The sequence below is a fragment of the Nostoc sp. 106C genome (genome assembly GCF_002154725.1).
Classification (GTDB): domain Bacteria; phylum Cyanobacteriota; class Cyanobacteriia; order Cyanobacteriales; family Nostocaceae; genus Aulosira.
On sequence record NZ_MTAW01000095.1, the window covers coordinates 1 to 57,671 of the forward strand.

Sequence of the window (57,671 nt, forward strand, 5' to 3'; positions counted from 1 at the left end):
CAACCGTCCCCCAATCGGGGGTTTGGGGGATTCTCCCCCAAATCTTGGTTTTTGTCCGACAAATGAGAACTCTTATCACCTTAACTGAACCGTATTGGCCTAAAAACCTCTTCCCTTCTGCCTTCTGCCCTCTGCCTTGTCATAACGACAATTTTTAACGCTGACCTACTTAGAATTAACTCCACCCCCCAATTTCCACCTCCGTTAACGGCTTTTCTAACTTGCCATATTCTGTCTGCGCCGCCCGCAGTATATGCTTCATCTGTACGGCTTCTCCAGCGTCGGCAGCTAAGAATGCTGCATTTAAGGCAATGTTCCGAATATTACCCCCAGCTACGTTGAGGCGTGCCAGTTTCACTACATCCAAGTCGGCTGTAGGTGTGTTGGGTGGAAAAATCCGCCGCCAAATCTCGGCTCTTTGCGCTGCATCGGGGAAGGGAAACTGCACGACAAAGCGAATGCGTCGCAGGAAAGCGGTATCAATCGCACTTTTGAGGTTGGTTGTTAACAGTGCCAAACCGGGATAAGATTCCATTCTTTGTAGTAAGTAGCTTACCTCGATGTTGGCATAGCGATCGCGGGCATCTTTAACTTCGCTGCGTTTGCCAAATAAGGCATCAGCTTCATCAAATAATAAAATTACTCCGCCTTGTTCAGCGGCATCAAATACGCGACGCAGATTCTTCTCTGTTTCGCCAATATATTTACTAACTACCGATGATAGATCAATGCGATAAAGGTCGAGGCGTAATTTATTAGCTAGTACTTCCGCCGCTAAGGTTTTTCCTGTACCACTAGCACCTGCAAATAAAGCGCTAATTCCCAACCCTCGCGCACTCTTAGCAGCAAATCCCCAGGTGTTATATACAGTACTTCGCTGCCGCACATGAGCCGCAATATCACGGAGAATTTGTTGCTGGTTGTCTGGTAATACCAAGTCGTCCCAATCAGCCGCAGGTTCAATCCACTGTGCTAGTTCATCCAAGCGTGGTCGTGCTTGTAAACGGCAAGCATCCCATAAAATATCGGTGAGGTTGCCTTCTTGTGGCTGTACTAATTGTCCTGCGGCTTCTGCACAGGCAGCTTGAATGGTTGCTGGACTCAGGTTAAACTGATCGACTAAGATTTTCACCTGCCCGTTGAGTTGGGGTGCAATTTCCGATAAGGCTTCTTGCCAAACTGCTCCTTGTTCTTTAGCTGTGGGTTGCTGCACGTCAAAACTTACTACCAAGCGTTGTGGCAAACGCATTCTTTCTCGACTGCTAATGAATAAAAAGCCATTTGTGTGTTCGATGAAATGTGCGATCGCATTTATTCGCGTAGCATCATTAGTATCGAGTTCATCGCAGTCTATGAGTAAAGCACTTTTACTTAAAATTGTCTCCCGCGTCCACAAGCGGATGAGGTTATCTAATTCTCCTGGTAATAGGGGAATGACTTGTGCAGGCATTACCCATAAATGTAAATTTTGGAGTTGACAAATTGTAGCTGCAATGGCGCGTTTGCTGCTAGTTTCGTTGCCGCATAACTGGACGATAGGTAAATTATTTCCTTTATAAGTTTGTTGCCAAACTGCTGTAACTCGCTCTGCTAAAGCTTGGTGTGATGGTACTAAATCTCCACCACCTGCTAATGGCTCGATAATACCAGCCAGCCGTTCGTCAAGATATTGAATACCAACTAAATAATGTAAAATCCGTTCGTCAATTCTTAGGGGACTGAGGGTTAAAGCGTGAGCTTCCCCAACTTGAATTAATCGCCAACGACGTAAAGGTGCATTGGGAGCGATCGCATCCCAGTGGACATTTGGTAACGCGGCTAAAGCTAAACTTAAAGTAGGATAAGCTCGTTGTGCATCTCCTTGAGCGATCGCACACAACCGTGCAAAATCTCCACTCAATTCCATACCTGCACACAATAGTAACAAGTCCCGTTCAAAGGCTGACAGCCGAAACATCCAGCAGAGATTATCTAATGCCGATGGTGTAGGCATAGCCGCGGCGGCTTCTTGTAAAGCTTGCTGTTGGGCGTTCTCTTGGTTTTGTAGCTCGGTAGGCTGCTGCGAACTCGTTGTATAACGTTCTAAGGCACCACGCACCACTGCTAAGGCTGCTGATAGGTAGCGCTGATTGGCATCGTGCCAATTATTAATTATTGTTTGAGTATTCATGTAATTATGACCTGTGGTGCTTCGTATTCTCCAGCCTGATTCATTTGCAATGGACTTTCCGCCCCATCTACTCGCACCCTGACAAGGTAAGTTCCTGGCTTGATATCTTTGATCGGAATTGTTATCGCATCGGTGTCTTCATTGTCTACTGATACAGGAAATGAGTAGACAACAGGACTTTTATTAGAGATTTCATTTAGTAGTAAAACTACTCGTTGCATCTTACCAACTTTCGGCTGAAATTTCACAGTAATTGTACCTGAGCGCAAATTCTCAGCATTTTTCTCTACTTCCGCGATCGCTGCTACGATTTTGGGATGCAGCACAAAAGGCGCAACATTCGATTCAATTTGCTGCTTTTGCGCAGCATCGCCCATTTTCAGGTGTACAACTTGCACGCCCTGGACGCCTGCATATAAATCTGGCGGTACTAGCAGACTGATTTGTGTTTCTTTCACATCTTCTGGTACTAGTAATTTCTCTGTATTGCCTAATCTAATTCTGGTAATCTCCCCCCGTAACCGCTTACCGCGAATTACTAATGTACTGTCTACAACAATTAATTGCTCTGTCTCGATAGGGGCGATAACTTGCTCAATACTTGGTTGAGACAAAGACATCATACATAAACCCTCAGCTTTAACAGAGTCTTCGCTCTCAATCAAAACCATTGATGCTTGATAACTAGCTGAGGGACGATAGTGAGTTTGTAACGCCGACCATAGTTTAGAAGTGTCTTCCATGTTAAAAAACTCAGGAGAAAGTTTAATCTGCCCAATTTGCTCAGCTAAATCAGAGACAGACACATTAGCTAAAGCCTGAGAAAAAACATTAGACGTACTTCGTGTAGATGCATTTTTCAAAGCATTGGCGATCGCACTAGTTGCGATCGCAGGTGTGCGATGCAATAGTTGCATTGCGTACCCTAGTAATAGCTCTGCCTGAAAATCTTTTGCCCCGTAAGCTGTGAGCAAGTAATGCAGGTCTAAAGCTAGTGGAGGATTTGTAGAGCGTGTGCTTTTATTTATCCGGGAGTTCTTGCTGCGAAATTCCTGAGATACCCAATCAACATTGCGGTTTTGCGTCACCTGATAGAGAAATAAATTGAGTTGAGCACGCTCATCAGTTCCGACTGTAATCAGATCCGGCGGTAGACCAGTCACAATCACGTCACCAACACTAGCAGTAATCGAGTCACTGACTAAACCATTTTCCAGCAAGTCTTTTAATACTGCTGTCACAGCGGCTATCGAGAGTGCGTTACTCATCCTCATTCCTCACGGTATTAGCACTTATTGAGCGTTTGAGTCAGACAAAATTTACAAAAGATTGTTTATAAAATATTCAACATTCTGCTCAGTGGTGATTCTCGGTAAAACTTATAAAAATACACAATTTAATTTTGTCAACTATCTATTGATATATTCAATAAAACATTGAGTAAAATGCACCTTTGTTATAAAATTTACATCTGATTTTTTGAAATCCACATAGTAGGGTAGGCAATGCCCACCCTACATATTTTTAATAGTTTGTGTATCAAAGTATGAAACTTTGATGCGTAAAGTCTGTCAATAAATAAGCTATATGACCAATAGATGATAATTGAGCTGGCAAAGCTCTGATTGAATTCACGTTAAATTTAACATTCGGAACAAATTGACACTACTATAAGTCCTGCTTTTAAGCTTTTATTAAGCATTTGGATCAAATGCCCAGCATTGGTTAAACTTATTAATATGCTAAGCTGGACGTAGATAAATTAATAAACACGAGTAATAAAAATTACTATTACCTAAATATTATTTGGCAGAAAAAAGTAGCTATAAAAGTAATATGTATTTTTGTTTCAAGGTAAAACTTTAAAGTAACTAGGATGGGTTCTATCAGATGACATCCCCACCATCTTCAAATTCTTGGAATGGGCGCTTTATAGGTGATAACCAGCGATACCGTTTAGAAAAACGGTTAGCTGGTGGTGGCATGGGTGAAGTCTTCCTAGCAATGGATACCCGTGTAGGTCAGTTGGTAGCATTGAAGTTATTAAAAGATACGCTAGTACCCTCAAAAGAGATGCGAAAGCGCTTTGAGCGGGAGATAGCAGTCTGTGCAGCTCTGCAAAGTGACCACATTGTTAAGATTAGTGACTGTGGCGTAACAATTGAAGGTCATCCATTCTATGTAATGGAGTATCTGCGTGGGCAAACATTGCGACAATTACTACTGCGTGAAAAGCGGTTATCTGTAGAGCGGACTGTAGGTATCATTACTCAAGTATGCAAAGGTTTGCAGCTAGCGCATGAAGGCGTGACTCTACAGCGGGATGGCGGCAAAAGCACAGAGCATATTCAGGTAATTCATCGCGACCTGAAACCAGACAATATCTTTTTAGTACCGACAGATTTAGGAGAGTGGGTGAAGATTTTGGATTTTGGTGTTGCTAAAATCCGCAATCAATCTTCAGAACAAACTAATATAACTAATACATTTATCGGGACGTTTCGCTACGCAGCGCCTGAGCAGATCCAAAGCGATAAAAACCTAGATGCAAAGGCGGATATTTATAGTTTAGGATTAATCCTCTACGAAATGCTAGGTGGAGCAGATCCTTTTGGTTTAAGTGTCAAAGCTCATAATATCAGCGAAGCTTCTTGGGTATTAGCCCATGCCTATGAGCCGCCGAAGCCACTGCGATCGCAACCAGGGTGTGAATATTTGTCTGAGCAGCTAGAGGCTGTAGTTCTCAAATGCTTGCAAAAGAATCCGAAGAACCGCTTTGCCAGTGTAGAAGAACTAGATCGAGCTTTGCGTGCGGTTGCTAAACCGATCGCTCTTAATTTTAGCGTCGAGGATGAAGAAGCGATCGCTCTCCATCCAACTGTACCCAGACCTGCTACCAATTCCGAAACCATACCCCGACCGCTGACACCGATTGAGCAAAGCCAACTAGAAGACACCACGCCCCCCTCTCAACCTTTGTATCATCAAGGTTTAGATGGGGAAACCATACCGCGGCCACTAACACCAGGTGAACAAAGCCAAGAGGAAGACGATACAGTTATTTACTTGCAACCTTTGTCTCATCAAGGTTCACATGAAGAAACAACACCCCGACCGCTGACACCAATTGAGCAAAGCCAAGGGCAAAATGAAACCATACCTCGCCCCCAACCTTTGTATCATCAAAGTTCAGATCAAGAAACCATACCGCGATCGCTGACACCAATTGAGCAAAGCCAACCAGAAGGCACGATTTTTCAGCCACGTCCTGAGCAAAATCAAGATTCAGATCCGGAGACCGTTCCCCGACCTTTGCAACCATTTGCCCAAAGCCAAGACGATACAATTCCTCGCCCCCAACCTATACCAAATCAAGGTTCAGATGGGGAAACCGTTCTGCGACCTCTGCAACCGTTCGCCCAAAACCAACCAGACGGGACAATCTTTCAACCACGACCAGCCCTACATCCAGAAATTAATCAAAATTCAGTTACGAATAATCCTGAATTCAGCAAAGAAGGGACTATTTTTCAACCACGCCCTGCATCTCGCCAAGCTGAACAACCAGCATCAGAAGGGACATTGTTTCAACCACGTCCCGTACCCCAACCAACACCGGAAGCTGGCACAATTTTTCAACCACGCCCTACACCCCAACAAGCTGGTCAACCAACACCGGATGGCGGCACAATTTTTCAACCACGCCCTGGATCTCACCAACCTGGTCAACCAACACCGGAGGGCGGCACAATCTTTCAACCACGCCCTGGACAAGTAGCACAGGATGGGAGCACAATTTTTCAGCCCAGGACAAACAAACAAGCACCTCAGAAACTTCCTAGCAATTTCTGGCGAATTCTAGGGGTAGTTTTTGCGATTGGATTTGCGTTAGCAGGAGTTATTTACTTCTACCCTCACTTACAATCTGGTAAAGAGAATGATCAAAAAACTTGGCAGAAATTCAACCATGTATGGTGAGCCATAAAAGTTATTCCGTGGAGTACTGCGCCAGATGTAAAATTCGGCGGAAATTAATAGCGGTTTGGCAAGTGAACAAAGCCGATAAAGTAAGCGCATAGGATATTACTGCGTCTCCCAATCACCGCCTCCTTTTGGTGAATTCTAACCTACTATAGGTTGAGAGAATCGCAAATAGGCAGTCTTGGAGTTGAGACAGTTATGAGCCAGTATCTTTCCGGTTTCACTGGTACTAAAGAAGAACTCAATTCTGCTGAAGAAGCAGAGGTTTTTGTCTTTGCCGCTTCTTTTGCCCAGCAAAGGTTATGGTTTCTCGACCAGTTAACACCAGGCAATCCATTTTACAATGTGTCAACAGCACTTCGCTTGACAGGTTTCCTCAACTTCATCGCCTTACAGCAGACATTTAACGAAATTGTCCGCCGTCATGAAACCTTACGCACCACGTTTGTAATGACAGAAGGGCAACTTCTACAGGTAATAGCTCCCACCTTAACCATACCCCTACCCTTAATAGACCTACGCAATTTCGAGAGCCAAGAACGCGAACAACAAGCGCGGCGACTCGCAACCGCAGAAGCTCAACGTTCTTTCAATCTGAGCACTGGGCCATTGCTGCGATTGACATTGCTACAACTGGATGAAGCAGAATATGTGCTACTGCTGAATTTACATCATATTGTTGCCGATGGTTGGTCTATTGGCGTGCTAATTAGAGAACTTGAGGCATTATATAAAGCCTTTGTCGAAGATCAGCCAGCGTCCTTGCCAGAACTACCCCTTCAGTATGCAGATTTCGCCGAATGGCAACGCGAGTGGTTACAAACACAAGGAACGAACGGCTGTACATCCCTAGAAACCCAATTAGCTTATTGGCAAAAGCAGTTAGATGGGGTTGCGGTGCTGAATCTCCCCACAGACAGGTTAAGACCAGCAGTTTCCACCTACCAGGGTGCAGAACAACTTATAGAACTACCGCCTTATTTAACTCAAAAGCTAGAGCAACTTAGTCAGCAAGCAGGCGTTACCTTGTTCATGACTCTGCTAGCAGCGTTTCAGACTTTACTCTATCGCTACACCCAGCAAGAGGATATTGCAGTCGGTACACCTATTGCCAACCGCAACCGCAGCGAAATAGAAGGATTAATTGGCTTTTTCGTCAATAGTTTGGTGCTACGTACTGATTTTTCAGGTAACCCAACGTTTCGAGAATTGTTGCATCGTGTCCGAGAAGTAACTTTGGGAGCCTATGCTCATCAAGAATTGCCCTTTGAAAAGCTGGTAGAGGAACTGCAACAAGAACGAGATTTGAGTCGCCATCCTTTGTTCCAGGTAGTATTTAGCCTGCAAAATACTCCCATTCAAGCGCTAGAGTTACCAGAGTTAAAGCTTTCGCTGTTTGAGTTCGACAGCAAAACCGCAAAGCTCGATCTAGAGTTTCACCTGTGGCAAGATTTAGAAAGTTTGAAAGGGCAAGTGGTTTATAGCACTGTTTTATTTGATGACATCACTATTACTCGGATGCTGGGACATTTCCAAACACTGCTAGAAAGGATTGTTGCTAATCCAGAACAGCGCCTTTGTAATTTGTCAATTTTAACAGAACCAGAACGACACCAACTATTAATAGAGTTTAATCAGAATAAATCCAAAATCTGTCTTGGAAAGTTTGCTACGGAGAGAAACCCTCCTGGCAACTTTCCGCAAAATCCAAAATCTAAAATTGAGCAGTGTTTCCATCAGTTATTTGCAGCACAGGTAGAGAAAAACCCCGATGCGATCGCCTTAGTATTTGAGCACAAACAGTTAACCTACCGCAAACTAAATACCCAAGCTAACCAACTTGCACACCACCTGCAACTATTGGGCGTAAGCGCAGATGCTGTAGTTGGCATTTGCATAGAGCGTTCATTAGAGATGATAGTTGCACTTTTAGGCATCCTCAAAGCTGGTGGAGCATACCTACCTTTAGATCCCACCTATCCTCAAGCGCGTCTTAAATTTATGCTTGAAGACGCGAAAGTATCAGTTTTGCTAACTCAACAGCAATTTGTTGAGCTTTTTGGGAATGCAGCGGTATCTGTAGTTTGCTTGGATAAAGATAGAGAAGCGATCGCTTTCCAAAGCCAAGAAAACCCAACTAGTTGTGTAACATCTAGCAACCTAGCTTATGTCATCTACACCTCTGGCTCAACAGGACAGCCTAAAGGCGTTTTAATCGAACACCGAGGACTTTCTAACTTAGTAGAAGCTCAGATTGAGGTGTTCAACTTGCAACCAAGTAACCGCATTCTGCAATTCGCATCATTAAGTTTTGATGCTGCAATTTTTGAGATTGTCATGGCACTGGGAACAGGAGCAAGTCTATATTTAGCAAAGAAAGAATCTCTTCTACCCGGTCAAGGTTTACTTCAATTATTGCGCGAAAACGCTATTACTCATGTTACCCTTCCGCCTACTGTTTTGGCAGTTCTACCTACAGAATCACTCCCCGCATTGCAAACTATAATTTGTGCAGGCGAATCTTGTTCTGGGGAGATTATAAAACGTTGGTTGAGTTCTCATCGGAGATTTTTTAACGCCTATGGGCCTACTGAAGCAACTGTTTGGTCAAGCATTGCCGAGATTACCGTTGTTTGTGACAAACCGCCCATTGGTCGCCCTATTGCTAACACTCAAATTTATATATTAGATAAACATTTACAACCTGTACCAATTGGAATTCCTGGTGAAATATATATCGGTGGAGTAGGACTAGCGCGAGGCTACCTTAACCGTCCTGAATTAACTGCTGAAAAGTTTATTTCCAATCTTTTTGAGAAGGCTGAAGGAAGTCGTCTGTATAGAACAGGGGATTTAGCTCGTTATCGACCAGATGGCAATATTGAATTTTTAGATCGTATCGATAATCAAGTAAAAATTCGCGGCTTCCGCATTGAGTTATCAGAGATTGAAGCAGTGCTAAATCAGCATCAAAGCGTGAAAGAAGCAGTAGTAATTGCTAAAGAAAATGTATCTAATGGAAAGGATTTAATAGCTTATATTGTTCTCCAGTTAAAGCAGACAGCAACAACAATTGAGCTTCGGAAATTTATTAAAGATAAATTACCACAATACATGGTTCCACAAACTTTTTTACTGTTAGATTCTCTGCCGCTTACTCCTAACGGCAAAGTGAACCGCCAAGTACTAACAGCACTCGATAGTGTAATTAATCGTTCAATAGATAAAAGTTTTATCGCTCCTCGTAATTTTATCGAAGCAAAGTTGGCAGAAATTTGGGCTGAAGTGCTTAAAATTGAGCGTGTAAGTATTCAGGATAACTTCTTCGACTTGGGCGGTAATTCGTTACTGGCTGTAAGACTTATAGAACAGATACGCAAGCAATTTGAGCGTGAATTACCACTATCTACATTATTTTTAAACCCCACAATTGAAAGTTTAGCAAATTCCCTATTAACAGAAACAGAGCCTCTACCTTGGTCTCCTTTAGTTACGATTCAGCCTGCTGGCTCTAATCCACATTTCTTCTGTATCCACCCTATCTTTGGGGTTATCTTTCCTTATTACGAATTAGCTCATCATTTAGGAAATAATCAACCATTTTATGGGCTGCAATCTATAGGAATTGATGGTAAAAATGCTCCGCTAACTAGCATTGAAGATATGGCTGCCCATTACATTGAAGCATTACGTCAAGTGCAGCCAAAAGGCCCTTATTTTTTAGGCGGTTGGTCTTTTGGCGGTGTGGTTGCTTTTGAGATGGCACAACAACTGCAAAAGTCTGGGGATGAGGTGGCTTTACTTGCTATGCTTGACACATTAGCACCAATTCCCAGTAATATTCCTTCTTTTGGTAATGGTTTAAAGTTTCTTCTCACTACCGTGGCGCGAGATATATGGCCCTTTCTATTTGAATATTGTTGTCTAATAGCTGCTCACAGCAAGAATCAAGCTAATAATTTAATTTCTCAATTTTTTAATTTTAATAAATTTAATGGATGGTTTGAGAGAAGTCTATTATCGCACGTGCTTTTAAAAGAGATTCCCACAAATAACTTAATATCTGAGGATACTAACTTACATCTTTTAAACGAGTTAACAGTTATCCCTATACTGCGTATTTTCTACGCTAATAGTCAAGCAGTAATTAAATACATTCCGCAAGCCTACCCTAAGCAAATTACTCTGTTTAAAACAAGTAAGACATCAAGTATGGCTGAGGAAGATTTGAGTATGGGGTGGGATAATTTGGCTGTTAAGAAAACAGAAATTCATATGATTGCCGGTAATCACTTAACTATGTTGAGAAAGCCTCATATCCAAATTCTAGCTGCACAGCTTAGAGCCTGTATTGAAGAGAGGGGCTAGAGGCTAGGGGCTAGAGGCTAGGGGCTAGGGGATGAGGGCGCTTGCAATTTTTAATCTAAAATCCAAAATTGATATAAGGAGCAATATGTCTTCCGAAGAAGTTTTTGTCTTTCCTGCATCTTTTGCCCAACAACGATTGTGGTTCCTCGACCAGTTAAATCCCGGTAATACTATTTACAATGTACCTACAGCCATTCGTTTGACAGGTTCCCTGAACTTAGCAGCGTTAGAACAGACTTTTAACGAAATTGTCGGTCGCCACGAAACCTTACGCACTACATTTCAGGTATTAGATGGACAGCCCTTGCAAGCGATCGCGCCCAGCTTAAGAATACCTCTTAATGTATTAGACCTACAGCAATTGCCAGCTGATAAACAGGAGGCTGAAGCAAAACGCATTATTAGCGTAGAAATAGAGCGTCCTTTCGATTTGTCCTTTGGGCCGTTGCTGCGAGTAATGTTACTCGTGCTTTCCCAGACAGAACATATTCTATTGCTAAATATGCACCACATTATCTGCGACGATTGGTCTATGGGAGTGCTAATTCGGGAACTGAGCGCTATCTACACAGCTTTTGCCCAAAACCAGCCTGCGCCTCTGTTGGAATTACCTCTTCAGTACGCCGACTTTGCCCATTGGCAGCGTGAATGGTTGCAAGGAGAGGTACTCCAAACTCAGTTGACTTACTGGCGGCAGCAATTAAACGATATTTCGATGCTAGATTTGCCTGTTGATAAACAGCGATCGCCTATACAAAGCTATCAAGGAGAAACAGAATTTTTAGAGTTACCGCAAAAGCTAACTGATGCACTTGAAGCGCTTTCCCAGCAAGAAGGAGTCACTTTATTTATGACTCTGTTGGCAGCATTTCAAACATTACTTTACCGCTACACATATCAAGAAGTTATTACGGTAGGTTCGCCAATTGCTAACCGTAACCACAGCGAAATTGAAGGCTTAATTGGTTTTTTCGTCAATAGTTTAGTACTACGTACCCACTTAAGTGGAAACCCATCTTTTCGGGAACTGCTAGGTAGATTACGGGATGTCACACTCGGAGCATATAGCCACCAAGATTTACCTTTTGAGAAGTTAGTTGAAGAATTGCATCCAGAGCGAAACTTGAGCCACCACCCACTCTTTCAAGTAGTATTTGGGTTCCAAAATGCCCCAATGTCGGCGCTAGAATTGCCTGGGTTAGAGCCTAGTTTTATCAATATTGATATTAAAAAAACCCGCTTTGATTTAGAGATGCATCTGTGGAAATGTTTTGAAAATTTTAGAAGCCTATGGGGAGCAAAATGGCAACTCTCTGAGGGTATTAGAGGTGTAATTGTTTACAACAGCGATTTATTTGAACAAGCCACCATTACTCGGATGCTAGGACATTTTAAAATGCTGTTGTCAAGCATTGTTACCAATCCAGAGCAAGCGATCGCACATCTTCCACTATTGAGCAAACAGGAGCAACATCAGTTATTTATTGAATGGAATAACACCCAAGCAGATTATCCTCAAGATAAGTTGATTCATCAATTATTTCAACAGCAGGTAGAACAGCATCCTGATTTCATAGCCGTAAGCTTTGGAAATCAGCAACTCACTTATCGAGAATTAAATAATCGCAGTAATCAACTAGCTCACTATTTACAAAAACTGGGTGTAAAATCGGAAGTTTTAGTAGGTATTTCTGTAGAGCAATCAATAGAATTTATTGTAGGTTTGCTGGGAATTCTCAAAGCAGGCGGAGCATATCTGCCATTAGACCCTAGCTATCCTCAAGAGCGTTTAAATTTTATGTTGGAGGATGCAGAGGTTTCTGTGTTACTGACACAAGAAAAATTACGCAAGCATTTTGAGGAATTCTCAAATCTAATTATTTTTATAGATAATGATTGGAAACTTATTGCTCGAGAAAGCGAAGCAAATCCTATAAGCAAAGTAAGCAGCGATAATTTAGCTTATATAATTTACACTTCTGGTTCTACAGGCAAGCCTAAGGGAGTAGCTGTAACGCACAAAGCTGTAAATCGATTGGTGTGCAATACAAACTATATAACTTTAAAACCTGCTGATAAAGTTGCTCAAGCCTCAAATATTTCCTTTGATGCAGCGACATTCGAGATTTGGGGAGCACTACTTAATGGTGCTCAACTGATTGGCATTAGCAAAGATGTCATTCTTTCACCTGAGAAATTTACATTACAGCTAAAAGAAAAAGGCATCAGCGTTCTGTTTTTAACCACTGCTTTATTCCAACAAATTGCTAGAGATGTTCCGCAGGCTTTTGCGAGTTTGCGATATTTACTGTTTGGTGGCGAAACTATTGATCTTAGATGGATTAAGAAAATTATTAAACATGGTGCGCCAAAGCATTTAATTCATGTTTATGGGCCTACAGAAAATACAACATTTTCTTCTTATTATCAGGTGCATGACATACCAGAATCAGCTATATCTATTCCTATAGGCTGCCCGATTACAAATACACAAATTTATCTATTGGATACTAATTTACAACCTGTTCCTATTGGCGTTGTAGGCGAATTGTATATTGGAGGTGAGGGACTGGCGCGAGAATATCTTAACCGACCTGAATTAACTACTGAATGTTTTATTACAATTCCAGAAACAGGGTTTATTCCAGAAGCAAGACTTTACAAAACAGGTGATTTAGCTCGCTATTTAATAGATGGTAATATTGAATTTTTAGGTCGAATTGATAACCAAGTCAAGATTCGCGGCTTCCGCATTGAATTGGGAGAAATTGAAGCGGTGCTAAGTCAACATCCAGCCGTGCAGCAAACTGTAGTAATTGCGGCTGAAGATATACCTGGTGATAAGCAATTAGTTGCTTACATTGTTCCTCGTCAAGGACAGATTATAACAACTACTGATTTACGCCAATTCTTAAAAGCAAAGCTACCAGAATATATGGTGCCAACAGCATACGTGTTACTGGAATTTCTACCACTATCGCCCAATGGTAAAGTGGATCGCCGTGCTTTACCTGCACCTAATATACTCACTTTTATTCAACAAGATTATGTAGCACCTAGAACGCAGATTGAAGATTTGCTTGTGGAAATTTGGGCTAAGGTTTTAGGAAAAGAACAAGTAGGTATCCACGATAATTTCTTTGAATTAGGCGGTCATTCTCTACTAGCAACTCAGTTAGTTTCTCGCATTCGGGACACCTTGCAAATAGATATGCCTGTACGTAATTTATTTGAAGCACCGACTGTGGAACAACTTGCTAGATATATTGAAACAATGTCTTGGGCAAAAAAAGGTTTGGATAGGTCTGTAAATAGCGAAACTCACCGAGAAGAAGTGGAATTTTAAGATAATTGCTCATTAATTACTTTTGCTGGGATGCATCCCAGTTTTTATTTTGCAACTAGAGAATAACTGTCATTGCGTAAAGCCTACGGCATAGCTTCGCTTAGCGCGTAGCGTCTCGTAGAGAGGAGGAACGACGAAGCAATCACAAAATCTTCAACTAAGAACGAGTCCATGCGATTGCTTCGCTCCGCTCGCAATGACGTTCAAAAAAGTGGGATACTCCCCTTTTCCTGGGTTTAATCTTATTCAGTTAGATAGAATTCTCTAGGGATATTATCAAAAAGATTTGATTTTGATGTACGGTGATTTAATTAGCAGTTCATCTCTTCTAATGATTAACTTTACACTCAGCACAAAAAGCGCTGACTGCTTCAGCAAATCGCTGGTTCTGCTCCATTAATGCCATGTGTCCACCAGGTTTGATCGTAACTCTTTGGGAGTAAGGTAATTCTGCTTTCATGCGATCGCTCGCCACAGGTTTAGTTGCTATATCGGAAGCACCACACACTACCAACGCCGGAACGTGAATATTTGGCAGCGTGTTTGTTTCATCGAACTGAAACATTGCTAGTGTGCCACGAGCCAGGACACCAGGAGAACCCAATGCTGATAATAAAGCGGCAAAATTGAGTTGACCGCGCGTTTCTGTACCCGTAAATCCCGATAGTTCGACAGTGATGTAGAGCGAACCATTGAGATAAGAAAGCCAAGTCATCAACCAAAAAATCGGCGATAGCACAATAGTCAGGTACAACACAGGTTCAAGTAACGGCTTCTGTAATTTACGTACTACACCGCTAAAAATACAAGTTTTTAACGGATTAGTATAAGTAGTATCTACAAGAATTAAGCCAGCAATTCTGCGCCCCAAATGCTCTGGAAACAGGCGGCAAAATGTTAGGTTAATCATACCGCCCATGCTGTGTCCTAGTAAAATAACAGGCTGATCTCCTGCGATGGCAACAACAGCTTCTAAATCACGAGCATATTTTTCTAAAGAATAATCCTTGTTTTTCGGTCTAGAAGATTTTCCTAACCCTGGGAGATCCCAAACAATAACTCGAAAGCGATCGCTTAGTTGTCGTTTGGCATAATACCATACAGTACTGTTCGGCCCCCAACCATGTGACAAGATAATCGGTTGACCATCCTCAGGGCCAAAAAACTCTACTTGCAGTACACTACCATCTGGTCGTGACAAACGTTGTACGCTTTGGCTACGCATGAACTTAGGTTCCTCAGAACCAGGACGGCGCAGTAATGGCAAACTGATAAAACGACCGCCAAAAGACCACAGCACCATTACTAGTCCAGCCACTAAGTAGGAAGTTCCTACAAGTTTTCGTTCATACCATTCATAGAGAATGTAGATTCCCCCGCCAAGTATGCCAATCGACAGCAGTTGAACTAGCCATATCAGCAGAAAATTATGAGGCATGAATATCATGAGCCTAAACCTTGCGAACTGCACTGTCTTTTAGCTACATACCATAGTTACAATGATGAAACTTTCAACCCCAGGAATGATTTATACAGTGGGATAGGTGTGATAATAATTTGAGATTAAATAGTAGTAAGTAACAACTGTTGCGAAGGGGTGTGATTTTGAAGACGCTTGAGTTCTTATCTTATCTTCGCAGCTTAGATATTCAAGTTTTTATTGATGGCGAAATATTGCGCTGTAAAGCTCCTGAAGGAAGTTTAACAGCAGAACTTCGTAAAGAAATTCAAGAGCGTAAACCAGAAGTTATTGAATTCTTCAAAGCAGCTAATCGTACTACCAACTTCACTTCTACACCTCTTTTACCTATTTCCCGCATAGGAGATATTCCTCTCTCTTTTGCTCAACAAAGACTGTGGTTTCTTGACCAATTATTACCTAAAAATCCTTTTTATAACGTTCCAGCAGCACTGCATTTAAAAGGTTGGCTTAATTTAGCAGCATTAGAGCAAACTTTTAACGAAATTGTGCAACGTCACGAAGCTTTACGCACCAATTTTGTTATGCAGTCAGGACAACCAGTTCAGGTAATTAAATCCAGCTTAAAAATATCATTACCAATAATAGATTTACAGCAACAGCGATCAGCCGAACGCGAAATACAAGCACGACAACTTATTACCCAAGAAGCTCAAAGACCTTTTAATTTATCAACTGAACCATTGCTGCGGGTAACACTATTGCGATTGGATGAAGCAGAACATATCTTGCTGCTGAATATGCACCATATTGTTTCAGATGGTTGGTCTATTGGGGTGCTAGTTCAGGAAATCGCAGCACTTTACACAGCTTTTACTAATAACCAGCCTTCTCCTCTACCGCAACTAAAAATTCAGTATGCAGACTTTGCCCAATGGCAACGCCAATCGCTACAAGGGGAAGTATTAGAAACTCAGTTAGCTTACTGGCGAAAGAAATTAGATAATATTTCCATATTAAATCTCCCTACAGATAAACCACGTCCAGCCGTGCAATCTCACCGAGGTGCAAGGCAATTTATAAAACTACCAAAAAGCTTGAGTGCAAAGCTATTAACTCTTTCTCAGCAGGAAGGAGTAACTTTGTTTATGACTCTGCTGGCAGCATTCCAAATATTACTCTACCGCTACACTCAGCAAGAAGATATTGCTGTCGGTTCGCCTATCGCCAACCGCAACCGTAGCGAAATTGAAGGATTAATTGGTTTTTTTGTTAATAGTTTGGTGTTGCGTACCAACCTAAGCGGCAACCCAACTTTTAGAGAATTATTGAGTCAAGTTAAAGAAGTAGCTTTTGGTGCTTACGCTCATCAAGATGTGCCTTTTGAAAAGCTGGTAGAGGAACTACATCCAGAGCGAAGTTTAAATCAAAATCCACTATTTCAAGTTGCATTTGCCCTACAAAATGCGCCGATGTCAGCGTTAGAACTACCTGGACTAACACTCAGTCCTTGGCAATTTGATAGTGAAACAACGCGTTTTGATTTAGAATTTCACCTGTGGGAGCAAGAGCCAAATAATGGATTGTGGGTAGATAATTCAGAAGGAATCAGCGGTTTTGTCATTTACAGCACCGATTTATTTGAAGATGCTACTATTACTCGGATGCTGGAACATTTTAGAATATTACTTGAGGGTATAGTTGCAAATCCAGAACAGAAAATTGCTAATTTACCGCTTTTAAGTGACGCGGAGTTACATCAGCTATTAGTTACATGGAATAATACCCAAGTAGATTATCCTCAAGATAAGTGCATCCATCAATTATTTGAGCAAATTGTAGAACAAAATCCTGATAATATAGCGCTTGTATTAAAAGAGCAGCAAATTAGCTATCAAGAGTTAAATATTCGCAGCAATCAACTTGCACATTATCTCAAAAAATTAGGCGTTACATCTGAAGTTTTAGTAGGGCTTTGTGTAGAACGTTCTTTTGATATGGTCATCGGGATGTTAGCCATCCTGAAAGCAGGCGGAGCATATTTACCTTTAGATGCAACTTATCCGCCTGAGCGTTTAAAATTTATGTTGGCAGATGCACAGGTGCCAATTTTATTAACTCATCAGCAATGGGTTGAACGTTTGGGAAACCAAAGTTCACAGGTTATCTGTTTGGATAAAGACTGGGAAGTTATTGCTCAAGAAATTGCAGATAATCTCCCTAGCGAAGTTACAGTAAACAACCTTGCTTATGTCATTTATACCTCTGGCTCAACAGGAAAACCCAAAGGTGTACAAATTGAACATAGAGGATTGTTAAATCTGATTTTTTGGCATCAAAAAGCTTTTGCAGTTTCATCCCTTGACCGAGTAACACAGATTGCTGGGGTTGCCTTTGATGCTTGCGGCTGGGAAATTTGGCCTTACCTTACAGCTGGGGCAAGTATCTATATTGTAGATGATGAAATTAAGCGATCGCCTGAACATCTCCGAGATTGGCTGATATCAAAATCTATCACAATTTCTTTTGTACCGACACCTTTAGCTGAAAAGATTATCCCATTAGATTGGTCTAATAATACAGATTTAAGAATATTACTAACAGGTGGAGATAAACTACATGAATATCCTTTAGCTTCCCATAATTTCCAGGTAGTTAACAACTATGGACCTACAGAGAATACAGTTGTGACAACTTCTGGGCAAGTTATTGCTAACAATTCAAATAATTTACCACCTGCAATTGGTCGTCCTATTGCTAATACACAAGTTTATATATTAGATAAAAATTTACAACCTGTACCTATTGGTGTTCCAGGTGAATTATATATCAGTGGTGATGGTTTGGCGCGAGGATATTTAAACTGTCCAGATTTAACTGCTGAATGCTTTAAGAAGACAGAGGGCAGATGGCAGATGGCAGAAGGACAAGAAGAAAGTCGTTTGTACAAAACTGGTGATTTAGTTCGCTATCAATTAGATGGTAATATTAAGTTTTTAGGTCGCCTTGATGAGCAGGTAAAAATTCGTGGCTACCGCATTGAATTAAGAGAAATTGAAGCAGTATTAAGTCAGCATCTAGCCGTGCAGCAAACTGTAGTGATGACTCATGAAGATGCAGGCGAAAAACGTTTAGTAGCTTATGTTGTTCTAAATAGTGAATACACCAGCGAGCAAGAAAATAAGCAGTTAATGCAACTGCAAGATGAGCAGGTTTTGCAATGGCAAATACTTTATAACGAAATCTATCATCAATCTGCTGCTGATTTAGATCCAAAATTTAATTTTATCGGCTGGAATAGTAGTTACACAAATCAACCTATTCCAATAGTACAGATGGGTGAGTGGATAAATAACCAAGTAGCGCAAATTCAAGCTTTAAACCCGCAGCGAGTATTAGAAATTGGTTGTGGAACTGGTTTAGTACTTTTTAGAATTGCTCCTCACTGTAATCAATATTATGGAACAGATTTTTCTCCAATTTCACTTAACTATATTAAACAGCAGTTGGCAAAGCAAGAACTACCGCAAGTAACGCTGCATCAGAAGATAGCTGATGATTTTGCAGGAATAAAAGCAGCAGCTTTTGATGTGGTAATTCTCAACTCTGTTGTGCAATATTTTCCTAGTATTGATTATTTTATTCAAGTTTTAGAAGGTGCGGTAAAAGCAACTGCATCTGGTGGCTTTATCTTCATCGGAGATGTGCGTAATCTGCGACTTTTGGAAGCTTTTCATGCATCTGTGCAACTGTATCAAGCTGAACCTTCTCTGACTCGTGCTGAGTTGCAGCAAAGGGTACAAATGCAACTTTTCCAAGAAACAGAGTTAGTCATCGATCCAGCTTTTTTCAATGCTTTAAAGCAGCACTTTCCCCAAATTAGCCGCGTACAAATTCAACTTATTAGGGGAAAAGAAAGCAATGAGCTAACTCAGTTTCGTTATAATGCTATTCTTCATATTAGCAGTGAGCAGCAAGAAAATAGAGAAGTACAATGGCTAGACTGGCGCGAAAATAACTTCACAATATCTTCAGTACATCAGCTATTAATTGAGAAGCAACCAGATATTTTAGCTATTACCAATGTACCCAATGCACGGGTAATGACAGCAGTTCAAACAGCAGAATGGCTAGCAGATGGAGAAGATTTGCAAACAACAGGCCAGATGCGTAAGGCTTTGCAAGAAATTGAGAATTTAGGAGTAGATCCCGAAGACTTTTATGAGCTGGCTAATCAACTACATTACAGGGTAGATATTAGCTGGTCAGATTCAAATAATGAAGGAAATTATGATGTAATTTTTATACAAAAAGAAGCAATAAATCAGAAAATTGTTTTTCCACATAGCACACGACAACGTGCATGGCAATCTTATGGAAATAATCCCTTACAAGCTAAAGCAGCACGGAAATTAGTACCGCAGTTGCAAACTTATTTAGCGCAAAAGCTGCCGGAGTACATGATACCGTCTATATTTGTAGTGCGATCGCACTTACCTATGACGGCTAATGGTAAACTCGATCGCCGCGCCTTACAAGTACCAAATCTCATAAACTCAGAATTAGCAGCAGGTTATGTCGCGCCTCGAACTGCTGTAGAAGAAGTGTTAGTGAAAATTTTTGCTGAGGTGTTAGGAATCAAGCATGTTGGTATTCATGACAATTTCTTTAAATTAGGCGGACATTCTTTATTAGCAACTCAGCTTATCTCCAGAGTGCGCGACAGCTTCCAATTAGAGTTACCTTTACGTAGCGTATTTGAAGCTTCGACAATTGCAGAATTATCTAAAGTTGTGGAAAGCTTTAAAGAAAGCAATACTCAAAATCAAGCCCCAGCTTTAGTACCATTATCCCGTGAAAGTCGGCGGATGAAGTTATCTTCTCTAAACAAAGAAAGTAAGGAGAATTAACCAAAAAACAGGTAAGAAATATTTAGATGCGCTTACCTAGGAAAAAGGGTTAGTTGAATACATTTAACTCTAGATGATGCTCTCGATACTCGCGTCCTAAACGTTGGACAATGGCAATATCTGGTTCTGGTTCCGAGTTGTTGGGTAAAGTGATCGGCTTGGCTTCACGTAATGTCGCACGCTTGCCTAACAACTCAGCTAAATATTCACCAGCTTCATCACTACAATAAGCATGGGGTTCTCCTTCCGGTGACATTTCGACAATTTCCCCTTTAAGTAATTCAACTTTGCGCGAACTCAAAATGCGAGCGTCAATCATGCGGTGATATTCGTCAATCGTCCACTTAGCAGTAATAACGCTCATACCGATTGATTCCTCCCAATAATTCTTTTTATTTTTCCATGTTAAACCAGACAATATCTAGCTTCATTGCCAATTACCTACCAAAACAAAAGGTGCCCAGTAATAGGGATGTTTAAATTTAGGATTTAACTCTCCTGAAAGTAGAAAGAGTTGAGCGTTACGCAAAGCTTCGGCTTTTTTATGATTTTGAGCAATCTCTTTGTAAAACTGAATCATTAGAGCCGCAGTTGCTTCATCGTTGACACTCCAAAGAGTAGCTAATGTACTGCGTGCACCAGATTGTACGGCAATTCCCGCTAATCCTAAAGCGGCGCGGCTATCACCAGCGGCTGTTTCGCAAGCACTCAAGACAAGTAAATCTATTGCCGTTTGTTGATTTGTCTCGCGAGTTTTCAGTACAGAACTGAAATCGTTCACATTTAGCCGTTGGTTCCAAGTCAAAATGAAGGTTTCTTCTGCTTTGGAACTAAACTTTCCATGAGTTGCTAGGTGTAATATTCCTCCGGGAAAAGACTGAACAGCCTCTTCAATTCTTTGCAGAGTAAAATTGTTATCAAGAAAATTTCCGGCTGTGGAAAATATTCCTTTGATTTGCTCAAGCTCATATTTCACTCCAGGTAATGCCGGAAAGTTGTCACGAGCTTCACTGAGTCCCCCAACAACTGCTTGCAATCGTTTTTTTGCCAAAGGTTGAGGGGGTAATAACTCTAACCCTGGTGTATTAGCAATGTTATATTTTTTCTCAATTAAATATTGCTTTTTTTGTTGATCGTAAAGAGCCGCAATTGGGATACTCTGCAATGTTCCATCTAAGACAAAGACGATATTTTTGACGCCACTGTTTTGTAGATCTGATTCAATAGGGCGAATCAACCATTCGTATACTTGCTGTGAAGTTTGCACAAACTCACGAGCGCTTCTAAAAAATATTTTTTGATGGAGTTCTTTAATTTTTTCTTCAAATGTCTTTTGAGGGAGAATAACTGTATGCAATTTCAGTGATTTATTGTTTTGCTGATGCGGTAATGAGAGGATAATAGATAAGCGATCGCTTAAAACCACAGGATAAATTACAGCCGTTTGTTTCTGTTGATCGATTTCATCAATCTGCACGGGTTTCGCGTCTACACAAGCTCTGCGAAAAAAGTTATCTAATTCTGCTAACTGTAATGATTCAATAACTTTTCTGGCTTTATCTAAATTTTCTGTACTAGGTTCCCCAGTTTTTGGTAATAGCAAACTCACATACTCGCGGTAGACTGGTTCTACTTCATCGCGAAAAGAAAATTGAGCGTCACGATTAACGGTAACTAAATCACGGCGGATGGATTTTAAATTTTTGACTGCTTTATCATAGGCTGCGATCGCTCCTAGTTCGTTACCTTGAGCATTACCGCTAGCGCTAAGAATACGTCCTAATTGCCATTGCCAACGATAAGCAATATCCCGCGCTTGAATCCCTTCTGCTAATTTTAGCGCTTGTTGGGTCAAGGTTTGAGCTTCCGACCATTGCTGAGTTTGTTCATATAAACTCCCCAAAGTACCTAAAGCATAAGCTTGCGATCGCACATCTTCGAGGATTTTAGCTTGCTGATAACCTGTAGCGACAACTTTAGCTGCCGTGCAGAGGGAATCAGCAGTTGCGCAAGTGTTTTGAGTGGGAATTCCTCCCTTAGCTAAAACTCCCATTTTTGCTAGCTTCAGTAGAGTTTGAGCAAAGTTGATTTGAGCATAAACACTGCTGCGGCTTGCTGGTAAGCTTTCCAGCTTTGCTGATAAACTTGCAACTTCAGAGAGAATTTCCTGTGACAAAGCTGGGGTTGGTGATTCTGTTGGTAGAGATTGTACCAACAGCCGTAGTTGATTTAATTGTGCTTGTAACTGTGTTCTCTGCTTCTGAGAAATACTAGCAGCGCGTTTATAAAACTGTATTGCTTCTTCGCTGTTTTGCTGCGCTTGAGCAGTATTTCCCAAACTTAACAAAATTTCTGCTAGCCTTTCTTGTTCAATGTTTGGCTGTGCTTGGGCTTTATTACCTAAACTTAACTTTAAATTACAAATTTCTTCTACTTGCGATCGCTTTGCTTGGATCTGACAACTTTGCTCTAATATCTGCCGGGATTTATTGACATCTCCAACTACAAGTAAGCTTTTACCAAGACTAAGCAATCCAGTTGCTTTCAACAAAGAGTCTGGTTGTTTATCTAAAGTCAGCTTTATGTCTTCTAAGGTGTTAGTAGCGCGACGGTAAAGACCTAATGTTTGTAGTGCCTGAGCTTGATTAATTTTGCTACCAATTTTACCTGACTCATCTCCAATTTTACTGTAAGTAGTTGTTGCGTCTTGCCAACTAGTTAAAGCTTTTTCTGTTTCTCCTCGTGCTAGTTGTAACTGACCTTGAGTATTAAGTGCTTGAGCACGAATCGATAAATAATCTTTACTATCACTTTTGCTTTGTAATAGCTGCAAACTTTGTTCAGTAGCCTGTTGAGCATCAGCTAATTGTCCCAATTGTTGATAAGTTAAGGAAAGATAATTTAATATCAGAGCTTGGTTGAGTTTATCTCCTTTAGATTGAAACGATTCCTTTGCTAGCTGGAAAATCTTTAGTGCTGGAGAATATTGTTCTTTTTGGTATGCTACTAAACCTTGATCTAATAATTCCTTGCCATTTGCAGTTTGAGTCTGTGATACCTGGGGATTGATGACTGCAACTAGGGGAGAACTTTGATTAATTAAATTGACAGCAGGATTTAGAGATAAGGTAGCGAGAAGTAAAAGTATAGACATAAATAATTAAGTAGGTAAATAAGACAGGAAACAAATGACAAATGACAAATGACTATTAACTAAAATGGTTGAGTATAAATAATAGAAAAATAGAGTCCGTTTTCTTGCCAAGTATTTTTATTAGGAATATCAATACCGAGAGGGATACCCCAATCAAAACGTGCTGTTAAATTGTTTTGTTGCCACAAAAATCCGATTCCAGTTGAGGCGATAGTATCGGGATTAAGAGTAGTTCTCCCTGGTTGAGAAATATTCCAAGCAGTACCAAAATCAATGAATGGTGTAACTTGTAGCAACCCTTGAATTTCTGGCACACGCAACACTGGATAGCGCAATTCCGCAGTCGCTAAAAAGCCATTGTCTGCTAATATTTGGTCTTGACGATAACCCCGAACTGTTGCTTGTCCTCCTAAGCCAATCTGTTCGGAAGCTAATAGGGGTCTATCAGCTAATTGCACATCTGCACGTACTAGAAATAAAGTTTCTGGTGCTAGCAGTCGCACCCATTGCGCCTGTCCGCGCCAAGCAAAGAATTGACCATCCGGTGCATCTTCGTTAATTGTGGCATCTAACGCATCTATGCCTAAACTAAATTGCGATCGCGCCGCGAGTACTTGTTTGCTACTACGCTGAGTCCAGTCTTGAAACAACCGCAATATTGTTGCTTTCGTCTTCCCATTTGCATCTGCACCCACAGAAGGAAATGGCAATCGTTCTCCTACTTGTGCTTCTAAAAAGCCAACATCACTATCTCTGTGGGTAATACTTGCTCCGACTGCAAATTCGGTAGTGGGAGTTTGCACTAATGGTTGGCGAAAGGTAACGCCGTACTCTTGGGAAGTACCTTCAATATCTAAAACATTGAACGGTTCCTCAATTACATTACTGGATGCATAGCTATAGTTAAACTGCAAAGTACCATTGCGGGGATTGATGGGTAATTTATAGCTGAGATCTACACTATTACTGCCATCGGTGTTTGCATAACCAATACTTAATCCATCTCCCAATCCTAATAGATTTGCTTGATTAAGTTGGATTTGTCGTTCAAAACTACCTATGCCTGGTGTGCGGTTATTATCTAAGCTAATTTGAGTGCTAAAGGTTTTTGCTTCAGCGACTTGCACAGATAATACACTCGCACCAGGATTAACACCATTGCCTAATTCCGCAGAGATATTTTTAATTAGCGGATCTAATTGTAATAGTTGCAAAGCTTGCAGTAATTTTTTTAAATTTAAAGGTTTATCTGTAGCTAAGGCTAGGCGACTTCGCACATAGTTAGGATTGAGCCGTTTTGTACCGCGAACCTCAATACTTTCTAAACTACCTTCCACAACTTGAATTTTAACGGCACCACCCTCTGCTTTAAAAGTTTGGTCTGAAGGAATGTATGCACCTGAATTAACGTAACAGGGTAAATCTGAATTTTTATTTTCAGCTTGGCAACCTTTAGTGTAAAGTTCAGTAATTTTATCTGCTGCTTCTAATAGTTGGGTAAAAGTGATGGGTTTGTTGATAAATTCTTTAAGTGCTGCATCTAATTCTTGTTTATTAAAGACAGTGCTACCCACTACCTCAAAACCAGTCACCTGAATTGTTCCAGGTAAATCTCTAGGGACTGTTTCGCTAGTTGCAGGTATGGGAGTAGTTGTAGGTGGAGACTGCAATAATTCTTCAAGATTCGGCAGTTTTGGTATTGTTGGGGTTGGGGGAGTTGGCTGTTCGATTTGGCGGTCTATGTCTTGTACAGGCGGATTAGCTGGAGTTTGTGCTAGTGATTTGAAAATGAGAAAGTTGAATATAAAAAATGTAAATATTAGCCAAGTTATACAATTTGATATTTGAAATTTAGAAGTTTTTTGCGACGAATACATATAAATACAGTTATTTTATTTAGATAGTGAATATAGATTTAAAAAAGGAATCTCACGCAGAGGCGCAGAGACGCAGAGAAGAAATATAAGAGAAGTTTTGACTTGTTACAAACTATTTAGAATGGTTGAAGACATCCTACATAAGGGGTTTTGGTCAGCATTTATCGGCAGTTAATATTCCTGATTACAGTATTTACGCTAGAACTCTCTGTACCTCTTACTTCTTTGCGTCCTTAGCGCCCTTTGCGGTTCGTTTTAAAACCCCTTTAGCAGCACAGTTAGAGGAATTCACCCAAGCAGCAAAAAATTTAGGCGTTTGAGATATCAGCGTAACTTCGCCCTTGTCATTAAATACCCAACCTGTAGCAGGCATAATTAATGCTGTCTTCTGTTTGACAGGAGTTGCAGTAGAAGTTAACGCTGTCTGCTGCGTGGTGTCAGCTCGGATGCGGATATCTTCCCACACCGTATCACTGCTGAGAAATTCATCAGGTTTAGGCGGTAAACCACCACGCCCAACATCAGTAAATGCACTAGCTACTTTTTCATTAACTGCGCTACAGCTTTGGGCAATTTGCTGCGAAGGGTCAGTGGCGTTTATCGGTAAAGAAACAATTCCTTTGCTGGGGTCAATATCTGGGGAACTGATGCTGACTATGCCATTTAACTGCGGATTAGTTTGGGAAATCGCTGTAATATCGTTAGTTGGCAGAAATTGCGGGTCAAGTTTTTCCGGGTCGGTTGTGCCTAATTTCTGCTCAAGTTCTTGTCTAGTCAGCGTTGCTAACCCAATAACTCCTTTGGCATTGATTTCGATAGTTCCGCCGCTACCAGAAAAAGCATTTGCAGAGATATCATTATTTTCGACAGGCGGAGAGACGATAAAGCCTCGATTAAGATCTAGATTAATTGCGATCGCACCCCCATCGCCACCTGCACCTTGTCTACCTGCGGTAGTGGAGACTACACTGTTGCGGCGAAACAGCAATAAATCTTGCAAGTTGAGTGTGATGCTACCACCTTGACCGCTATTGGTGTCGGCGGTAATCTGGGCTTGATTGTCCAGAGTCAAACGATTGGATGTAATGCTGATGCTTCCTGCGACACCTGTTCCTCGACTATCTACAGTGATTCTGGCACTGTCTTTAATTGTGGCTTGCCCTGATGCAACATCAATCGTACCGCCATTACCTGTAGAGTTCGCTTCGGTGTTGGCAAACAGTCCGCTATATTGATTAATCGGGCCGAGGATGCGTCTAATTTCCGCATCATTTTGCGGTAAAACAAAGTTGTAACTACCTTCAAGTTGATCGAGTTGCTCTTTTAATCCATTAAGTTGTTGAGCATAAGTAGGGTCTTGCGCAGCAATTAAAATCTGCTCCAGCCCATTGAAATTATTAATTAAGTTCTTAATTGGTTCGAGTATCTTGCTAATTTCTAGATTATTGACAAGCAGAAGAAAATCGTAGCTATTTTTAAATTGTTCGATTCGTTGTTTTAGTTCATCAAGTAGTAGATTGGAACTAGGATTTTCAAGTAATGCACTTAAATTATTAATCAAGTTAGTAATAGGGTCGAGTATACGTTTAGGTTCTTGGTCGTTTGCAACGAGAAAAGCATTGTAGATAGCTTTTAGGATATCAAGTCGGTTTTTAAGTTCATTAAGTCGTTGTTCGTATTCATAATTTTGTCCAGCAATCGTAATATTATTGTTTGCACTAATTTTGATACTACCAGCTACTCCACTTCTATAGGCATTAGTGATAATTTGTCCTCCAGTTGTAAGCTCAAGATTATTTACATCAATATCGATATTGCCACCGCTATTGCTACTTTTAGAAGGAGCACTCAAAACACCTCCATCGCTAATAGTTAAATTTCCAGTTTTAATAGTGATACTTCCACCAGAACCAGCATCTGATTTTTCACTTTCAGTATTCACAGATAATCCACTAGAAAATCTAATCAAAGGTGCTGCTCCAGAGATAGTAACAGAAGCAGCAGCTTGGTCTTCATCTTTAAGAGGATTAATATTAATGTTGCCACCATTGCCACTACCAAAAGTTTCAGCATTGATTCTAGCTCCCTCTGTTAGAGAAAGAGACTGTGTTTTGATATTGATATTACCTGCATTGCCACTGCCAAAAGTTTGAGCATCTATTCTTGATATGTCGCTCAAAGATAATGACTGAGAAATGATATTTAAATTACCTGCATTACCACTGCCAAAAGTTGTAGCTTGGATCAGCGATTCATTACTAAAAGAAAGTTCCTGAGCCTTGATATTTACATTGCCTGCATTTCCTTGCAAATAAGTTCTCGCATTTAAAATAGAATTATCTGTAAAAGATACTGTTTTATCTGCCGTAATATAGACATTACCGCTATCTCCCGAACCTAAGGTACTAGCATTTAAAATAGAGTTATTTGTTAGAAATAAAGAGTCAGTATTTATATTAATATCACCCCCTCCCGCACCTTCTTGATTAGATAAATTTTGTATAGATACGGTAATTTTATTAGTACCAGTGTTGATACTACTGTCAGAAAGTGAGACCGCACCGCCAGTTGTGTTAACAGTTATGCTCCCTGCTTTTCCAGTTCCTTCAGTATTAGCTAATAGAGAACTTTGATTGTTCAGAGACACGGAACTAGCCTCAATATTAATGTTTCCTCCCTTCCCTGAACTATAAGTTGTAGTTTCCAGATTACTGTTAGTTATCAATAAATCTCCCAGAGATTTAACTACTATATTGCCAACATCATTACCATCCACAAAATTACTATTATTGATTTGAGAGTCTTTAATGGTGACTTTTTGTGGAGAAAAGTCTGTAGATTCTGAGCTTCCAATCAATATTTTGCCAAGATTCCCGGTACTAGAAATTTGACTTGCATTCTCAATTCGGATTTCTTGACGCGCATTAATAGCTATCTCTCCTGCATAGCCAGAGCCAATATTACTGGTATTCAAATTAGAGCCATTTAAGTAGACAGAACCAGCAGTTGAGTTGATGCTGATGCGATTAAAGTCATTATTATTAGAATTGCTAGAGGTTTTGATATTACCTACATAAATATCACCAGGGGCTTCAATAGTTACATCTCCACCCGCCTGTAACTTACCTTGTAAGTCAAGATTGCTACCTACCAGAGTCAAATCTTGTCCAACGCTTAAATCCCCAGTATTGCTAATACTTCCTGACTGATTGACACCAAACTGCAACCCCGGACGCAAGCTGACTGTGAGTAATGGGGCTTTTTGAGGATTTGTGGCGCTAAACTTCAGGCCATTTTCAAATACAAAGCTATTGGCTGTCGTCGCCAAAAACGAACCTGCAACATCTAAGCGAACATTGGAACCAAAAATAATACCATGAGGATTGAGGAAGAACAGATTTGCTCTACCATCGACACCTAAAGTACCGAAAATCTTTGAAGGGTCGCTACCTGTAACGCGAGTGAAGATGTTTTCAATACCTGCGGGATTGGCAAAGTAGACTCGTTGTCCATCACCAATATTGAATTGCAAGAAACTCTGGAATAAATTGACACCTCTAGTAGCACCGCCTTCAATTAAGATTGCAGGTAATCCCTGAACGTTGGCATTTGGTGTAAGTTTTGTACTTTCTGCCCCTAATGTACCATCTGGGAGAATTTGAGCGCGTACTGAATTTGTCAATGCAGTAGTCATTGCTAATAGAATTACCAACCTCAATTGCCATAAATGTTGCCGATTAGCTCGAATCATCTCAGTATTGTGCCGGGAGTCTTAGCTTGGCTTATTTATACGGAATTAATCTATAAACTAAGTAGATTTTTGGATAAAAAGTATCCAACATTCTACTCATCCCTAGGGCAAATGGCGAGGATTGTGATATTTTATTGCTATTGATGCTGAGTTCCAGACTTTAGCCCTGATTACTTGCTGTCATTGGCTTTTAGCAGCACAGTTAGAGGAATTCACCCAAGTCGCAGAAGACTTCGGCGTATAAGATATCAGCGTGACTTCGCCCTTGTCATTAAATACCCAACCTGTCGCAGGCATAATTAATGCTGCCTTCTGTTTACCAGGGGTTGCATTAGAAGTTAAAGCCTGCTGTGTATTGCTAGCCCGGATGCGGATATCTTCCCAAACATTATCGCTGCTGAGAAATTCATCAGGTTTAGGTGGTAAACCACCACGTCCAGCATCAGTAAATGCACTAGCTACTTTTTCATTAACTGCGCTACAGCTTTGCGCTATCTGCTGCGAAGGATCGGTGGCGTTTATCGGTAAAGAAACAATTCCTTTGCTGGGGTCAATATCTGGGGAACTGATACTGACTATGCCATTTAACTGCGGATTAGTTTGGGAAATCGCTGTAATATCGTTAGTTGGCAGAAATTGCGGGTCAAGTTTTTCCGGGTCGGTTGTGCCTAATTTCTGCTCAAGTTCTTGTCTAGTCAGGGTTGCTAACCCAATTACGCCTTTAGCATTGATTTCGATGGTTCCGCCGCTACCAGAAAAAGCATTTGCAGAGATATCATTATTTTCGACAGCAGGGGAGACAATAAAGCCTCGATTAAGATCTAGATTAATTGCGATCGCACCCCCATCGCCACCTGCACCTTGTCTACCTGCGGTAGTGGAGACTACACTGTTGCGGCGAAACAGCAATAAATCTTGCAAGTTGAGTGTGATGCTACCACCTTGACCGCTATTGGTGTCGGCGGTAATCTTGGCTTGATTATCTAGAGTCAGACGATTAGCACTCATGCTAATACTACCTGCGACACCTGTTCCCTGGCTATCTACAGTAATTTTTGCATCATCTTTAATGGTGACTTGCTGGGATTCAACATTAATCGTACCGCCATTGCCAGTAGAGTTAGCTTCTGTATTGGCGAACAATCCACTATATTGATTAATCGAGCCGAGGATACGTTTAATTTCGCTATCATTTTGCGGGACAACAAAATCGTAGGTATCTTTAATTGAATTGAATTGATTTTTTAGTTCATTCAATCGTTGATCGTATGTCAAATCTTGACCAGCGATCGCAACATTATCTGTTGCATTAATTTTGATGTTACCAGCTTGTCCACTTCTATAGGTATTAGTAACAATTTGTCCACCGCCTGCAATATCAAGATTATTGACATTAACGTTGATATTGCCACCGTTACCGCTACTTTTAGAAGAAGCGCTCAAAACAGCACCATCCTTAATATTTAAATTACCAGTATTAATAGTTATATTGCCACCAGGCCCCGCATCTAGTTGTTCGCTTTCGGTATTAACAAAGAATCCGCTAGAAAGTCCATTTAAAGTTGATGCACCAGATATGGTAACAGAAGCAGCAGATTGTTCTTGAGAATTAAGAGGATTAATAGTAATATTGCCACCTTTACCACTAGCAAAAGTATCGGCATTGATTCTCGAACCATCTGTTAAAGAAAGGGACTGTGTTTGTATATTGGCATTACCGGCATTACCACTACCAAAAGTTTGAGCATCGATTCTTGATGTATCGCTTAAGGTCAATAACTGAGTGTTTATCTCCAGATTACCTGCATTACCAATGTCAAAAGTTTCGGCTTGAATTAGCGATTTATTACTGAAAGAAAGCTCCTGAGTTTTGATATTAATATTGCCAGCATTTCCAGTGGAATAAGTTCTCGCATTTAAAATAGAACTGTCTATAAAAGATACTGTTTTATCTGCTGTAATATAGACGTTACCACCGTTTCCTGAACCAAAAGTGCTAGCATTTAAAAGAGAGTTTTTTGTTAATAGAAAAGAATTAGCAGTGATATTAATATCACCACCACCCTGACCTTCTTTTCTTTCTACATTTTGGGGGTCTGTGGGAAGTAGCCCATCGCTACCAGTGTTGATACTGCTTTCAGAAAGCGATACTGCACCACCAGTTGTGTTAACAGTTACGCTTCCGGCTTTTCCACTTCCTTGAGTATTAGCCAATAGAGAACTTTGATTACTCAAAGATACTGAGTTAGCCTTAACGCTAATATTTCCTCCGTTCCCTGAACCATAAGTTGCAGTTTCTAGATTACTGCTAGTGAGAAATAAGCCTCCAAGAGATTGAACTATTATATTTCCTGCATCTTTAGTGAGGATATTTTCTCGATTATTACCTTCTACTAAGTTGATAGCGGTCAAGAAAGTGTGGTCAAGTGTGACTTTATTAGGAATGATTGGCTGCTCATCAAGAGTATTCCCAATTAAGATATTTCCAAAATAGCCATTACTAAAAATTCCCTGATTTAGACTGTCATCAGTAGCAAAATTGTCAATCAGAGAAATCTCATTTAGTGCATTAATAATTATATTTCCAGCATAACCGCCACCTGTATTAGTTGTACTCACCCTTGACTGATCCACCTGTACCGAGCCTTGATTGGCAGTAATTTGAATATAGCCAGGTAAAAAGTAGGTATTGGAATCATTAGGATTAATAACTAAGCTATTACTTTCACTAGTTATTTGGCTGTCATTAATAGAGATATCTTTTTGACTAGCATGAATCTCAACAGATCCAGCTTCTCCTAAGCCATTATTATCTGTTTTTAGAGTAGCTGCTTTTAGGGATATTGCACCAGCTTCAATACTAATATTACCTGCATCACCTGTACCACTTAAGACATCGCTATTTAGCCAAGAATCGAAAATATTCACTGTACTGGGAGAGAAGTTGGCATATTCTGATTTGCCAATGAAAATTCTGCCATAATTTCCACTACTAGAAATTTGAGTTTGATTCTCCAACCTGACTTCGTTACGAGCACTAATATTTATATCTCCAGCATAGCCTGAACTAGCATTGTTAGTATCCAGATGAGACCCATTTAAGTAGACAGAACCATTCGTGGATTTTATATTTATGCTGCTAAATTCTTTACCATTTGAACTATTAGCTCCATCCGTGAAATAGCTAGAGGCTGTTATATTACCTAAATAAAGATCACCAGGAGCTTCAATAGTTATATCTCCAGCAAATCCATTGGGTGTTGCCGATACAATATCTGCTAATCTTGTATCAATTCCTCCATTTTTACTAATGAGGGTAATATTACCTCCATTGCCGCTGCTAGTGTCATGTAAATTTGAAAGCAGTGAACCATTAATACTAATATTATTATTAGCAAGGAATAGGATATTATTATTACTGTCAACACCTAGAGAAATATCAATTACTCCATTAGTTGCGATGTCACCTCGTGAATCAATGGTGACATCACCGAAATCCCAAATTGAACCAGCTTTTATATTGCCTAGTAATTGATTCGGAGCATACTGATTAGTTAAAAGAATTTTGCCTTTTACAGGTTCACCAGTGCCAGAATAATTTAAATTGACAATACTACCGATATTTATATCTGCACTTGAAGTTGGTGCGTTAGGGTTAACCATACCAATCACACCAGGAATAGGATTTGGTGTTAGTCTTGGGGTTCTAAAAGCAGTAGTTCCGGCGCGAATATCTAATGTCGGTTCTCCTCCACCATTAATAGCAACAGAATTCGTGCCATTAGGTAGGCTGGTTGATAGCGGCACATTTTCTGTGATTGAGTTCGCAGGGTTAGTTGTATCTGCACCTGTAATAGTAATACTGCCAATATTTACAGAACCCCCTGCTAATATGTGCAAAGAGGCTCCTTGATAGCTATTGAAACTCACATCTCCGCTAGCGCGAATGATGGGATCACCAGGGCTGGAAAGATTTCCTAAATTACCATCTAGTTGCTCAATGCGAAAATTGCCACCAGCCCAGTAGTGAGCATCTCCGGCTACGGTGTTGGGACTGCGCAACAGCATATCGCTACCAGAGAACAAGCCACTTTCGGGGTGATTGAGGGCAAAGATATCGACAGCGCGATCGCCTTGTACAATTAACTGAGCACCTGCGGAGGCAATGAATGGATTTGCAGCGGTATCTCTTACTTTGACTGTATCTTGAGCTTGTAATGTTAAATCTCTACCTGCTTGTAAGCTACCTTGTAAGTCGAGATTGCCACCTACTAGAGTCAAATCTTGCCCGACGCTTAAATTCGCAGTATTGCTGATACTTCCCGTTTGATTTACGCCAAACTGTAACCCCGGACGCAAACTGACTGTTAGTAATGGTGCTGCTTCGGGATTGGTGGTGCTAAATTTTAAGCCATTTTCAAATATAAAGCTATTGGCTGTCGTCGCCAAAAATGAACCTGCAACATCTAAGCGGGCATTGGGGCCAAAAACAATACCATTAGGATTAAGGAAAAATAAATTTGCTCTGCCATCTACACCCAAAGTACCGAAAATCTTTGAGGGATCGCTACCTGTAACGCGAGTCAAAATATTTTCAATACCTGCGGGATTGGCAAAGTATACTCGTTGTCCATCACCCACGTTAAATTGTAAGAAACTCTGGAATAGATTTATACCTCTGGTAGCTCCGCCTTCAATTAAGGTTGCAGGTAATCCTTGAACATTGGCATTTGGTGTCAGTTTTGTACTTTCTGTACCTAATGTGCTGTCTGGGACAATTTGAGCACGCACAGAATTCGTCAATGTGGCAATCACGCCACTTATGGCTAATAAAATTACCAACCTCAATTTCCATAACTGTTGGCGAGGAGCTTGAACCATGTCAGTATTGCCCTTGGATACTTTGGTATTTCAGGTATACACGATGAAAAACGAAATTAAGTAGATTTTTGGAGAAAAATCATCCAACATTCTATTCATCCACCAAGACAACTGGCGAGGTTGATAATTTTATTACTGCTCTACGAAAAAAGATATGAATTTCAAATTTTGTGAAGTGCGTAGGCGTAGCCCGTCGTAGACATCGCAGCTATAGAGGTTTGCGGTTAAGTTACCAAGTTCAGATAAAGACTTGTGATTGCAGCGTAGCGGCTTTTTGTTCGCTGAAAGAGTTCCGCCAACGCAATGACATTTTATAAGCGGTATAGCGAACTTAATATAAGTCCTAAAGACATGAAAAAACCCGGTTTATTTTGAGAAACCGGGCGTGTTAACTAATACAAAATTGAAAAAAGAATGCAACACATCGATAAAACCCCTCCCCAACCCTCCCTCGAAGTTTGCTCAATGGGGGGAACCCCCGCACGCAAATTCTCTCCGCCTGCGGGCAGGGTGCCCGATAGGGCGGGTGGGGTACTGTCGCAAACATTTTTTGAATCGTAAAATTATTGATTTATTTCTGGGCAGTACAACATGGCAATAGGGGCTTATCTGTCACCTCTTCAAGGTTTACTGATTTCAACAAATCTGCCCAATATTGTTGAACTTCTGGATTGGTCGGATTCTCACGCCGTAAATCAGCTAAAATGCTGAGTGCGTTCTCCCAAAAGCCAGCTGTTGCATACAGAACTGCACGATCTAAAGGTTTTGGAGTCTCTTGTATCTGCTCTGCAATGTTTTCGTCCTGCATAAGTTCAATTTTGCCTTCTAGATACACGTCTAGATCGCGGCTGTTAGGATCGCAAATCATTGAAAAAGTCCAAGTATATTCTTTGTCGGCTTTTAAAGATGGTTGCTTAGCAGGCAAGGTTACACTAACAATTCCAGCCTGCTCAATTGGTTGGAAAGTTTCTTTGTATAACGGATCGGTATTCTCGTCATCTCGCAAAGCAAATTCTAGCCCTGCTAGTGTTTGAGAAGTTTTAGGAATGTAGAAAAAGAATGTTGGATGGTCCTTTGTGGTATGTTGAGCTTCTTTGTTTGTGGGAATTAAAGGAATAGCAACCTCTGCATTCTGAAAGCACGCTCCCCTCGATGCTGCTGATCTTACTCTACCTGGTTTTCCCGGCACAAAACCAATCAAACTCCTGCGTCCCTGAAGATAACCTGTAACATTTCTAATTGCCGCAGTAGCATATCTATCTCCAGGGCGTATTTGCGCTGCTTGCTGAAATAACCCCAAAGCTTTGCGGTAGTTTCGCTGTCTGGTTGCAGTGTAGCCAGACCGCATATATTGGTCATAAGCAGACTTCGCTTGTGCCAATTGGAAAATTGGATTTGCTGCTAAAAGTTTGGTTGTGCTAATAGCACTACAAGGTAGGCATACTAAAACAGTCAACAAATAACTTATCCACAATTTAAGTTTCATAATATTTATATCTGCTGGTACTACTGTACTCAGTTTCTAATACAGTCAAAGCTTTTTTCTATAACAATTTCCCGAAACGCAATCCTAATAACCTTAAAAACTTCATGTTAAAAACCTTGAAGATATGTATCTCCACATAGATATACATACTTGTGTTAGACAGGGCATAACAATTACTAGTTCCCATTTAAATTGTTTCTAATGAACAAAGTCTTCTCCAGCCGACGCAGAAAGATTTTTAAACTGTTTAAGTAGGCAGAAAAAACAGCTTTTAATTACTAAGTACATTATTTAATAAGTTCGTAAATAATTAAATTTAGAACTACTCTGCATTTTTCTGCGTTTAAAAAGGCTACGAAGTTGGTAAGTATTTATTCTGAAGTAAGATGCTTTCCTTAATTGCAAATAGCTAGATTCCTTTAAATCCCATACTGCCTTCTACTTGCTGTTTAACCTGTGTAGAACTCAACTTACCAGATGCGATTCTGCGAGAAGTTTGACGTTGAATACCAAGTTGGCTGAGGAATATACCAGCTAAAATCAAGCTACCACCAAGATATTGAGCCATAGTAGGGGCTTCATTTAATTTTAAAAAAAAGATTCTACAGGATTAACTGCTCAATAAAAAATTGAATTTCTCGGAAAGCATAAAGGTGAGTTTGGTAGTGGTGACGCCTTACATCGTTACTTTTTTGGTGATCTAGAGCCAATTGCTGTACAGCCTGGTGGTTAACCTTTACAACAAAACCGATGATGTCACGATCGCTTACTGTACAACCTACGATGTGGTTGTCGCGATCAAAAAAGGCAAGGTAACTAAGTTTGCAGCCAGCGAAGTAAAGTAAACCCCACATTCCAGTTAGCATCGGGCTTTCGGTGGCAGGCGTAGCATCGCCTGTCACACCCATACTGATAAGCTTTATTTATTAATACTATCCACAATTATTTGTCAAGCTGTGTTGACTTATTGTAACAATATTGTTAAATTTATTTACATAAGTTAACAAGCAAGAGAAAAAATTATGTATACCACTGTTAATGAAGACGGCGTTCTCAATAACTACCCAACCGAACCCCAGATGTACTATGCTGAGTACCCTGCAATTTGGGAACAACGCAAATATCTTTTACAAGGTGCATTTGCTACATTACTTGTCACCACTATCGTCTTGGTTGGCTTGAGTGTTAGCTAAGATTCTTTGATTTCGGTATCAGTAGCTCTCATGGTCATTTAACCTCTTCCTCATTACCTCGGCGACAAACCGAGGTTTTTTGTTGCTGTGGAGATATGGTTTTCAATGTGAGTGCGATCGCTGTCGAATTCACGTTAATAAATGTCTGTTTACAGCATTAACCGTAAAATATTCAGTCGATGCTTCCAACTAGAATGTTGATTTCACCAAGGATGCAATCGCAATTTTAATAACAGGTCTGGCTCTGAAAAATTATAGCCAGCATTTGTAATTTACAAGATCGTCGTAACTCTTTCTTATTCAGGACTAGATTTTTGTAATGGTCGCTTAAAATGAGTTAGAAAATCTAAAATTATTTTGATTGGGGCTGAAAGAAAAACTGAGCCGAAAAATATCGTTCCATAGTTGAGCGATTGATCGGTTATATCAATTTGCTCTGCAATTACTGAATCTGAAACAGATAGAGTTAACAAATTAACTATTATTTCTCTGTGAACTCTGCGTTCTCTGCGGTTTATTTTTCCGTTGTCTTTGCGTAAGTCCTGTTTTATATTAAATTTTCCTTTAGGTGACACAAAAAAAGGCGGTCAAGCCGCCTCTAGAGAGATTGTTTTGAGCGAATAGTAGAGTCTTAACTAAACTGTTGGACACACATTATTCTCTGCATTTTATGTAGCCAAATTCACGAGAATTGAGATTACCACTTGTGTCTGATCCAGTCGTAAATCTCTACATATTCACTGCCTGGAACATTCCATGAGTAGTCATATTCCATACCCTGAATAGCTAATTCGCGGAACTCGTCAGGAGAGTAATTCCACAAATCAATTGCCCGTTCCATTGCTGATTCAAGCGCTTGATTATCGCTCTGATAAAACACATAACCATTACGCTTTTCAGGTGGTACATTCTCGTCGTAATTGCGGTCAAATACTGTATTCACCAAACCACCAACACCGCGAACAATCGGTACAGTGCCATACTTCAAGCCAATCATTTGAGTTAATCCACAGGGTTCGTAATTGCTGGGGACAACAATTATATCTGCCCCCGCATAAATCAGGTGGGATAATTCCTCATTAAAGCCCAGTTCTAAATGTACATCTGGGTTGCTATTTAAAAATTCTTTTTCATGTTGGAAAGTAGCGTTGATTCCCGCTTCTGTAGCCGAACCTAGTAATACAAATTGCGCTCCTTTATAGAGGGCGTAATAAATGGCGTGATGAACAAGATGCACACCTTTTTGATTATCTAACCGACCAATGTAAGCAACTATTGGTTTATCATCTTGACGGAGCAGGAGACGTTCTCGTAAAGCTTTTTTGTTATCGAATTTTTGTTCAAAATTGTTCTTGGTATAGTTAGAAGAGATGTAGCGATCAACTTCTGGATTCCAAAAATCGTAATCAATACCGTTGAGCACCCCACGGAATTTATCTTGATGCAAATGCAAAGTATGACCTAAACCGCAACCAACATCGCTAGTACGAGCTTCCCAAGCGTGGTTTGGAGAAACTGTGGTGACAGCATTGGAGTAAACAATACCCCCTTTCATGAAATTCAAAGCAAAGGGGTTGAAGTTATCACGCAGCTTATCGTATTGGAAGTAATACTCTGGTCGATTTAAACCTGTGGCCTCAAGAGTTTCTACACCTCCCATTCCCTGATGTTTAAAGTTGTGGATGGTGTAACAAACTCTTTGATACTCCATGCCATAATACTTGTACATTTCATGGAGCATGACTGGAACTAAGCCTGTTTGCCAATCATGACAATGGATGATATCAGGTCGCTTATTGCTTTGAAGTAAAAATTCCAAAGCAGCTTTGCTGAAAAAGGCAAAGCGCATATTATCGTCATTGCAACCGTAATAGCAGCCCCGATTAAAGAAATTATCTTGAGAATGAGGTTCAATGAAGAAACACACCCGTCCATGTACCCAACCACAGTACACCGAACACTCAATAGCTCCACCATACCAGGGTACTGACAAATTGCGATAGGCATCATGCCATCCCCAAATATGGTCGTAGCGCATACAGTCATACTTGGGCAGAATTAGCTCGACACAATGTCCTCGAATCTCTAATTCCCGACTCAGTCCGTAAACAACATCCCCTAAACCGCCTGCTTTAATTACAGGAGCACATTCCGAGGCAATCTGTACAATGTACATTCCTAGTCCTCGCTTCACAAAACTTTATTTGTACTATATTCCTATCAGTATATGAAAAATGTACTCATTGACACGTAAGTGATGGAATGATAAGTAAAAAAAGTTAAACACAGGGCTAGCAATAATGAAATCTATTAGTATCAGCCCAAAATTATGCAATTTGTGAGATGCAGATTATTGCTAATGTCGTACTGCCATAGTCTTTAATAAGGAATGACTGTGCTTGAGTCTCAAGCTCTTAAGTTCTCGCGCGCTGATCGTTTCTTCTTCGACTCCGCACTAACCGCGAGTCGGGATAATACATTTTCCACTCCCTTGTGCGCTTGTGTTAGATGAATCGGGTCATTCATCATGACAAAAAGAAAATTCGCAGCCAAAAGCATGGCCTCGATTTCAAAAACCACTTGAGCAACTTCGGCATTAGGATCTATCTGTCCCAAGTCCTGCGCCTCAAGAATGCACTGCCTCAATAATGTAAGCCACTTACCTAGCACTTCGACGACGCGATCGCGCGCTGGACCGGGACGCGTGTCGAGTTCCGCAGCGACTGAGGCAAAAAAACATCCACCCGGAAAAACTTTGCGTTCGAGATGTGAAACAAATGAATTAACCACTGCTTTGAGTCGATCAGTTCCCGCAAGCGCCCTCATTGCAGGCTGAATCACTTCATTATCAAAAATCTCGGCTGCCGTTTCGATCGTCGCCAACTCCAGTTCTTCTTTGGATTTGAAATGTGCATAGAGTCCACTCTTGCTCATTCCAATCTCAGTCGCCAGATCTCCCAGCGACAAGCCACTTAGTCCCTTCGTTGTTGCTAGCTTCGCCGCAGTAAGCAAAATGGTGGCGCGGCTGGACTGTCCTTTCAAGCGGCGGGAATTACTACCTTCTGAACTGGTTTTGGATGATGAAGCAACACTCATAACTCGAATCAAAACTTATGACTTGACAATAGCACGAACGGTCGTCATAATCAAGAGACAAAGAACGAACGTTCGTTTTTTTATGCATAACTTTTCATAGCAAATCAAAATTAGAAACTGGAAATAAACTTATGCCATTAGTGAATGTCAAACTGATTGAAGGCGTTTTCACGTCAGATCAAAAGCAAGAGATGATCCGCAAGCTCACTGACACAATGGTGTCGATCGAAGGCGAGAACCTGCGTTCAGTGACGTGGGTTGTGATCGAAGAGGTCAAGAGCGGCGATTGGGGAGTGGGTGGCGATCCTCTCACCACTAACGATGTGCAGGCGCTTGCGGCTAGCAAGTCCAAAGTTAACGCCTAACCCTACACAGCCGTAAACCCGTCCATTGCGCTACGGTTGCAAGCGTGACCCCTAAAGGGTCGGGTCGCTGAGCGTGCGAAAAGATTTCGCAACGGAGTTGATCCTTAACTTAAGACTGTGCTCCAAATCTTCTCGTCGTGCTAATTACTAAGGAGGTACATCATGAGCAACAAAAAATCTTACAAAGGCAGCTGCTTTTGCAGCGCAGTTCAGTTCACGGTCAGCGGTGAGCCAACCGCAATGGGTTATTGCCATTGTGAGTCGTGTCGAAGCTGGTCGGCAGGGCCTGTCAACGCCTTCACTTTATGGAACCCCGAAGCGGTGCAGATCACCCAAGGGGTAGACAACATCGGCACTTACAACAAGACACCGCATAGTTATCGCAAATGGTGCAAAACCTGTGGAGGACACCTCTTCACTGAGCATCCCGGCATGGGACTCACCGACGTGTATGCAGCAGTCATTCCGGACTTCCCGTACCACGCCGATGTCCATGTCCACTATCAGGAGACGAAGCTGCCAATGAAGGACGGGTTGCCGAAGATGAAGGACGTCCCGAAGGAAATGGGTGGCTCAGGCATCAGCGTAGCGGAATAACACAATTGGGACCTTCAAGCGCCACTATCCCAGGCACTGAATTGGGTCGAGGAGGGTGTTTCTCCCTCCCACACCAGCACCAGCAGTCGTTGTGGGAGCAGTAGCTCGTAGGGACTTTCTATCACGACACCTTGTATCTAACTCTCTCTCGTCAGATTAATTTGAAACCCTATTTTGATGTTAGTCCGCCTGTGCGGGCTAACCTCCGGGTTCAGCAGTCGCTCATGGGGGAAACCCCCAAGACCGCGCTGCTTCACCGCTACGCGTCTATGTTTGTGTAGCCGCAATTTCTAATCGTCTGGATTATTCTCTTGCCAAAGCCATAGAAAAGCGCTAATCGATTGTTCTACGATCAATGCAATCAGGTCGACTTTATCCAAATCTAAAAACGTTTAAACGATCGCAATTGTTGATTGGGGATGAACCCAATCAACGAAATAAACTTGACAGATGAGCGCGATTGCCCGTGTCCGGAGGGGTTTATGAAAATTCCTCCGTCTCAGTCTTGTTTTGGAATGAGATTGGCGCGTTTGGCTGCATTATCCCAAACTATCCAACTACAAGAATTGTCTACCTCTTCTGGATTATTTGTGATTTTAAAATAGAGCTTGTTTTCACCTTTGGGTTCAATAGCAAAATCAGCATTTTGGGCATAAACTACCTTAAAACCTCTATCTCTAAGGCAATACATCGCCCAATTTTTCAATGATTGTTTATATGGTTCGTGAGGAATTGGCGGTTTTGTAATTGCTTCTTCGATGACTTGAAATATCTGCATTGATATCATCTTCGTTTGAATGGTCATACTTAAAAAATTTGTAGTGAGAACTTTAGTCCTCTCTATCAAACTGGATCGCAACGAATCTCTATCATAAAACCATCAGGATCGTAGAAGTATACACCTCTACCAGTAGGACGGGTAACAGGGCCATGAGCGATCGCAATTTGATTATCTTTGATGACTGCCACTGCTTGCTCAAAGAACTGCGGAGCGATGTCAAAGGCTAAGTGATATGCTCTAGTGAAAGTTTTATCGGGATTGGGATCTGGTGGTGATAATTCTGGTTCTCCAAATAAATCCAGAATTGTGCCATCGGGAGTAATGAAGTTAGCTACTTTTCCAGCAGCGACTAGTTCAACTAGGGTTGCGGGTACTTCATCACCTTTAAGTTCATGTAAGCCTAGAATAGTGCCATAAAAGTGTCGGGAAGCTTGCATATCTTTCACGTTAAGAGCAATGTGATGCACTTTCCGTAAAACACCTGGAGTTAGGACACTGTTGGCACAGAAGCTAGATAGCATGGCAGAATCAAATTTCCCTACAAGGATAGAAGTTTAACTCTTTGTTTTGAGTTTATTATTCATCCTAAAAACTTACCATGCCTTTTGATTATTCTTTAGATTTTCCAAATATCAATTTTCGCCAACATCCTGAACTCTATCGTATTGGTAAAGGTGAGCAGGGTGTACTTTTGGTTGAACCATATAAATCAGAAATTCTTACCTATTGGCGATTTAAAAATCCTGAAATTGCTCAAGAGTCGAGCGAAAAAATCTACGAGATTTTTCTTGCTTATCTAGAGCACGAAGATTTTGTGGGTGCAGATATGGCACGAAAGTTTTTACAAATGGGATATACCAGATCCCGCCGTTATGCTAATCATAAAAGCGGCAGAAAGTATCAAAAAAATGAACTTAAATCGGGTAGTAAGAAAGAAATTCTACCCTATGATGTAGATCCAATTAAAGCGGAATCAGCGGCAATATTTAAAGCTAAGTGGATACAAGCAAAGACCAATGAAAAATATCTCCAACTTTTAGCCCAACATAAACAGATGTACGAGGTAGACTAGTATTGCTTTACGTTCGTAGTCAGCACTTTAGAAGATAATCAGCCGTTGAAAACGATCGCTCGTGCTGAAAATAAACAAGCGATCGCCTGTATCTTCTTATTTTTCTAGCACGGTTTGAGCTGCTCTAGAGATATAAATATTGCCGCTCCAGAAAAACTAATATAGAGAAAGTCTAAAACAGCGCCAATCTAGCAATTCACCCATGCAAATATTTAAAACTTTACTACGAGTTCGACACTACGAGATGGATGCTCTCGGACATGTCAACAATGCTGTCTACCAAAACTACTTGGAACAGGCAGCTATTGAACACTCAGAACATTTGGGCTTAACTTTAGATATCTATCAGGAATCAGGTGGTGTATTTGTGATGCGGCGGGTAGAAATTGAGTATCTGCGTCCAGCAGTAGCAGGAGATACTCTAGAAGTCACCACTTGGTTGAGGGAAATACGTGGTACTCGCGCCTTCCGACGTTACGAAATCCGCAAACAAAACCAAGAGGATTTGCTAGTCACAGCCGAAGCGCTATGGGTATGGGTGGATGTCAAGACAATGCGTCCACGACCGATCCCCAATATGATGTTAGATAAATTTTTGGCAACACTCCACTCTGGGGCAACTAACTGATGGGAAGATGAAATAACTTAGACTTTTTTACCTGAAGTATGTAAATTTGATACAGGTTAGGATAATTTATTCCAGATAGCCGAGACTATGATGTGAAATATGCAAAATATTAAGTTGTAGTCAATACACTCAAGATTATGCCAGTAAATTCAGATTCTCAGGTCAAGATTATGGAGCAACATCAGCAAGAACAACGCCAAACTGCCGCTCAAGAGTTTCAAGCAGCCTTGGATGAATTAGAAGATATATTACAAGAACAACCAACCGTGGATGAAGCTAGCCAAGTATTAAATAATGGTAATGGTAGTGTCAGCGATGCCCAACTAGCTCAAGAAGATGAAGAGTTAGCAGCTATTGATATAGAAGCTTTTGAAGATGCAGTTGCTGATATAGAGCAATATTTTGCTGAACGCAAACAATAATCGTCAAAATTCAAAATTCCTCAGTCTTGATAAATCACTTGCCGCTGGGCTTCGTATAACATTAAAGCCGCTGCGATCGCTACATTCAAAGACTCTACGCCCGGACTTAGAGGAATTTTTACTTGCCGATCTGCCATTGCTGCTATCTCTGCCGACAAACCAGCACCTTCATTTCCCAATAAAATTAAACTGGGTTTGCGCCAGTCTACTTCCCAATAAGTTAAAGTCGCGCTGGGTAAGGTTGCTACCACTTGCATTCCCGCTTGCTGACTTTGTTGAATAGTAGTTTTTAAATCTTCTGTCACTGCCATCGCTAGACGAAACCACTGCCCAGCAGAGGCACGTAAAACTTTCGGGTTATCTAAATCTACGCTATCCCCACTCAGCCACAAACCTGATGCTCCCGCCGCCGCCGCTGTGCGAATCATCGTACCGAGATTACCGGGATCTTGCAAAGTTTCCACAGCTAGAACTATGCCAGTCATAGGTAATTGAGTTTGGCGATCGCTGCGTTGGGCTGTTGCAACTACGCCATCCGGTTGGACTGTAGTCGCGATCGCCTCTAATACTTCTTTACTCACAATTTCGGCGCGATCGCATCGACTACAAGCTTCCTCCCAGAGTACAGGATGGGCTGATTGCCATTCTGGCGTGCAGCACACCACTACTAACGGATAATTGACCGCACAAGCTTCCTCTAACAGATGCGTCCCTTCTAATAAAAAGAGCTGCTGCTTGTGCCGCTCCTTCGTGGAGTGCAGTTTGCGGATTTGCTTGACTAAGGAATTTTGTAAACTGGTCAACATGAAAGTACTGAGTTGAAAGTGCTGAGTGCTGAGTCTTGTTCCTATTTAGGACTCTAGACTCAGCAACGCCAGTTGCTACAACGGAGGGAACCTCCCTTCGGGTTCGCAGTTGCTTCAAGTCGGCGTTCGCCCTTGGCGTTGCCGAAGGCTAGCCGCCCAACGCACTGCTCACCGCAACACACTGGATCCTCATTACTTATATGCGGAACCCGGGACTTGAACCCGGAAGCCTTGCGGCACTAGAACCTGAATCTAGCGCGTCTGCCAATTCCGCCAGTTCCGCTGGCATTTGCTTATTATCGACAATTTCTTATCGTTACTCATTTATCAATATTTGTCAAGTAGTTTGCCTGGTTTGTACTGAGTATAGAGTTTTGCCAAGGAAATAATTTCTAGTTTTTGTTGTCTTAAGAATTTTTAAATCTCTATAATGCTTACTCCTAGGTGTTTTCAGCAGTCATGACCAAGCAAAAACAACAATTTATTTATGCAATATCCAGGTACAAATTGTAGACAAATCAAATCTTTACTGTAGAATCAAAACCAACTTCAACCCTTTAAAATTGACATATTTATTTCGGAGGTAGGCTTATTAATACTTCTAGCAGCTTACCAGATGCTAAATCCTCCCTTGAAGCAGACTCCTCAGTCTTGCAAATTTGGGGAGGGCATCCTTTGCGAGGTCATGTAAAAATTAGCGGGGCCAAAAATTCAGCACTGGTGATCATGGCTGGAACCTTGCTATGTTCAGGCGATTGCCGCGTCCGTAATGTTCCTTTACTAGCGGATGTGGAACGGATGGGTCAGGTGTTATCAGCTTTGGGTATTCGCTTAACCCGAAACGGCGACACTTTAGATATCAATGCCAGTGAAATTACAACATCTAAGGCTCCCTACGAATTAGTTACCCAACTGCGGGCAAGTTTTTTTGCCATTGGTCCGATTTTGGCGCGACTGGGAGTGGCTCAGATGCCATTGCCAGGAGGTTGTGCAATTGGTGCCAGACCAGTTGATTTGCACGTCCGCGGACTGCAAGCGATGGGAGCTGAAGTCCAGATAGAGCATGGGATTTGTAATGCCTATGTTCCTGGTAGCAATGGCAGGTTAAAAGGAGCCAAAATTTATCTGGACACTCCCAGTGTGGGAGCAACAGAAACATTGATGATGGCTGCTACTCTAGCTGATGGCGAAACGATTCTCGAAAATGCCGCACGAGAACCAGAAGTTGTCGATCTGGCAAATTTCTGTAATGCAATGGGCGCGAAGATTCAGGGGGCTGGTTCCAGTACGATTACCATCGTTGGGGTTCCCAAGTTGCATTCAGTAGAATACAACATCATTCCCGATCGCATTGAGGCTGGAACGTTTTTAGTCGCCGGAGCCATCACACGCTCAGAACTGACTTTATCATCAGTGTGTCCAGAGCATTTGATTCCAGTAATTGCCAAGTTACGAGATATTGGCGTGACGATCATTGAGGAAGCTCCGGATTGCTTACGTGTTCTGCCAGCGACTACCCTTAAAGCTACTGATATTGAAACCTTACCGCATCCAGGCTTTCCCACAGATATGCAAGCGCCGTTTATGGCTTTGCTGACTTTGGCAGAAGGCGACAGCTTGATCAACGAATCTGTATTTGAAAATCGGTTACGTCATGCCTCAGAGTTAAATCGCTTGGGGGCAGATATTCGTGTTAAAGGTAATGCAGCTTTCGTCCGTGGAGTCCCGATGTTATCAGGCGCGCCAGTATTAGGCACTGACTTGCGAGCATCCGCAGCCTTAGTCTTAGCTGGATTGGCAGCAGAAGGGACAACTACGATTCAGGGATTGCACCACCTCGATCGCGGTTACGATCAACTCGATGCGAAGTTGCAGCAATTGGGCGCAAGAATCCTGCGTGTGGCTGAACCATCTACAGATGCAGAACTTGCCCCTAATACGAGCAATTCCCCAGCGTCGATAACGACATAGTAGGTAGGTGGGCAATGCCCACCCTTACTTAATCGTTATACTAGCTTTGGGAGGCTGTTTATCTAAACTAGCAGCATTCCAAAATGCTATTTTTTTCAAGCTTGTTACACCATGTCATTATTAAAAACACCGCTGATTGGTTTAAAAGCTGACTCCTTTCGTCACCCATTAGATTTGGAAGCTACTAAAGCTCTCAAACAAATACCAGGTCTAGATATGATGGTGCGAAATTGGCTAGGGCCAATGGCAGAGCAAGTTTTTTATGTAGAAAATATTGCCTCCAGCGTTCTCGTGGGTGAAAACCAACTGCCCGATTTACATCAGCTGTTGGTAGATGCCTGTAAAGTATTAGATATAGAGCCTCCCCAGTTGTACATCAGGCAGCATCCGGCTCCTAACGCTTACACCTTTGCTATGCGAGGTCAGCAACCTTTTATTGTGCTGCATACCTCCCTCATCGATATCCTCACACCAGAGGAAATTCAGGCAGTCATTGCCCATGAGTTAGGACACCTTAAATGTGACCACAGCGTTTACCTAACTCCTGTAAATTTATTAGTATTAGCAGCAACAATATTACCTAACGTCGGAGCTATTATTGCCCAAGCTATACAGACACAACTTTTAGAATGGGTACGCTGCGCTGAGTTTACCTGCGATCGCGCCGCATTGTTAGCTACCCAAAATCCCAAAGTTGTGATGTCAGTTTTGATGAAGTTAGCAGGTGGTTCCCCAACATTAGCACCACAACTAAATCTTGATGCCTTTGTTGCCCAAGCTCGCGCCTACGATGATATTAGTAAAACAGAACTAGGCGAAATGGTGAAAGCCGCCCGCACCGCCCAACTAACTCACCCCGTACCCGTGCTACGAGCTCGAGAAATTGACCGTTGGGCAAGTAGCCAAGAATATCAAACTTTATTGCACAATCACCAACCGCAATCAACTACCGAACTTACACCCAAAGGTGGATGGCGAAACTGGTAGATTGGCATTAAATTCTCAAAAATTCATCTCCTCTGTGCCTCTGCGCCTCTGCGTGAGATTTTAAAATATTTAACGCCTAGTCACGATCCACAATCACTTGCAACCGATTAACCTCTTTGAGTACGAACAGCTAGCAAAAGAGCATCTCTCACAGATGGCGCTTGATTACTATAGCAGCGGTGCTTGGGATGAAATCACATTACAAGATAACCGCGCGGCTTTTGAGCGCCTGAAACTGCGGCCGCGAATGTTAGTAGATGTGAGCGATCGCAACTTGACTACATCTATATTAGGACAACCTCTAGAGCTACCCTTACTAATTGCGCCAATGGCTTTTCAATGTCTGGCTCATGCAGACGGAGAATTAGCTACTGCAACAGCTGCGGCTTCAGCAGGTGTGGGCATGATTTTGAGTACATTGGCTACCAAGAGTATTGAAGAAGTGGCAGCAGTTCGTCAAAATTTTCCTAATGCCTTGCAATGGTTCCAGCTTTACATCCATAAAGATAAAGGATTAACTCGCGCTTTAGTTGAAAGAGCCTACAAATCTGGCTACAAAGCACTTTGTCTAACGGTAGATGCTCCTGTCCTAGGGCAAAGAGAACGCGATCAACGTAACGAATTTTCTTTACCATCAGGTTTGCAAGCAGCCAATATTGCAACTATCTCAGGGCTAAATATTCCTCATGAAAAAGGTGAATCTGGATTATTTACCTATTTTGCCCAGCAGCTAAACCCAGCGTTAACTTGGAAAGATTTGGCATGGTTGCAGTCGCTCTGTCCTCTACCTTTAGTAATAAAAGGGATCTTACGAGGGGATGATGCTGTACGTGCTGTAGAGTGCGGAGTTCAAGCAATTGTTGTTTCCAATCATGGTGGCAGACAACTAGACGGTGCGATCGCATCATTAGAGGTTTTAGCAGAGATTGTTGCAGCTGTGGATGGCAAAGCTGAAGTACTGTTAGATGGAGGTATCCGCCGAGGTACAGATATTCTAAAAGCTCTAGCATTAGGAGCAAAAGCTGTGCTTATTGGGCGTCCTATTTTATGGGGGCTGGCGGTAGCTGGACAAGCAGGTGTAGCTCATATACTCTCGCTACTACAAACTGAGTTAAGTTTAGCTATGGCACTTAGCGGTTGTGCCCAGCTACAAGATATTGATCCTTCGTTAGTCAAGTATTAAACTAGTAGCCCACCAATATAAAGTGCATTTTGTAGCGTGTGTTTCACTATTCCCAAAAGAATGACTTTGTTAATACATATGTACTAATTGAGCAAAAATTTTGAAATAATTATCAGTACCTTGTCACAAAACTCTTGATATAGAGTATATTAGTAAAGTTGCATCTAAGGGCGGGTGGCGAAACTGGTAGACGCACCACACTCAAAATGTGGCGACCTTGCGGTCATAGGAGTTCGATTCTCCTCCTGCCCACTATAAAAAATATAGTTATCAGAAATTTTCAATTCTTAAGTTTCTCTAGTAAGTGCAATCACTAGAATAGAGAAACTTATAAACCAAGGTTATAAACACTAAATGTCGTCTTAGTATTTATGACATACTCGCTTAAAGTTATGGAAACCATTAAGTAGACAAATGCGTCTATTTTTTTAATGCATCTTCCAAAACTGTGAGCGCTAAAGAGTAATTTTATTGAATATGACTAAATTGTAGCTGTTTATACATTATTACATATATAAATACTTTACATATAAGTAAAATATGCATAAGTTCAGTTAAGTACTTATACGGGAATAAGTCGATATTGCATTCTAATTAATTCATTAAGCTTTACTAAGATAGTAGTTATAACTTATAACAGGGATTAATGGTCAAATTAAGCGATCGCAGTTTCAAAAGCGCTATTATATGGACATAACAGAGGATAACTAGTTTTTAAACTTGTCAACGTTAATAGAGAGGAAAAATTATGAGATTAAAAAGATGGGAATCTCCTCGTAGAGAGGGACGGAACGATAAAGGTAAAGGTGGTTCAGCAAGAAAGCGGCAACTTAAAAAACAAAGACAAATGTTGCGACAAAGGCTGAAGGAAGAGAAAAAAGCAGACAATACTAAAAATAATGGCAAAGGAGAAGATAAATTTATCTTCTCCTTTTTTATGTTGCTTTATCAACAAAAACAAATTTTTCTATTTGAAAACATACAGAAGTAATATAAGTAACAATAAAGTAAATTTATCTAATCAAAAAATATTAGCAATTTTCGATAAAAATTACATTCTTAATTAACTATTCTGATGAAATCACCGTTAAGGCAGATGACCCCAATCTTGCAGAATAGGGACAATAAATATTTAGTTGCAAAACCTATAAAATCAACCTATTGACTTTTGCTTAATCTGTCAGAATCCTCACCGCAAGAGGCTGGAGGAACTCTCAGCCTGAAATAACGTCCCTAACGGACATAGTAACTTAATCAGGAATTTTATACTAAAAATTTCTGGAAAGTTTGCAACCACAGATGCTCAGAATTACATCTTTGTTTATCTGTTGCTTGATATCAACTTCATCTAATTACTTAGTATCAAAGGCTCTGTAAACCAAGATAAGCGATCATTTGAGAGTCATAGTTAAACAACCAGACTTAATATCAGTTGTAAATATCTACTTTAGGACGAAGTATAGCCATTAACCAGTATTTAAATATATTTCTGTCTTTATATTTATCAAAGCTAGTAATTTCCTATATTTACATATCAGACCATAGTAGCTTTACTGTTTGTATTTTTACTGATAATAAATAACTATCTAAAAGAAAAAAAAATTATTCAGTTAATTATATTTACATAAATTGTAATGATTGTATGAAGAAAAGACAAACTAATTATAAAGTAACCATGAAGTTTGTACACAGTTTTGGGAAAAGCCGCAATTCAACTTGTAAACTAATATACGGTGGTCAGATGTTTGAAAAATACCAGGGTAACCAGAAATTTACTGATAAAGCTATTGCATCTCCATGTGAGTCAGACCATGCCAAAAGCTTAGAAAAAAGTCAGCAATAGTACCACCTAATTGTTCCACAGTTGGAAATGGACTAGTTGATGTTGATGATTTTTGTCTTTGACACAGGAGGAATTTATGGGAGAAATAACATTTCTGCCCAAACAAAAAGTTCTGGATTTTCCCATTACTGCCTTACGCTTTGAAGATCAGATCCAAACAATAATGAAGTGGGCGATCGCCCGCGAAAGTAAAACAGTATGCGTAGCCAATGTACACATGCTGATGGAAGCTCATTGGAATCCAGAGTTTGCTAGTGTATTACGAAATGCGGACGTCGTTACTCCTGATGGTATGCCTCTGGTTTGGATGATGCGACGGATGGGTGCGCGTTCCCAAGATCGCGTAGCGGGGATGGATATCTTACAAGGATTGTGCCAGCTAGCTCAAATACAAAATGTTAGTGTTTTCTTTGTTGGTTCGCAAACGGAAATCCTTTCTAGAATGAGAGAAAGGCTAGAGCAAGAATTTCCAAAGCTAAAAATCGCAGCAATGGAACCTTTACCCTTTCGTCCATTGACTGAGAATGAAGATACAGAACTGATTAATAAGATCAATTCAAGTGGTGCTGGTCTAGTATTTATATCCCTAGGTTGTCCAAAACAAGAAAATTGGATGGCTCAGCATAAAGGTAAAATTCAGGCAGTCATGCTGGGGATGGGAGGAGTATTCCCAGTTTATGCAGGAATTCATAAGCGAGCACCGCGCATAGTTAGAGAATTAGGATTTGAATGGTTTTATCGCTGGATTCAAGAACCGCGGCGTCTTTGGAGTCGTTATATTAAAACGATTCCACCTTTTATGTGGTTAGCAACCAAGCAACTACTATCATCAGGTCGTATTGCAGAAGTCTTTGTTGACGGGGCCGGAGATTGAGGATTCATATTTGCGTCACTATCCAAAGAAGTATCTTTCTATGAAAGTACAGATTTTGCAGATTTCAAAACAATTGCACATTGCTCATATATAGTCATACGACGTACGACTAAGTAGATGAATAATAAAGAACTCATCATTGAGGCTGGCCGAACTGAGAACCAGTATTGGAAAGACCTGTGGAAATATAGAGAGTTATTTTACTTTCTGGCATGGCGCGATATTTTGGTGCGCTACAAACAAACAGTAATTGGCTTTGCATGGGCATTGATTCGACCATTTTTGACGATGGTAGTATTCACAATTGTATTTGGTAATATAGCCAAGTTGCCTTCAGGTAATGCACCCTATCCAATATTGGTATTTTCGGCGTTATTACCTTGGCAGTTCTTTTCTGGTGCATTGAGTGAGTGTAGCAACAGCTTGATTGCAAATGCTAATCTAATTTCTAAAGTCTATTTTCCTCGGTTGATTGTACCGACCAGTGCAGTAATTGTTAGCTTTGTAGACTTCATGATTTCTGGCATGATTCTGCTAGCATTGATGGCATGGTACAACTTTGTACCCGACTGGCGAATTTTGACACTGCCACTATTTATATTGATTGCATTTGCAGCATCCATCGGTGCTGGTTTGTGGTTAGCAGCACTGAATGTAGAGTACCGAGATTTTCGCTATATTGTGCCGTTTATTGTCCAGTTTGGTTTGTATATTTCACCCGTAGGTTTTAGCAGTAGTGTTGTCCCCGAGCAGTGGCGCTTACTCTACTCAATCAACCCAATGGTAGGGGTAATTGATGGCTTCCGTTGGGCAATTTTAGGAGGAGACGCAACCATTTATTTACCTGGATTTGCTTTATCGGTAGGACTGGTTACACTAGTTTTCTTCAGCGGAATTTGGTATTTCCGCAAGATGGAACGGAAATTTGCTGATGTGATTTAACGAGGAGTTGATTACGTGTCTGATACAGTAATTCGAGTCGAAAATCTGAGTAAAAAGTACGTTATTAGTCATCAGCAAGAAGGCAACAGAAGAAACAAAACCTTGCGGGACTCTATTACTAAAGGAGTAGAGTCACTGAGTAAAAAACTTTTTAAACCTGGTGGTAAGCAAATATATAATCCTGCCCGCGAAGAGTTCTGGGCATTGAAAGATGTTTCGTTTGAAATTAAGCAGGGTGACAGAGTTGGCATTATTGGGCGTAATGGAGCAGGAAAATCCACATTATTAAAAGTCTTAAGTCGAATTGTAGAGCCGACTAGTGGCAAGATTGGCATAAAAGGACGTGTAGCAAGTCTATTGGAAGTTGGTACAGGTTTCCATCCAGAATTAACGGGTAGAGAAAATATTTATCTCAACGGTGCAATTTTAGGCATGAGCAAGGCGGAAATTCAACGCAAGTTTGATGAGATTGTAGCGTTTGCGGAAGTTGAAAAATTTTTAGACACACCTGTAAAACGCTATTCTTCAGGCATGTATGTGCGGCTTGCTTTTGCTGTTGCTGCCCATTTGGAGCCAGAAATTTTGATTGTTGATGAAGTGCTAGCGGTAGGAGATGCTAGTTTTCAGAAGAAGTGCTTAAACAAGATGGGAGAAGTAGCTGGGGAAGGTCGAACTGTAATATTTGTAAGTCACAATATGGGTGCAATAAGTACGCTGTGTAGTAAAGCTGTTTACCTTGCTAAGGGTCAAGTTAAAGAAATTGGTACATCTGAGCAAGTTTTATCTATTTATATATCAGAACTGTTTAATAGCAAGGAAGAGGAAATTTCAAATCTAAGATTGTCAGGTTTTGGAAAGGAGGTAAGATTTACTGATATTGATTTATGTCTAAATGATGAACAAAATTTATTTTTTGGAGAACAAATTAAATATTCACTTACTATTTCATCTGATAAATATTTTGATAATTTGACTATAGGTTCTAGTATTTTTAATAGTGATGGTTACTGTATAGGTACTTTAATTACAGAGGAAACATTTACGATATATGCTAATCAGATAATTAACTTATCATTAACGTTGCCAAGTTTTAATTTGGCTCCAGGTTCATATTATGCAGGATTTAGCATAGGAAAAGGTAATTTAGGAGATACAAATAGGCTGGATTTAGATATTGTGATTGGTAAGCCTGCTTTTAAAATAGTACCTCTTACAAAAAATCAAGATACTGTAGCAAACTGGAGTTCAAATTGGGGAAATATTGTAATTAAAGACTCAAGCTTAGTAATAGTCAACTGATGACTATTCAATACAATTATTAAACGGAGAGACTAAGTGAATATGGAATTTAAATCAATGCTAATGGAGTACGAGTATCAGAAAAAGGATGCCGAATACTTTCAGAATGTTCGGCAAGAAATGCTAGATTTTATACCTTTTTCTTCAAAGACTATTTTGGATGTTGGTTGTGGTGGTGGCAACTTTGGAAAGTATTTGAAGGAAGAAAGAAATGTTGAAGTATGGGGGGTCGAGCTAGATAAAGATGCAGCTTCTATTGCTGCTCAAAAGCTAGATAAAGTTATATGTGCTGCTTTTACAAATAGCTTGGATCTGCCTAAAAGTAACTTTGATTGTATCGTCTTTAATGATGTTTTAGAACATATGGTTGATCCATATAGTGCTCTAGTTTATGCCAAAGAAATACTAAATAAGCAAGGAGTTGTGGTTGCCTCTATTCCTAATGTTCGTTACTTTGATAATATATGGAATCTGTTAGTTAAAAAGAATTGGGAATACAGTGATTGGGGAATTTTAGATAAAACACATCTTCGTTTTTTTACTAAAAGAAGTATAATATCTACTTTTGAGAATTTAGGCTACTACGTTGAATGTATTGAAAGTATTAATCCTCTTGAAAAAATCCACCCCCGCTTAGTAAAAAGATTTAATTTTCTTAACATAATATTGCTGAACAAAATTGAAGATATGCGTTATCTACAGTTTGCAGTCGTGGCTCGTCCCAAAAATTAATGGCAATGCAAAACGCACTTATTTAGAACCACATAAAGATGCAAACACTCTTAGTAACAGGTGGCTTAGGTTTTATCGGCTCTAACTTCATACTGAAGGCTAGAAAAGAACAGTGGGCTAACATCATCAATCTAGATAAGCTAACTTATGCCAGCAATCCGCAAACTCTAGCAGAATTGCAAGGTGATTCTGGATATGATTTTGTTCGTGGCGATATCGGCGATATTGAACTTATACATAATCTTTTAGAACAGCATCAACCAGATGCAATTATCAACTTTGCTGCTGAGAGCCATGTCGATCGCTCTATTCTTAGCCCACAAGATTTTATTCAAACTAACGTATTAGGAACATTCCAACTTCTCGAAGCCAGCAGAGCCTACTACGAAAAATTATCTCCTCAAAAGCAAGAAAAATTTCGTTTCCTACACATATCTACAGATGAAGTTTACGGCTCTTTAAGTCAAACAGATCCAGCCTTTCGAGAAGATACGCCTTATGCACCGAACAGTCCCTATGCTGCCTCTAAAGCAGGCTCTGACCATCTAGTTCGAGCCTATTATCACACCTACGGTTTACCAACTTTAACCACCAACTGTTCAAATAATTACGGCCCTAGACAGTTTCCAGAAAAACTGATTCCCCTGATAATTCTCAATGCTTTAAATGAGAAACCACTACCAATTTATGGAGATGGTCAGAATATTCGTGATTGGCTGTATGTGGAAGACCACTGTGAAGCTATCTATCTAGTTCTACAACAAAGCTCTATTGGAGAAACTTACAACATAGGAGGTAACAACGAACAGACAAACCTCGCAGTTGTGGAAAAAATTTGTGCCCTCCTCGATGAGTTAGCACCCAAACCAAACTTCCACTACTCTTCTTTAATCTCGTTTGTCAAAGACCGCCCTGGTCATGACCGACGCTATGCAATTAACAGTAGCAAAATTAAGAAAGATTTGGGTTGGGAACCAAAAGAGAGTTTTGATAGTGGTTTATTAAAGACAATTCAGTGGTATTTGAGCAATTCCACTTGGGTTGAGCAAGTCCAATCAGGTGCTTACCAAACTTGGATTGAGCAAAACTATGGAGATAGAAATGCAGCGCTAGCACACTAATAAAAGCCCAAACCATCCAAGGAGTTAACAATGAAAGGCATTATTTTAGCAGGCGGTTCTGGTACAAGATTGTACCCACTCACCCAAGTGGTGAGTAAACAACTCATGCCTGTCTATGATAAGCCGATGATTTACTACCCTTTGTCAACTCTGATGTTGGCTGGGATTAGAGAGATACTCATCATCTCTACACCTCAACACTTACCCCTATTTCAACAACTTTTGCAAGATGGTAGTCAATGGGGTCTGAAGTTTAGTTATGTTGAGCAACCAAGGCCTGAAGGATTAGCGCAGGCTTTTATTTTGGGTAAAGATTTCATTGCTAATGACCCTGTTTGCTTAGTTTTGGGCGATAACCTTTTCTATGGTCATGGTTTAGTCGATGTACTACTTCGTGCGGCTCAATTGCGTGAGGGCGCACTCATCTTTGGTTATCGGGTAGCCGAACCCCAGCACTATGGCGTAGTTGAATTTGACTCTACAGGCCAAGTAGTCAGTCTAGAGGAAAAACCCCAGATTCCTAAGTCTAATTATGCTGTCCCTGGTATTTATTTCTATGATTCTCAAGTCGTAGAAATTGCATCAGGGCTGAAACCATCAGCCCGTAACGAACTAGAAATTACTGACTTGAGCCAAGTTTATCTGCGTCGAGGACAATTAAAAGTTGAGCTTTTAGGTCGAGGCTACGCCTGGTTAGATACGGGAACTCATGAATCTCTGCATCAGGCTGCTAGCTTTATTCAAACTCTAGAACAACGTCAAGGTTTCAAAATCGCTTGTGTCGAAGAAATTGCCTATCGCCAAGGATATATCGATGCAGACCAACTCTATCAACTTGCCGAACCACTAGCTAAAAACAGCTATGGACGTTACTTGATGGACTTGATCGATGGCGATCGCCATACTACTCAAGTTCAGGAAGAAAACTGGTTTGCATCAGCAAATGGATTCAAGGAAGACTTTGCAGACACTAAGAGGGTAAAGCTGTGAACATTATCCAGACTGAAATTCCTGATGTAGTGCTAATTGAACCGCGAGTTTTTGGAGATGAACGAGGCTTTTTTTACGAAAGTTACAATGAACGAGTTTTGCTAGAAAAGGCTGAGATTACACAACATTTCGTACAAGACAATCATTCGCTTTCAGCCAAAAATGTACTACGCGGTCTGCACTATCAAATTAAACAACCTCAAGGCAAGTTGGTGAGGGTTGTGGTTGGTGAAGTATTTGATGTAGCAGTAGACTTGAGGGCTAGTTCTAAGTACTTCGGTCAATGGGTTGGCTATCGTCTAAGCGCTCAAAACAAGCAACAACTTTGGATACCACCCGGCTTTGCTCACGGTTTTTTAGTGCTTTCAGAATCTGCGGAGTTTTTGTACAAAACTACAGACTACTACGCACCAGAGCATGAGCGTACCATTTTTTGGGACGATCCGGATTTAGCGATCGCTTGGCCTTTAGAAGCAGAACCTGTTGTCTCCGCTAAAGATAGAGTAGGTAAGCGATTGAAAGAGGCAGAGGTTTTTGTATGACCAAAATACTACTCACAGGTGTCACTGGTCAGGTCGGTTGGGAACTGCAACGAACTTTGATGACTCTTGGTGAAGTCATTCCCACCGGACGTGAAGTCTTATCTCCAAATTTACGCATGGATCTATCTCAGCCTGACACTATTCGTCATGTAATTCGTGAAGTTCAGCCTGACCTAATTATTAATGCTGCTGCATATACTGCTGTGGATAGAGCAGAATCAGAACCAGAGTTAGCAATGGCTGTTAATGGAACTGCACCAGGTGTAATTGCAAAAGAAGCCAAACTCATCGGCGCAGGAATCATTCATTATTCAACCGATTATGTGTTTAATGGCACTCAAGCCACACCCTACACAGAGCAAGACCAGCCAGACCCACAAAACATTTACGGCAAAACAAAATTAGCAGGAGAAATAGCAATTCAAGCAGTTGATGTGCCTCATTTAATTTTGAGAACAAGTTGGGTCTATGGCTTAAGAGGCAAAAACTTTTTACTAACGATGCTAAAATTAGCACATGAGCGCGAAGAATTAAAAGTAGTTAACGATCAAGTAGGCTCTCCAACTTGGAGCCGAATGATTGCTGAATCTACGGCACAGATTTTGTCACAAGGCATACATGAAATAAATAGTTTTTTGAGTAGTAACGGTGGGATATATCATCTCACTGCTACTGGTCAGACTAGTTGGTATGGGTTTGCGAAAGCAATTTTTGAACTCGATCCGAATTCCAGTCAACAGAAGTTGAAGAAGTTGCTAGGAATACCGTCTGAACAATATCCAACGCCAGTCAAAAGACCCGCTTATTCATCATTAAATACTCATAAAGTCTCTAGTATATTTGGGCTGACTTTGCCAAGTTGGAAGCGAAATTTAGAGTTAAC

At 40.9% G+C, this 57,671-nt stretch carries 36 protein-coding genes, 2 tRNA genes and 2 pseudogenes (1 of these 40 running past the window's edge); 24 read left to right on the forward strand and 16 right to left on the reverse strand.

Features of this window, described 5'->3' with window-relative positions:
* Positions 1-175: 175 nt before the first annotated feature.
* Together BV375_RS11770 and BV375_RS11775 are read right to left on the reverse strand one after the other, a co-directional pair.
* Positions 176-2,170: an AAA family ATPase gene (locus BV375_RS11770; RefSeq protein WP_086760623.1), complete on the reverse strand. Its 1,995-nt coding sequence runs from the start codon at positions 2,168-2,170 to the stop codon at positions 176-178.
* Entirely contained in the window at positions 2,167-3,438 is a 1,272-nt protein-coding gene (locus tag BV375_RS11775) for a DUF4255 domain-containing protein (protein WP_086760625.1), read from the reverse strand. Before BV375_RS11775 ends, BV375_RS11770 begins: the two co-directional genes overlap by 4 nt.
* Positions 3,439-4,060: 622 nt before the next feature.
* Between BV375_RS11775 and BV375_RS11780 the strand changes: the two genes are divergently transcribed.
* The 3 genes from BV375_RS11780 to BV375_RS11790 all read left to right on the forward strand — a co-directional run bounded on the left by BV375_RS11780 (position 4,061) and on the right by BV375_RS11790 (position 13,865).
* Positions 4,061-6,148 carry a serine/threonine-protein kinase gene (locus BV375_RS11780; protein WP_086760627.1) on the forward strand — a complete coding sequence of 696 codons (2,088 nt, stop codon included), beginning with the start codon at positions 4,061-4,063 and terminating at the stop codon, positions 6,146-6,148.
* 201 nt (positions 6,149-6,349) lie between these two features.
* Positions 6,350-10,519 carry a non-ribosomal peptide synthetase gene (locus BV375_RS11785; protein ID WP_086760629.1) on the forward strand — a complete coding sequence of 1,390 codons (4,170 nt, stop codon included), beginning with the start codon at positions 6,350-6,352 and terminating at the stop codon, positions 10,517-10,519.
* 85 nt (positions 10,520-10,604) lie between these two features.
* Positions 10,605-13,865: a non-ribosomal peptide synthetase gene (locus tag BV375_RS11790; protein WP_086760631.1), complete on the forward strand. Its 3,261-nt coding sequence runs from the start codon at positions 10,605-10,607 to the stop codon at positions 13,863-13,865.
* 328 nt (positions 13,866-14,193) lie between these two features.
* Here BV375_RS11790 and BV375_RS11795 read toward each other — a convergent pair whose 3' ends face one another.
* The gene (locus BV375_RS11795; protein ID WP_243713916.1) at positions 14,194-15,303 is read right to left on the reverse strand and encodes an alpha/beta hydrolase; all 1,110 of its coding nucleotides are present in this window, start codon (positions 15,301-15,303) and stop codon (positions 14,194-14,196) included.
* 161 nt (positions 15,304-15,464) lie between these two features.
* Between BV375_RS11795 and BV375_RS11800 the strand changes: the two genes are divergently transcribed.
* Positions 15,465-20,195, forward strand: a complete 4,731-nt coding sequence (locus BV375_RS11800; RefSeq protein ID WP_243713917.1) for a non-ribosomal peptide synthetase — start codon at positions 15,465-15,467, stop codon at positions 20,193-20,195.
* A gap of 73 nt (positions 20,196-20,268) precedes the next feature.
* Here BV375_RS11800 and BV375_RS11805 read toward each other — a convergent pair.
* The 7 genes and pseudogenes from BV375_RS11805 to BV375_RS36825 form a co-directional block, all read right to left on the reverse strand.
* Positions 20,269-20,559, reverse strand: a pseudogene (locus BV375_RS11805) (Uma2 family endonuclease); the annotation flags it as partial.
* Positions 20,560-20,622: 63 nt separating this feature from the next.
* The gene (locus BV375_RS11810; RefSeq protein WP_086760635.1) at positions 20,623-23,349 is read right to left on the reverse strand and encodes a CHAT domain-containing protein; all 2,727 of its coding nucleotides are present in this window, start codon (positions 23,347-23,349) and stop codon (positions 20,623-20,625) included.
* Between the two features lie 59 nt (positions 23,350-23,408).
* The gene (locus BV375_RS11815; RefSeq protein WP_086760637.1) at positions 23,409-25,226 is read right to left on the reverse strand and encodes a ShlB/FhaC/HecB family hemolysin secretion/activation protein; all 1,818 of its coding nucleotides are present in this window, start codon (positions 25,224-25,226) and stop codon (positions 23,409-23,411) included.
* Between the two features lie 217 nt (positions 25,227-25,443).
* Entirely contained in the window at positions 25,444-28,977 is a 3,534-nt protein-coding gene (locus tag BV375_RS11820; RefSeq protein WP_086760639.1) for a filamentous hemagglutinin N-terminal domain-containing protein, read from the reverse strand.
* A 180-nt stretch (positions 28,978-29,157) separates the two neighbouring features.
* The gene (locus tag BV375_RS11825) at positions 29,158-33,858 is read right to left on the reverse strand and encodes a filamentous hemagglutinin N-terminal domain-containing protein (RefSeq protein ID WP_086760641.1); all 4,701 of its coding nucleotides are present in this window, start codon (positions 33,856-33,858) and stop codon (positions 29,158-29,160) included.
* A 571-nt stretch (positions 33,859-34,429) separates the two neighbouring features.
* The gene (locus tag BV375_RS11830) at positions 34,430-35,344 is read right to left on the reverse strand and encodes a DUF928 domain-containing protein (RefSeq protein ID WP_243713918.1); all 915 of its coding nucleotides are present in this window, start codon (positions 35,342-35,344) and stop codon (positions 34,430-34,432) included.
* Positions 35,345-35,753: 409 nt separating this feature from the next.
* Complete coding sequence (locus BV375_RS36825) at positions 35,754-35,912, reverse strand: hypothetical protein (RefSeq protein ID WP_166507434.1); 159 nt, start codon at positions 35,910-35,912, stop codon at positions 35,754-35,756.
* Positions 35,913-35,939: 27 nt separating this feature from the next.
* Between BV375_RS36825 and BV375_RS38115 the strand changes: the two are divergent.
* Both BV375_RS38115 and BV375_RS35940 read left to right on the forward strand, forming a co-directional pair.
* Positions 35,940-36,189: pseudogene (locus BV375_RS38115) on the forward strand (hypothetical protein); the annotation flags it as partial.
* Between the two features lie 177 nt (positions 36,190-36,366).
* Positions 36,367-36,537 (forward strand): ssl1498 family light-harvesting-like protein, encoded by a 171-nt coding sequence (locus BV375_RS35940; protein WP_134075938.1) that lies wholly within the window; start codon positions 36,367-36,369, stop codon positions 36,535-36,537.
* A gap of 697 nt (positions 36,538-37,234) precedes the next feature.
* Here BV375_RS35940 and glgA read toward each other — a convergent pair.
* Positions 37,235-38,713, reverse strand: coding sequence for a glycogen synthase GlgA (gene glgA / locus BV375_RS11845; protein ID WP_086760647.1), 1,479 nt, complete (start codon positions 38,711-38,713; stop codon positions 37,235-37,237).
* A 230-nt stretch (positions 38,714-38,943) separates the two neighbouring features.
* A complete protein-coding gene (locus BV375_RS11850; protein ID WP_086760649.1) occupies positions 38,944-39,633 on the reverse strand; it encodes a TetR/AcrR family transcriptional regulator in 690 nt (229 codons plus the stop codon).
* A gap of 131 nt (positions 39,634-39,764) precedes the next feature.
* On the opposite strand from BV375_RS11850, the gene BV375_RS11855 reads away from it, so the two are divergent.
* The gene (locus tag BV375_RS11855) at positions 39,765-39,998 is read left to right on the forward strand and encodes a 4-oxalocrotonate tautomerase family protein (RefSeq protein ID WP_086760651.1); all 234 of its coding nucleotides are present in this window, start codon (positions 39,765-39,767) and stop codon (positions 39,996-39,998) included.
* A gap of 162 nt (positions 39,999-40,160) precedes the next feature.
* Complete coding sequence (locus BV375_RS11860; protein ID WP_086760653.1) at positions 40,161-40,595, forward strand: GFA family protein; 435 nt, start codon at positions 40,161-40,163, stop codon at positions 40,593-40,595.
* Between the two features lie 499 nt (positions 40,596-41,094).
* Here BV375_RS11860 and BV375_RS11865 read toward each other — a convergent pair whose 3' ends face one another.
* On the reverse strand, positions 41,095-41,373 hold the full coding sequence (locus tag BV375_RS11865; RefSeq protein ID WP_086760655.1) for a hypothetical protein: 279 nt from the start codon (positions 41,371-41,373) through the stop codon (positions 41,095-41,097).
* Between the two features lie 65 nt (positions 41,374-41,438).
* Positions 41,439-41,897 carry a VOC family protein gene (locus tag BV375_RS11870; protein ID WP_086760657.1) on the reverse strand — a complete coding sequence of 153 codons (459 nt, stop codon included), beginning with the start codon at positions 41,895-41,897 and terminating at the stop codon, positions 41,439-41,441.
* Between the two features lie 77 nt (positions 41,898-41,974).
* Here BV375_RS11870 and BV375_RS11875 point away from each other — a divergent pair, with 77 nt between their 5' ends.
* The 3 genes from BV375_RS11875 (at position 41,975) to BV375_RS11885 (ending at position 43,498) form a co-directional block, all read left to right on the forward strand.
* Positions 41,975-42,448, forward strand: coding sequence for a DUF4385 domain-containing protein (locus BV375_RS11875; RefSeq protein ID WP_086760659.1), 474 nt, complete (start codon positions 41,975-41,977; stop codon positions 42,446-42,448).
* Between the two features lie 202 nt (positions 42,449-42,650).
* Positions 42,651-43,076, forward strand: a complete 426-nt coding sequence (locus tag BV375_RS11880) for a thioesterase family protein (protein WP_086760661.1) — start codon at positions 42,651-42,653, stop codon at positions 43,074-43,076.
* Positions 43,077-43,213: 137 nt separating this feature from the next.
* Complete coding sequence (locus BV375_RS11885) at positions 43,214-43,498, forward strand: hypothetical protein (RefSeq protein WP_243713919.1); 285 nt, start codon at positions 43,214-43,216, stop codon at positions 43,496-43,498.
* Positions 43,499-43,518: 20 nt separating this feature from the next.
* Here BV375_RS11885 and BV375_RS11890 read toward each other — a convergent pair whose 3' ends face one another.
* Both BV375_RS11890 and BV375_RS11895 read right to left on the reverse strand, forming a co-directional pair.
* Positions 43,519-44,304 (reverse strand): RNA methyltransferase, encoded by a 786-nt coding sequence (locus BV375_RS11890; RefSeq protein ID WP_086760663.1) that lies wholly within the window; start codon positions 44,302-44,304, stop codon positions 43,519-43,521.
* Positions 44,305-44,505: 201 nt separating this feature from the next.
* Positions 44,506-44,587 (reverse strand) — tRNA-Leu (locus tag BV375_RS11895).
* Positions 44,588-44,895: 308 nt separating this feature from the next.
* Here BV375_RS11895 and murA point away from each other — a divergent pair.
* From murA to rfbD, 13 genes are all read left to right on the forward strand, one after another.
* Complete coding sequence (murA, locus tag BV375_RS11900) at positions 44,896-46,275, forward strand: UDP-N-acetylglucosamine 1-carboxyvinyltransferase (RefSeq protein ID WP_086760665.1); 1,380 nt, start codon at positions 44,896-44,898, stop codon at positions 46,273-46,275.
* Positions 46,276-46,386: 111 nt separating this feature from the next.
* A complete protein-coding gene (locus tag BV375_RS11905; protein WP_086760667.1) occupies positions 46,387-47,262 on the forward strand; it encodes a M48 family metallopeptidase in 876 nt (291 codons plus the stop codon).
* A gap of 85 nt (positions 47,263-47,347) precedes the next feature.
* Positions 47,348-48,445 (forward strand): alpha-hydroxy acid oxidase, encoded by a 1,098-nt coding sequence (locus tag BV375_RS11910; RefSeq protein ID WP_086760669.1) that lies wholly within the window; start codon positions 47,348-47,350, stop codon positions 48,443-48,445.
* A 168-nt stretch (positions 48,446-48,613) separates the two neighbouring features.
* A tRNA-Leu gene (locus BV375_RS11915) sits at positions 48,614-48,697 on the forward strand.
* A gap of 496 nt (positions 48,698-49,193) precedes the next feature.
* On the forward strand, positions 49,194-49,436 hold the full coding sequence (locus BV375_RS11920; protein WP_086760671.1) for a hypothetical protein: 243 nt from the start codon (positions 49,194-49,196) through the stop codon (positions 49,434-49,436).
* Between the two features lie 928 nt (positions 49,437-50,364).
* A complete protein-coding gene (locus tag BV375_RS11930) occupies positions 50,365-51,162 on the forward strand; it encodes a WecB/TagA/CpsF family glycosyltransferase (protein WP_086760673.1) in 798 nt (265 codons plus the stop codon).
* A gap of 117 nt (positions 51,163-51,279) precedes the next feature.
* Complete coding sequence (locus BV375_RS11935; RefSeq protein ID WP_086760675.1) at positions 51,280-52,104, forward strand: ABC transporter permease; 825 nt, start codon at positions 51,280-51,282, stop codon at positions 52,102-52,104.
* A 15-nt stretch (positions 52,105-52,119) separates the two neighbouring features.
* Entirely contained in the window at positions 52,120-53,403 is a 1,284-nt protein-coding gene (locus tag BV375_RS11940) for a polysaccharide ABC transporter ATP-binding protein (RefSeq protein ID WP_086760677.1), read from the forward strand.
* Between the two features lie 42 nt (positions 53,404-53,445).
* Positions 53,446-54,135: a class I SAM-dependent methyltransferase gene (locus tag BV375_RS11945; RefSeq protein ID WP_208095651.1), complete on the forward strand. Its 690-nt coding sequence runs from the start codon at positions 53,446-53,448 to the stop codon at positions 54,133-54,135.
* Between the two features lie 38 nt (positions 54,136-54,173).
* A complete protein-coding gene (gene rfbB / locus BV375_RS11950; RefSeq protein ID WP_086760679.1) occupies positions 54,174-55,256 on the forward strand; it encodes a dTDP-glucose 4,6-dehydratase in 1,083 nt (360 codons plus the stop codon).
* 30 nt (positions 55,257-55,286) lie between these two features.
* Positions 55,287-56,246 (forward strand): glucose-1-phosphate thymidylyltransferase RfbA, encoded by a 960-nt coding sequence (gene rfbA, locus BV375_RS11955; protein WP_086760681.1) that lies wholly within the window; start codon positions 55,287-55,289, stop codon positions 56,244-56,246.
* The gene (gene rfbC / locus BV375_RS11960; RefSeq protein WP_086760683.1) at positions 56,243-56,788 is read left to right on the forward strand and encodes a dTDP-4-dehydrorhamnose 3,5-epimerase; all 546 of its coding nucleotides are present in this window, start codon (positions 56,243-56,245) and stop codon (positions 56,786-56,788) included. Before rfbA ends, rfbC begins: the two co-directional genes overlap by 4 nt.
* Positions 56,785-57,671, forward strand: partial view of a dTDP-4-dehydrorhamnose reductase gene (gene rfbD, locus BV375_RS11965; RefSeq protein ID WP_086760685.1) — the 5' portion only. It continues 10 nt past the right edge of the window; only the first 887 of its 897 coding nucleotides appear in the window; its start codon is at positions 56,785-56,787; its stop codon lies beyond the right edge, outside the window. Before rfbC ends, rfbD begins: the two co-directional genes overlap by 4 nt.

Bases quoted from the DNA above. Each gene is read 5' to 3' on its own strand.
- BV375_RS11865 (WP_086760655.1), bottom strand. From the start codon at position 41,373: ATGCAGATATTTCAAGTCATCGAAGAAGCAATTACAAAACCGCCAATT.
- BV375_RS11930 (WP_086760673.1), top strand. From the start codon at position 50,365: ATGGGAGAAATAACATTTCTGCCCAAACAAAAAGTTCTGGATTTTCCC.
- BV375_RS11825 (WP_086760641.1), bottom strand. From the start codon at position 33,858: ATGGTTCAAGCTCCTCGCCAACAGTTATGGAAATTGAGGTTGGTAATT.
- glgA (WP_086760647.1), bottom strand. From the start codon at position 38,713: ATGTACATTGTACAGATTGCCTCGGAATGTGCTCCTGTAATTAAAGCA.
- BV375_RS11780 (WP_086760627.1), top strand. From the start codon at position 4,061: ATGACATCCCCACCATCTTCAAATTCTTGGAATGGGCGCTTTATAGGT.
- BV375_RS35940 (WP_134075938.1), top strand. From the start codon at position 36,367: ATGTATACCACTGTTAATGAAGACGGCGTTCTCAATAACTACCCAACC.
- BV375_RS11880 (WP_086760661.1), top strand. From the start codon at position 42,651: ATGCAAATATTTAAAACTTTACTACGAGTTCGACACTACGAGATGGAT.
- BV375_RS11875 (WP_086760659.1), top strand. From the start codon at position 41,975: ATGCCTTTTGATTATTCTTTAGATTTTCCAAATATCAATTTTCGCCAA.
- BV375_RS11795 (WP_243713916.1), bottom strand. From the start codon at position 15,303: ATGCCTCATAATTTTCTGCTGATATGGCTAGTTCAACTGCTGTCGATT.
- BV375_RS11905 (WP_086760667.1), top strand. From the start codon at position 46,387: ATGTCATTATTAAAAACACCGCTGATTGGTTTAAAAGCTGACTCCTTT.
- BV375_RS11785 (WP_086760629.1), top strand. From the start codon at position 6,350: ATGAGCCAGTATCTTTCCGGTTTCACTGGTACTAAAGAAGAACTCAAT.
- BV375_RS11770 (WP_086760623.1), bottom strand. From the start codon at position 2,170: ATGAATACTCAAACAATAATTAATAATTGGCACGATGCCAATCAGCGC.
- BV375_RS11945 (WP_208095651.1), top strand. From the start codon at position 53,446: ATGGAATTTAAATCAATGCTAATGGAGTACGAGTATCAGAAAAAGGAT.
- BV375_RS11790 (WP_086760631.1), top strand. From the start codon at position 10,605: ATGTCTTCCGAAGAAGTTTTTGTCTTTCCTGCATCTTTTGCCCAACAA.
- BV375_RS11870 (WP_086760657.1), bottom strand. From the start codon at position 41,897: ATGCTATCTAGCTTCTGTGCCAACAGTGTCCTAACTCCAGGTGTTTTA.
- BV375_RS11920 (WP_086760671.1), top strand. From the start codon at position 49,194: ATGAGATTAAAAAGATGGGAATCTCCTCGTAGAGAGGGACGGAACGAT.
- BV375_RS11855 (WP_086760651.1), top strand. From the start codon at position 39,765: ATGCCATTAGTGAATGTCAAACTGATTGAAGGCGTTTTCACGTCAGAT.
- BV375_RS11820 (WP_086760639.1), bottom strand. From the start codon at position 28,977: ATGATTCGAGCTAATCGGCAACATTTATGGCAATTGAGGTTGGTAATT.
- BV375_RS11860 (WP_086760653.1), top strand. From the start codon at position 40,161: ATGAGCAACAAAAAATCTTACAAAGGCAGCTGCTTTTGCAGCGCAGTT.
- BV375_RS11885 (WP_243713919.1), top strand. From the start codon at position 43,214: ATGCCAGTAAATTCAGATTCTCAGGTCAAGATTATGGAGCAACATCAG.
- rfbB (WP_086760679.1), top strand. From the start codon at position 54,174: ATGCAAACACTCTTAGTAACAGGTGGCTTAGGTTTTATCGGCTCTAAC.
- rfbA (WP_086760681.1), top strand. From the start codon at position 55,287: ATGAAAGGCATTATTTTAGCAGGCGGTTCTGGTACAAGATTGTACCCA.
- BV375_RS11935 (WP_086760675.1), top strand. From the start codon at position 51,280: ATGAATAATAAAGAACTCATCATTGAGGCTGGCCGAACTGAGAACCAG.
- BV375_RS11815 (WP_086760637.1), bottom strand. From the start codon at position 25,226: ATGTATTCGTCGCAAAAAACTTCTAAATTTCAAATATCAAATTGTATA.
- BV375_RS11830 (WP_243713918.1), bottom strand. From the start codon at position 35,344: ATGAAACTTAAATTGTGGATAAGTTATTTGTTGACTGTTTTAGTATGC.
- BV375_RS11775 (WP_086760625.1), bottom strand. From the start codon at position 3,438: ATGAGTAACGCACTCTCGATAGCCGCTGTGACAGCAGTATTAAAAGAC.
- BV375_RS11850 (WP_086760649.1), bottom strand. From the start codon at position 39,633: ATGAGTGTTGCTTCATCATCCAAAACCAGTTCAGAAGGTAGTAATTCC.
- BV375_RS11810 (WP_086760635.1), bottom strand. From the start codon at position 23,349: ATGTCTATACTTTTACTTCTCGCTACCTTATCTCTAAATCCTGCTGTC.
- BV375_RS11890 (WP_086760663.1), bottom strand. From the start codon at position 44,304: ATGTTGACCAGTTTACAAAATTCCTTAGTCAAGCAAATCCGCAAACTG.
- BV375_RS36825 (WP_166507434.1), bottom strand. From the start codon at position 35,912: ATGGCTCAATATCTTGGTGGTAGCTTGATTTTAGCTGGTATATTCCTC.